Source organism: Pseudosporangium ferrugineum (assembly GCF_003002065.1).
Lineage (GTDB): Bacteria > Actinomycetota > Actinomycetes > Mycobacteriales > Micromonosporaceae > Actinoplanes > Actinoplanes ferrugineus_A.
Genome location: NZ_PVZG01000035.1, coordinates 1 through 40,451 on the forward strand (window position 1 = coordinate 1; position 40,451 = coordinate 40,451).

The following is a 40,451-nucleotide window of genomic DNA, read 5'->3' on the forward strand; positions in this document are numbered from 1 at the left end:
GGCCCACCACCATGCCCGGACCGCCACACCCATCAACACCGATCGATCAAAGCGGTCCGGCCGAACCAGCAGCCATCACCTGCGAATCATCGAGGCTAGACAATAGCTGCTGTGGGATGGAGAAGCTTTTCGGGTTCTCCACGGCTTACCGAGGAAAATGGAGCTGTGGGTCGCGGAAGAGAGTCAACGAGCTCCGGAAGCCGTGACCAAAGGCCGAGCACCAGCCATGCGGCACTGGCCGCCTCCCAGTGGCCTGTGGCCCAAATCAGCACCCAAGAAAGGAGGAGGAGGCCGCCGAGGCGCCGGCATCGAACATGCCGACCGAATCCAGCCATTGCAGCGCCGACCATCGATGCGTAGAGAATTACTCCGATCCAACCGAAGTCGACTCCGAGCGTGAGCACGATGTTGTGCGATCCAATACCCAAGGGGTTCATAGCCCGGAAGTGGTTCATGCCAACGCCGGTGAGTTCGGCGCTCTCCCAGATGGCACGCGCGTATGGCCACACGTCCAGACGGCCGGAGAGGTCGCCGGTCTGACGATTGAAGAAGCGCTCTAGCTCCGGCAGTTGGGCGTCTCCGTACCACCCGAGTGCGACGGAGAGGAGCGCGACTGGAACGAAGCCCGTTGCAATTAGAAGCCATCCCGTTCGTGATGCGGTTAGCTTACGCGTAAGGGTAAAGGCAATGCCGGCCCCTAGCCCGAGCAAAGCCGCCCGGGTGCCGGTTGCCCAGATTCCTGCCGCGAGTATTAGCGCTGCAATGACTTGCGCAATACGGATTTTTCCGTGGGGCTGAACCAGCGCGCCGACGGCGATCGTTAATACGATTCCAGTGAGCAACACATATGCCGTGTAATTGATGTTTACGTTGGACGTCGGTCGCCAGTCGGCTCCTGTGCTTGCGGGCGCTTGGGCGATAACCGGCACTGCGACGTAGATGCAGCCGGCGATATAGGCGATGCAGACTGACACGAACTCGCGAACGTTGGTGATAAGGTGCCGTGTCGCAAGCAGCAGTAGGCATAGTAGCCAGTAGAACTGGGAACCGGCCGGGCCTGGAAAATGCCGAGTGTCGCAATAGGTAGCCCAAGCGGTAAAGGCTACCGCGAGCACGTCGACGGCCCCCAGTCGTGGCCACCTCCGGGCGAGGACGAAAGCAAGTGGAATCAACAAGAGACCGGAGTTGGACGGTGCGAGCAACGCGGCAAGATGTAGTGGGAGTAGATGAACTGGCCATTTCGACCACGAGTTGCTGTGGCCTCTTCGGCCAAGCCAAGCCAGTGCTACCAGCCCCAAGGCAGAGGAAATGCCGATCGCTGTCGGTGTTGGCCAAATCAATGTCGCCGTCACGGAGGCTGCCGCACCGGACATGGTGGCGGCGGTGACCTTGGCGTCGGGGTGCACGGGCAGCTCGATCCACCGGACCGAGAAACTGAACCATGGGGCGGCTAGGTCAGTCCGGTGAGCCCGACCGCAGCAGGTTTAACGCAGTCGATCTCCTCAGCGTCACGTCCCTCGTCCGGACGGGCGACGTCCATCTAGCCGCCCAACGCGGTCGGTCGCCGCTCCGGCTCGCCAAACCGGTCATGCTCCCTCCCCTGTCCGGCCTCTCTTGGAAGAGATCCGGGCAGATGCCGTGACGGGCTCAGACCCATGGAGTTGGGCCATCGATAGCTGCGCCCACCTCGGCGGTCATGCAAGAAGCGCCCGCAGCCGGTGAGGCGTCCACTACCCAGCCAGCGCCCGAAGGGCCAGCGTTTCTCGGAGAGGCGATGCACTCCTTGGCGAGTCCGCCCAACTTGAGCTTCGGCCTGGTCGCGAGAAGGATTGAGGTACTGACTTGAAGGTTGTCGTCACGGGCGGCGCCGGCTTCATCGGAGCCAACCTTTGCCGTGAACTTGCGTCCCGAGACTCCGTGGACAAGGTTGTTGCCTTGGACAACCTGAGCACCGGTTACGCCGAGAACCTCCGCGGAGTTGACGCTGAGCTGGTGGTCGGCAGCATCCTGGACCGCGACCTGTTGAACGATGTCGTGAGCGACGCAGATGCCGTCGTTCATCTGGCGGCGCGCCCGTCCGTTCCCCGGTCCGTCGCCGACCCCGTGGCGAGCCACGAGGCTAACGCGACAGGAACCCTGTATGTGTTGGAGGCCTGCCGGCGTCGGGAAACTCCTCTGATCGCGGCCTCGTCCTCCTCGGTGTACGGACCGACCGTGGAACTGCCAAAGAACGAGTACATGCCGACTCGGCCGCAGAGCCCTTATGCCGCGAGCAAGTTGGCGGCCGAGTCCTATGTGCTGTCCTTCGGTGCCACCTACAAGACGCCAACGCTGGCCTTCCGCTTCTTCAACGTCTACGGCCCGCTTCAGTCCGCGGGACATGCCTATGCCGCCGCCATCCCAGCGTTCGTCGACGCGGCGCTGCGCGGAAATCCGCTTCATGTTCACGGAGACGGCAAGCAGACCCGAGATTTCACGTTTGTCGGCTCGGTGGTGAAGGTGCTCGCCGAAGCTGCCGAACGTGGTGTTCGGCACGACAGGCCAGTCAATCTGGCGTTTGGGACGAGGGTCTCCCTGCTTGAGTTGATCAAGAAGATTGCGACGATAGCCGACCGAGATCTGAAGATCGAGTTCGAGCCGCCGCGAGCGGGCGACGTCCGCGACTCTCAAGCTTCGCAGGACATCCTCGGCGAGTTGTTTCCTGGACACACGCCGGTGTCGCTCGATGAGGGACTGACGCAGACGATTCGCTGGTACAGCGACAGACTTCAGTAGCAGATCTGCGGTACGGCGGTTGCGCGAAGGCGCCGGACGACCTAGTCGTCCGGCGCCTCGCCGTTGAAGATCACTAGTAGTGACGATCCGCTAAGTGTTCCCAGAGAGCACGATACTGATCAAACACAGCAGGTAATGAATACAGAGTCTTCGCCCGCAAAGCGGCGTTGGCACCCAACTTCGCGCGCATATCGGAATCAGCCATCAGGACTGCGATGCTCTGGCCGAGCTTGGCCGAATCTCGCGGCGGAACTGTGACGCCGCAATCTTCGCTCAGCATGTCCCCGATTGCTCCCACGTCACAAGCAATGACTGCTCGACCCAGACTCATTGCCTCGAGTACGGAATTAGGGAATCCCTCCGTGTGGCTCGGCAGAACGAAAATCTCGCAGCCGGCCATCAGAGACATCAATCGCTCGTGCTCTACCTCGCCCAGCACGGTGATGGTGGAGTCGGTACCTGGCCGCAGCCCCAGAGCGTCCAGGTAAGCGACGTCGTAGGTCCCCGCCAGCACTAGGTTCCAGCCATCGATGTGTAGTTCGCGCCATGCGGCTAGAAGTTCCTCGATGCCCTTTGCTCGTATGAGCCAGCCAGCGAAAAGAACGTACTTGCCGAACTCCTCTGACTCTGCTCGTGGCGACCAGTCGGGCGTGTCGATACAGTTAGGGATCAGACTGACCGGGAGGCCCGGACAGTGTTCCCTCAGAGCGTTTGCTGTCTTGCTGTCGATGGCTATTGTCGCATTCACCTTCGCCAGTAGTCTGCGAAGCAGTAGTCCCTCATATCCGTCTGATTTCAGGACGACTGGAACTCGCCCGAATCTGATATGAATGACGACGGGAACGCGGAATAGGCGTGCCAGTGTGGCAAGGACCAGGTCCCTTGCTATTCCAAATTGACCGGAGCAGTTGATGTGCACGACGTCGACCTGTCGGCGAGCAAGGCCCTGCGCCAGGGAGAAGGTGCACCGGAGGATTTGCGGAATCCCGGCGGATATGCGTGCCAAAGGCGAGGTTTGGGTAACAGACCGCAAACGCAGAGCAGTATTCAAGAGAGAGATACGGATCGTACTCTGGGATCGGGCATAGCGCATGACGAGCGCGGTCCATCTCGCTATACCTCCGGCAGGCGGAGGGAGTGGGCTAACGAGCTTAACTCGGACTGTCATCACATTCCTGAGGGTAGGCTCATACGATCGACTTAAGGAAACCGTCAATCGCGGTGGTGTAGGTTCGATAGTCGAAGTCGCGGACTGCGCGGCTTCGAGCATTGTGTCGCATGCGTTGCTTCTCGCCGCTCGTTAGATTGGCTGCTTTGTGCAACGCTTTCTCGAACTCGCTTGTCGAGTGGCTCGCGCTCACGACGCCTTCGACTCCGTCTCTCAGGTACAAACCAAGGTCGCTGGTTGTGTTCGCGATGACGGGCGTGCCGTTTGAAATACTTTCCACGAACTTCGTCGGGAAACCTGCTTGGGCGAATTTCGCGGGCTTCCGCAGCAGTACACTGAAGTCAGCTTCTTGCAGCTCCCTGCTGACTTCGGGCTGAGGTAGACGGCCGCTTGCTAGTACGGAAGCTGGCAACTCCGAGAACCCGGAAGCCTTTAGTAGTTCTTCCTTTGAGGGTCCGATTACTCGGAGACTTACACGCTTCCCGGATGGGTCGACGTGGTTGACTGCCTTAATGATCTGGCCGATCGAATCCTTCTTGCCTGGCGTCCCGGTATATACGAGACGCAGTCGCTCGTCTAGCGGCTCGCGCTGGTCCGCAATTTTAATACTAGCTACGTCGAATGTCGGAGGTATGCGCAGTACGGGCGATCCCTTGTCCGAGTAGTAGCGCTCCAGCATGGAGCTGATGGCGATGATTCCTGCGCACTTAGGGTAGTACTTCCTCAAGGCCAGCTGGGCACCTAGGTAGGAAGGGCCTAGGACTCCACCTTGTAGCTGTCTGGCGCTATACCACTCCACGACGTCGACGATAAGGGGTACGTTTGCTTGCTTGGACCAGGTTGAAAGGCGGCTGATGTACTGCAAATTGCCACCGTACAGAATCACGTGGCTTGGCTTCGGCTGCTGAGCTTCCAGCCAGCGGACCGTCCGTTGACCCCAGTCCAAGTAGACCTTTCGAGATTTCTGAACAACGGACTCTGCCGCGTTGGGAAGCTCGTCAAGGCCGATCGAAAGAATGTCGGCGGAGGTCTTTTCATTGGATAAATGACGTCGTATAAGGGTGGGCGAGTCTTCGCCGGATGCGACTACAACGTCACGGCCTGTCGCTGCGAGGGACATCGATATGCCGTGGACGCGTCGTGATGCGGCTTCGCCCCAGGGATAGCGGAAAGGGCCTACGTAGGCGACCCAGTCGCGGTCACCGGGCGCCCACATGCGGTCGGCCGGTGAATTCGCATGTTCGTTCGCTGGGTAGGAGGCCGGCGTCTCTTCGACAGTCACGGCGAGATGTCTCCTAACGGCTGCTTTGATTGTGATATTGACTTCCGATATCCAATGATCGCTGAGGGCGCAACGACCAATAGGTAAATGGCTGCGCCAACTAGCGGCACGAATTCGATGCCCAGCTTCTCAGCCGCAAACCATTTGGCGGGAAGTGAAAGCAGAAGGAACGCGAGCCATCCGCAGATTTGCGGTGCTACGACTCCGGTCGCGTTTTGCACCATGAATCGTGGCGACAGGGCAGCGACGCTTACCCACCAAATTGCCAGGGTGGTGATTAGCGGCCACTGGTCACGAGCCGGCCCTAACCAGTTGATCCAGCCCATTTCGCTGGCGAGTAGCAAAGCTGCGGCTGTGCCCGCGACGCTGATCGTTGAGGCCATGGTCATCAGTTTCGTTGTGCGCATGACCCACGTTGCATCACCCTTTGCCAATGCGTCGCCGTTTGCGGGCCATAGTGGTAGATTGATGATGTTAATGATCATGCCCAGAAGTGCGAGCAGTTTGGCCATGGTTGCGTAGACGGCCACGGCCGTCAAATCTACTGCGTGGGCGATGATCAGCTGGTCTGCATTCATCGCCACTGCCGTGATGACCGTAAGCGCGAAGAATCGGCTGCTCAGCGACATCAGGGATCGTGCTGTTCGAGGGTCAACGTCTCTGATGGATGGCGCGATCGCCGGCATTCGGGCACAGAAGTACCACAATGCATTTACTATATTGAACACGAGCGGGCCAGCGGTTGCGGCCCCTACGACGAAGGCGGGCTTCATGTCGCACGCGACTGCGGTCCACGCGAACGCGAGAGAGCTGAGGTTTCCGGCCGACTGCCATATGTTGCTCACGCCGACTAGTTGATATGCATACTGCACTCGAACAATGAGTGAAGCCGGGATGTTGATCACGAATATTGCAAGACAAATAATTGCTACATCGCTAGTCTGGCTCCCGCTGATGCTGTCTTCGACGTTGAATATGTCCGTCCACGGAATGATGCTCGAAAAAGACCAGAGGCTGAGTAGCAATGCGGCCGCTGTGGCCACTAGAACGGCGTAGGCGGTTGAGATGTTGCGCTTCGCCGCTGCCTCGTCGCCTTTTGAGTAGCAAGGAGCGAGTCGTGTCATCAGGCCATTGCCGAGCCCGAGATCCGCGAAGGCAACCATGCTCGTGATGGCCGTGAGCGTCATCCATAGACCGAAGAGGGCCGGCCCAAGGCTCTTGTACGTCAGGGGAATGAGGAGAAGCGGCGCCAGTGCACCTACGCCGCGGCTCAGCAGTGTCGTAACGATCCCTGCGGCGAGGCGACGTCCTCGGCTCGGGTCGCGGTTGTCCCCGGGGTGTGCCGCGTGCGGCTTGCTCGTCTGTTCGATCCTCACCGGGCAGAGCGATGGGAGGGCCGAATGCCCGCCCAGTCGTGATGCTTACCAACCGTGGAGAGGACGAAGGCGACGACGCGGCGCGAGGTATCGGCAACCTCGTAGTCGGCTGGGATGTCCGCCGAGCTTCCCTCGGCGCTATCGGCGATCAGCCCAATGCCTGCCAGCACCGTTTCCCGGGCCGTTCCGGTCATGACGATCGAGCCGGTGTCGAGGGCCTCTGGGCGCTCGATCGAGTCTCGGAGGGTCACAGCGGGGAAGCCGAGGATGGCCGACTCCTCGCTGATCGTCCCGCTGTCCGACAGCGTGCACTTGGCCTTCATCTGAAGGTGCACGTAGTCGAAGAAGCCGAACGGCTCGTGGAAGACGATGTTCTCCAGCGAGCCCGGGTCGTCCGCACGCTCCTCCAACCGCTTCCTGGTCCGCGGATGCGTGGAGACCAGAACCGGAAGGTTCCAGCGGTCTCGTACCGCCCGCAGGCAGTCGAGCAGCTGCCCGAGCCGCTCCGGGTCGTCCACGTTCTCCTCGCGGTGGGCGCTCACCAGGAAGTACCCGCCGGCCTCCAGGCCAAGCTTTTCCAGCACCTTGCTGGCCTCGATCTTCGGCCGGTAGTGGTCCAGGACCTCGCGCATCGGTGAGCCGGTGTGCATGATCCGACGGGGATGGAGGCCCTCCGCGAGGAGGTTGCGCCGCGCGTGCTCGGTGTAGACCAGGTTGAAGTCGCTGACATGGTCGACCATGCGGCGGTTGGTCTCTTCCGGCACATTGAGGTCGAAGCAGCGGTTGCCGGCCTCCATGTGGTAGACCGGCACCTTCATCCTGCGGGCCATAAGGGCTGCGATGCAGCTGTTGGTGTCGCCCAGGACGAGGAGAGCGTCCGGCTTCTCTTCCTTGATTGCTTCCTCGACGCCGGCGAGGACGCCGCCCAGCACCCGGCCCAGGGAGGAAGTGTCGACGCCCAGGAAGCGGTCCGGCTTGCGGAGTTCCAGCTCGTCGAAGAAGACGTCGCTGAGCATGTGGTCCCAGTTCTGGCCGGTGTGGACCAGGACGTGGTCTACGGTCTGGTCCAGTCTGCTGATGACCCGCGAGAGCCGGATGATCTCCGGGCGGGTGCCGACGACGGTCATTACCTTGGTCATGGCTCTCGCCTTCCGGTGACGGCCGCTTCGATCAGCATGTCTTCGAGCTGGTCGACGCCGGCCTGGCGGGACATTCGGGTCTGGTAGACCTGGTGCGCGCGGCGAGTCATCTCGGCGTGCTCGTCGGCGGGTATCTTGGCGGCCTGGCGGAAGCGGTCGGCCAGGAGGCGCCAGTCGTCCGGGGGGCAGGCCAGGCCGACGCCGTTGGTCTCCACGAGCTCGGCGCAGTCGCCGGGGACGGAGACGACGACGGGCGAGCCGCAGGCGAGGGCCGATTGGAGTTTCGACGGGATGGTGCCCTGGAAGATCGGGAGGTTGCGCAGGCTGACGAGCTGGAAGTCGGCTGCCGCGTAGAGGGCTGCCATGTCGGCGATCGGGCGGCGGCCCAGGAAGCGGATATTGTCCGCTCCCAGGTCCCGGGTGAGGTCCCGGGCGGCCTGCTCGGCGGTTCCCGACCCGGCCAGGACGAGGTCGATCTCGGAGCGGTCGGCGAGGCTGGCCGCGGCGCGTACGGCGCCCTCGATGTTCTGGAACGGGCCCATGGTGCCGGCGTACATGATGGTGCAGCGGTCGCGGCGGCCGATGTCGCGGCGGGCGTGCTCCGAGCTGTCGACGGGGCGGAAGAGTTTCTCGTCCGCCCAGTTCAGGATGACGCGGGTGCGGCGCGGATCGGCGCCCCGGGCGACGATCATGTCCCGCATCGTCGGGGCGATGACCGCGATGCCCGAGGAGGCGCGGTAGATGCGGCGCATCACGGCATGCAGGCTTCGTTCGACGGTACGGCCGACCCGGCCGCTCGGCGCCATCGCGGACGAGGTGACGGACTCCGGCCAGATGTCCTGGACGTGGATCACGACCGGGATGCCGCGCAGCGCCTTGAGCATGGCCGCGGCGGCGAAGGCGGTGGCCGGGGTGAGGTAGACGTAGACGACGTCGACGCCGGCGAGGAACTTCCAGGCCGCGAGCGAGCTGGTCGCCGAGAAGGACAGGAAGTTGGCGGCCCGGTGGGCTCCCGAGGCGTCGTGGCTCGCGTAGAGCGGGACGCGGCGTACCGTCGCGCCGCTCTGGCGGCTCCGGTCGTTCCAGCGCTGCTGGTAGCCCGGGTAGATCTTGCCCTCGGGGTAGTTGGGGAAGCCGGTCAGGACGCGTACCTCGTGGCCACGGCTGACCAGGTCCTCGGCGAGGTTGCCGGGGATGACCACCGGCTCCGGGTCGTACCACTGGGAGATGATGCCGATTCTCATGCCACGGGCTCCGGGTAGGTGTCCGGGTTCGCGGGATCGAAGAGGTCGTTGGACCAGAACAGGGTGGTCAGCTCACCGCCACCGACGTTGGTGATGTTGTGCGCCCACATCGTCGGCATGTCCACCACGGCCGGCTCGTCGCCCGAGACCCGGAAGCTCAGCACCTCGTCGTGCAGGACCCGCCGCATGCTGATCTGGGCCTCGCCGCGGACGACCACGAACCGTTCCACCTTGGCCAGGTGGAAGTGCTGGCCGCGGGTGACGCCGGGCACCGTGGAGGAGCAGAAGGTCTGCCCGCCGCCACCGTGCACCTTGACCGTCTCCACCAGGCTGCCCCGCGCGTCCGCATGCCGGGTGAGGCCCACCGGGGCCGGCGCCAGATGGGAGCGGTAGGTGTTGAACAGGCGTACGTCGAAGCGGTCCATGAGCTCGGGGATCTCCGCGGTCCGGTAGACGGAGGCGAAGCGGTCGAGCTGATCGGCGAGCTGCCGTACGGTGCGCCGCACGGTCGGCACTTCGTCGTTGGTGCCGAGCAGGATGCCCGCCGCGTCCGTGACGTGCAGCAGTTCCAGCTCGCGGTCACCGCTGACCTGCGGAACGCCACCGTCGGCCAGCAGGCGGCAGAAGGTGGCGATCACCGAGTTGTAGTGCGGCCGGCCGTGCTCGCCGAAGAGGTTCGGCAGGAGCACGTCGACGAATTCGGAGCCCAGCCAGCGGGTGGTCTCGGAGAGCAGGGCGGCCGCGGCCGCCTTGCCGTCGCCGTACGGGGTGCCGTTGCCCGCCTGGATCGAGTTGGCGAAGACGACGGTCTTGGGCGGGGTGCCGCAGGCGCGGAGGCCGGCGGCGAGCTGAGCGGCCAGGTTCGGGTTGCCGGCGGCGACGTCGCCGCGGTTGATGCCGGCGATGTGGATGACCCGGTCGGCGCCGTCGAGGGCGCTCGCGAGCCGTTCCGGGTCGGCGAGCATCGCGCGATCCACGATGGACGGCTCCGGCAGGCCGAGGCTGCGGGCGAGGACGCGCACGTGCCAGCCCAGGAACCCACCGGCACCGGTGAGGACGAGGGAGGACGTCATGCCGTCACCGAGTCCGGCAGGCGGTCGGCGGCGGAGAGCTGGGCCCGCACCTCGGGGAGGGTCAGCAGCAGAGACTCGACCTCCGGCACGGTGAGCCGCGGGGCGTTCGAGGAGTTGAAGTCGAAGACCTGCTCGCGCTCGATCTCGCCCTCGTCGAAGTACAGGGCGTAGTTGAGGTCGCGGCTGTCCAACGGCACGCGGAAGAAGTCACCGAAGTCCTGCGCGTGTTCCAGCTCCTCGCGGCTGGCCAGGGTCTCGGCCATCTTCTCGCCGTGCCGGATACCGAGGATGTTCATCTTGAACGGGACGCCGAAGAGGTTGCACAGCGCCTCGCCGAGATCCGCGATGGTCGACGCCGCCGCCTTGCGGATGAAGATGTCGCCCGGGTTGGCGTGCGTGAAGGCGTGCTCGACCAGGTCGACCGACTCGGCGAGGGACATCAGGAAGCGGGTCATCCGGGGTTCGGTCACGGTGATTGGCTGGCCCGCCCGGATCTGCTCGATGAACAGGGGGATGACCGAGCCGCGCGAGTACATGACGTTGCCGTAGCGGACGCAGGAGACGTTGGTCGCCGCGTTCGGGTTGTTGCGGGCGTGGGCCTGGGCGACCTTCTCCATGAGGGCCTTGCTGATGCCCATGGCGTTGATCGGCTGGACCGCCTTGTCGGTGCTGAGGAAGACCACCGACGCGACGTCGTTGCGCTCGCACGCCTCGATGACGTTCGCGCTGCCGAGCACGTTGGTGCGCACGGCCTCGAGCGGGAAGAACTCGCACGACGGCACCTGCTTGAGCGCGGCGGCGTGGAAGACGTAATTGACGCCCCGCGCCGCCTTCGTGACCGAGTCGAGGTCGCGGACGTCGCCGACGTAGAAGCGGACCCGATCGTCACGCAGCCGGCGCCGCAGGTCGTCCTGCTTCGCCTCGTCGCGGCTGAGAACCCGGACCTCAGCCGCACCCGCACTGAGCAGACGGCCGACCATGGTCTGGCCGAACGAGCCGGTGCCGCCGGTGATGAGAAAGCGTTGGTCCTTGAGCGAGGGCAACAAGGGAGTCCTCCGAGCATCGCTGAGAGACGATCGATACTCCGGGACCAACGACGGGTCGGGCGGGGCGGTGTCGGACCGGGCATGAGGGATCCGGGTGGGGTGGGATATCCGAGGGAATTCACCTCAAGGGGGTAAGCCGAACACCCCGGCCCGGGCTGTTCCGTTAGTCAGGGATGGCCGGAGTTCGGACACACCGGACGGTGGTCTCTTGCGGTCGCAATTGTCGGCTGACCTTATAAATGCGCTTCACTTTCGTCTTAGGGAATTTCAGCGTGGCCCACGAGGAACAGGATCCGCCGCCGGGCGGGCCGGATCGATATTCTTTTGTCCCGCCCGCCGAGGGTGAGCCGAGCATCGAGTTCAAGAAGGTGCGCCGGGCGTCGGAGGGTGCGACCGCGCCCCGGGTGCGTAAGCGGCGGCCGCGGTGGCGGAAGGCCGGCGTTCTGACCGCTGCCGGGCTGGTTGTCGTGCTGGTGCTGGGGGCCGGCTGGGTGGGGGTGCAGGGGTGGCGTGCCAAGGGTCATCTGCAGACCGCCGGTGGGCTGTTCGTGCAGCTTCAGCAGCAGATCCGGGCCGGGGAGGTGGCCGCGGCCAGGGGGACGCTGGCCGCGTTGCAGCTTGAGACGCGGGCCGCGCGGGACGAGACCGACGGGTTCGGGTGGGCGGTCGGCGGGAAGGTGCCGGGGGTCGGGGATGACCTGGGCGCTGTGCGTACGGTGGCCAAGGTTCTTGATGATCTTGCTGTTGACGGGCTGCCGTCGCTGCTGGACGTGGCGTCGGGGCTGGACCCGAAGACGCTCGCGCCGAAGGACGGGCGGGTCGATCTGACCTCGCTCTCCGCCGCCGCGCCCCGGATCGCGGCGGGCCTCGCCGTGATCAAGCGGGCCCGCGCGGAGGTGGCCGGCATCGACGCCGACGGGCTGATGGACCAGGTCGGCGCCGCGGTGACGCAGCTGTCCGACGGGCTGGCCAAGGCCGACCAGCTGGTCTCCACCGCCGACCGGGCGGCGCGGCTGCTGCCGCGGATGCTGGGGGCGCAGGGGCCGCGGACCTACCTCGTGCTGTTCCAGAACAACGCGGAGGTGCGGGCCACCGGCGGCATGCCGGGGGCGTACATCGTGGTGCACGCCGACGCCGGCGCGGTCACCATCACCGACCAGGGCACCGCCGCCAGCGACCTCAAGGTGTTCGACCCGCCCGTGCAGGCGCTCGACACCGACCAGGTGGCGCTCTACACCGACCGGCCCGCGGTGTTCCCCGCGGACGTGAACCTGACGCCGGACTTCCCGACCGCGGCCGCGCTGATGCGGGCCATGTACCGCAAGCGGTCCGGCGTCACCGTCGACGGGGTGCTGGCGACCGACCCGGTGGCGCTGTCGTACCTGCTCAAGGCCACCGGGGCGGTGCCGATGCCGCAGGGCGGGCCGCTCACCGCGGACAACGCCGTGCGGGTGCTGCTCTCCGAGGCGTACGCGAAATATCCCGACCCCGCCGACCAGGACGCCTATTTCGCGAAGGCCGCGCGGGCCACGTTCCAGGCCCTGATCAAGGGTCAGGGTGACGCCAAGGGCATGGTCACGCAGCTGGCCCGGGCGGCCGGCGAACGCCGCCTGCTGATGTGGACGGCCGACGCGACCGAGGAGGCCGCGCTGGCCGGGACGGTGCTCGAGGGGCGGCTGCCCAGCGACCCGGCGACCCGGCCGACGGTCGGGGTGTTCCTCAACGACGGCACCGGGGCGAAGCTCAGCTACTACCTCACGCACGCCGCGGACCTGACCGTCGGGGACTGCGATGAGGAAGGCGGCCGCGAATTCCACCTGAAGGTGACGCTCGGCTCGACCGCGCCGACCGCGGACCTGCCCGCGTACGTGACCGGGCTCGCCCTGACCGGCGACAAGTACACCTCCCGGACGAACGTCATGGTCTTCAGCCCGACCGGCGGCGGGGTGGTCCAGGTCAGATCGGACGGCAAGGACCTCGACTTCGGTACGGGCCTGGAACGCGACAGGTCCGTCGCGGTGATCACCGTCGAGCTGCCACCCGGCACCAGCCGGACGCTGGACGTGACCATCCAGCCGGGGGCCGCGCCGGAGGACGGCGAGGCGGTGCGTCCCCAGCTGTGGACCACCCCGGGCGTACGGCCCTGGCAGACGTCCGTGGCCTCGGGGGCGGCCTGCGTGTAGCACGGCGAAGATCGGAGAATCTGCCCTGCCACGACGTGTGGCGGGGCAATTTTCCTTTCACGCCTGAGGACTAATCCGTACGTCTTTCCGGGCGCATCCGTTGTTCCGCGGTTCGCGCAGAAACGTACGGGGGTATCCGCCGTACGGCCACCGTGTCCCGGCCGATCTGCGCATGTATGCGAGTCGGTGGCACGCGTTGTCCCTATCGGACCGGTCGCGTCGCGCCGTCCGTCGAAAAAGCGCCCGCCGAATAGGAGCGCGGTGCTGAGCAAAGTCGAATAATACTCTGAAGAGGCCGTATGTCATTCGCAGCGCGTATTCGGCAGTCCGGCAGTCCGGCTCGGCGTACCCGGGTCCTCGGCCCCTGGCTGGTGGACGCCGGAGCCTGGGCCCTCGGCCTGGTCGCGGCGGTCTTCGCTCGGTATGACGCGGACCTCGTGGCCGCGCCGCTGACCGCGACCGCCGCGGCGGTCGCCGTGGCGATCGTCCTGCACACGGTGATCGGCCACCAGCAGTTCCTCTACCGCGGCCGGTACGGGTTCGGCACCTTCGAGGAGGTGCGGGCGGTCTTCACCACCGCCCTCGCGGTCGTCCTGGTGCTCTTCGCCATCGACCTCGCGCTGCCGTCGCGCCCCGTGCCGCTCAGCGCCGCCCTCGTCGGTGGGCCGATCGCGCTGATCGTCATGTTCGCCGTGCGGTACGTGCGCCGGCTGCAGCACGAGCGCCGGTTGCGGCCCGACGCGCAGCAGGCCACCCCGGCGCTGCTGTTCGGGGCCGGCGCCGCCGGGCAGCGGCTGCTGCGCTCGCTCATGCAGGACCCGAACAGCCAGTACGTGCCCGTCGGGCTGATCGACGACGACCCGCGCAAGCGCCACCTGCGGGTGAACGGGATCGCCGTCAAGGGCGACCGGAACGACCTCAGAAGCGTGCTCGCCGCGACCGGGGCCCGGGTGGTGATCTTCGCCGTGGCCAACGTGGACGCGTCGATCATCCGCGAGGTTCGCCGCCGTACGCTCGACGCCGGTGCCGGTTTCAAGGTCGTGCCGTCGTTCAGCGAACTGCTCGACGGCAAGGTCAGCTCCGCCGACGTGCGCGACGTGAACATCGCCGACCTGCTCGGACGGCACCAGGTCGACACCGACCTCGACGCGATCGCCGGATACCTCAAGGGCAAGCGGGTGCTGGTCACCGGCGCCGGCGGCTCGATCGGCTCCGAGCTGTGCCGGCAGCTGCACCGGTTCGCCCCCGCCGAGCTGATGATGCTCGACCGGGACGAGTCCGCGCTGCACGCCGTACAGCTGTCCCTGCACGGCCGGGCCCTGCTCGACAGCCCGGAGCTGATCCTCGCCGACCTGCGCGACGGCGACCGGATCGCGGCGATCTTCGCCGAGCGGCGCCCGCAGGTCGTGTTCCACGCCGCCGCGCTCAAGCACCTCTCGCTGCTCGAGAATCACCCGGGCGAGGCGGTCAAGAGCAACGTCTGGGGTACGCAGACAGTCCTCGAAGCCTCCGCGGCGGCCGGCGTCGAACGGTTCGTCAACATCTCCACCGACAAGGCAGCCAACCCCACCAGCGTGCTCGGCTTCTCCAAGCGGATCACCGAACGGCTCACCGCGCACGCCGCCACCACCGGCGACGGCACGTACCTGAGCGTGCGGTTCGGCAACGTGCTCGGCAGCCGCGGGTCGGTGCTCACCGCGTTCGCGGCGCAGATCGCCGCCGGCGGGCCCGTCACCGTCACCGACCCCGAGGTGACCCGGTACTTCATGACCGTCCAGGAGGCCGTGCAGCTGGTCATCCAGGCGGCGGCGATCGGGCGCGACGGCGAGGCGCTGGTCCTGGAGATGGGGCGGCCGGTGCGGATCGCCCAGGTGGCGCGGCAGATGGCCGAACAGGCAGACACCCCGGTCGAGATCGTCTACACCGGACTCCGGTACGGCGAGAAGCTGCACGAGGACCTGTTCGGGGACGGCGAGGAGGACCGGCGCCCGCTGCACCCGCTGATCTCGCACGTGGCGGTGCCGGCGCTCAACCCGTACGAGGTCCAGATCCTCGCCCCGTACGCGGAGCCGGACCGGATCGTCAAGGAGCTCGCCGCCCTCTGCCAGGCCCGGCCGATGCAGACCGTCGCCGCCGGGCACATCGGCCGGCAGGGCGGCCCGGTCGACCTCCGCGAAACCGTCGTGATGCGGCGACCGCACGGCCTCTGACGAGCCCATCCCCGTTCCCCCCACCCCGTTTCGGAGAAGAACTCATGACCTCGACCCAGCTGCGCATGCCGGTCCAGCGGCCCGCCACCAAGCCCTTCCGGTACGACGTGGCGGTCGTCGGGCTCGGCTACGTCGGGCTGCCCACGGCGCTGGCGCTGCGCGCGGCCGGCCGGCGGGTCGTCGGCATGGAGATCAGCACGGACCGGGTCGCCGAGATCCGTACGGGCGACGCCGACCTGCTGCCGTCCGACCGCTCCCGGCTGCTCGACGCGCTCGAGGACGACGACGCGTTCCGGCTCACCGCCGACCCGGCCGAGAGCGCCACCGCGCGGATCGTCCTGGTGTGCGTGCCCACCCCGATCGACCACCACCTCGCCCCCGACCTCGACGCGCTGCGGGCCGCCTGCCGCAGCGTCGTGGAGCGGGCGGTGCCGGGGCAGACCCTGGTGCTGACCTCCACCACGTACGTGGGCTGCACCCGCGACTTCCTCGTCGAGCCGCTGCGCCGGCGCGGCCTCGAGGCCGGGAAGGACGTGTACGTGGCGTTCGCCCCCGAACGCATCGACCCGGGCAACGAACGGCACGTCCAGAAGCAGGTGCCGCGCGTGGTCGGCGGGGTGTCGGCGGAATGCGTACAGCGCACGACGGAACTCCTCGAAGGCTGCGCCAGCTACGTCCACCCGGTCAGCAGCGTCGAGGCGGCCGAACTCACCAAGCTCTACGAGAACACGTTCCGCGCGGTGAACATCTCGATGGCCAACGAGTTCGCCGACATCAGCCGAGGCCTGGGACTCGACATCACCGAGGTGATCGACGCGGCGGCGACCAAGCCGTACGGCTTCATGCCGTTCTACCCCGGCCCCGGCGTCGGCGGCCACTGCATCCCCTGCGACCCGCACTACCTGCTCTGGCAACTCCGCGCCGACCGGGTCACCTCCCCGCTCATCGAAACCGCGATGACCCAGGTGGCAGCCCGGCCGGGCCGCGTCGTCCAACGCCTCGTCGAGGTCCTGGCCGCCGGCGGCAAGGCCCTCGGCAACGCCAAGGTGCTGGTCGTCGGCGTGGCCTACAAGCCGGGCGTGGCCGACGTACGCGAATCCCCGGCCCTGGAAATCATCGACCGCATGCGAGACGCGGGCGCGTCGGTGTCCTTCACCGACGACCTGGTCGAGTCGATCCTGGTCCGCGGCGGACGAATGCGCTCGGTCCGCGCGTCGGCGGCGGAATGGGACGCGGTGCTGGTCCACACGCTGCACCCGGGGGTGGACCACGGCTGGCTGGCCGAGGCCCCGATCCTGCTCGACACGACCTACCGCCTCCAGAAGATCGCCCACCGCTCCGTCCTGTAGGCGGCCATCGGTATCGTCACGGATGTGGCGGACTCCATGCGTGTCGCCCTGGCGACATTCGGCGTGCAGGAGTTCGCCGCCCTGCACGCGGCCTGCCGCGAAGCCGGTCACGTTCCTGTCGCGTACGTGTACTGCCGCTCGATGAAGCCGAACAGCGAGCCGGATGCGCAGGCGGCCGCGACGGCCGGTCAGCTCGTGGAGGCGTTGCCGCCGGGAATGGACCTGCTGCTGCCGGGCTCTCCGGAGGGACTGGCGGGTGCTCTTGCCGGATACCGGCTGGACCTGATGGTGGTGTACGGCTTCAACTGGAAGCTGCCGGCCTCCGTGCTCGGCGTTCCCCGGTACGGCGTCGTGAACATCCACACCTCTCTGCTTCCCCGGTACCGCGGACCTGCACCGGTCCTGTGGGCGATCCGCAACGGTGATCCCGAGATCGGTGTGACGATCCACCGGATGGACGAGCGGTTCGACACCGGGCCGATTCTTGCTCAGCGCGGGGGCATCCCGCTGGACGAGGACGTCACTCCGCAACGGTTGTGGCCGCTGGTTCGCCCCGTCATCCGCGAGCTGCTCTGGGTCGCCCTGGAAAGGGTCGCGAGTCAGGATCCCGGCCTGCCGCAGGACGATACCGACGCCTCCTGGGCGGGATTCATCGAGCCCGGATTCTCGGTGGTGGACTGGTCGCGGTCGGCGCGGGAGATCCACAACCAGGTGCGGATGTTCGCGTTCATGGGCCGGGACCACGCGCCGGTGGCCCGGGTCGGCGAGCAGTGGCTGGCGGTGTTGCGCACCCGCCTGCGGCCGGGGGACGGCCTCCGGGTCGAGTGTGCCGACGCGCCGATCTGGATCGTGGAGTCGGCGCCGGCTATCGAACCCGCAGCGCCTCGGTGAGGAGCAGGCGCAGCGCCGTGGCGCGGGGATCGTCGAAGTCGGTGATCAGGTCGAGGGCCTCCCGCCACGTTGCCGGGTCGCCGGTGGCGCGGCCGAGGTGGTGCAAGGTCCGGGCGAGATTCCACCGGTCGTTCAGGTCGCGGTGCGTGACGGCGGCCGCGCGATAGAAGTCGGCGGCGTCGTTGCGGCGGCCCATGTCCTCATAGGCCTGGCCGGCCCCGTCCTGGGCGAAAGCCTCCCGGCTGCGGTCGCCGAGCTGCCGCTGCATGACCGCGGCCCGCTGGCAGGACACGAGGGCGTCGGCGGGCCGGCCGGCAGCACGTTGCACAGCGCCGAGTTCGACGAGCCAGTGGGCTTGCCACACCTGGTTCTGGTCATCCTCGGCGATGCTGAGTGCCTGCTCTATGGACGCGCGGGCCGATGCGAGCTCGCCGAGTTCCCGCCGGGCCCAGCAGAGGTGGAACAGGGCGTTGCCCTCGCCGGCGCGGTCGCCGAGCTCGCGGAGCACGGCCACCACGCCGGTCAGGATCTCCGCCGCTGCTCGTGGCTGTCGCACCTCGCAGAGTGTCTCGGCGAGGTTGCCCCGCATGAGTGCCTCCCAGCGTCGGTCGCCGAGATCACGGAAGATGGCGGCGGCCTGCTCGAAGAAGGCCCGGGCCTCGTCGAGCCGCCGGCGCCGCAGACCGATCAGACCCAGTGTGTTGAGCGAGACAGCCTCACCGAACCGGTCGCGTAGGCTCCGCCGGATGGCCAGGGCGCGGCGGTGGCCGGTCTCCGCCTCGTCGAGCCTCCGGGACTGGAAGTACGCCCGGCCCAGACCTTCCAGGGCTTCGGCCTGGCCGCCGAGATCGCCGTCCCGCTCGGCGGAGTCGACCCCGATCGTGCCGGTGACGAGCCAGTCGCCGAAGGCGTTGTGGTGCATGTAGATGCCGCGCAGGACGACGGCGAGCCGCCAGGCGATCGAGTGCAGACCGGCCTCGGCCGCGGCGCGGGTCGCCACGACAAGGTTGCCGCTTTCGGTCTGGTACCAACGCATTGCGGCTTCGTGGGTGTCGAAGGCGAGCGGCACCACCTCGGCGGGGACCGGCTGATTCAGTTCGTAACGGTCGTGGACGGCGATGCGGGACGAGGCTGCGTCGGCAGTGTGCAGATACCACCGGAGGATGCGCTCACGGACCTCGTTCCGGGCTTCGGGAGTCTCGAGATGATGGAAGATCGGCGATCAACTCGTCGAGCCGCATCATCGGCCGGCTCGCGGCCCGTTCGGCGGCGATCCGCAGCGCGAGAGGCAGACGCGCGCACAGCCGGGCCAGTTCGACCAGCTCATGACGTTGGTCCTGGCCGCGGTACCGGGCGGTCACGGCCCCCAGCAGGGCGATCGCGTCGTCCTCGTGCAGGATGTCCAGGCCCAGCCGATAGGCGCCGTCGCGGGCGACCAGCCCGGACAGGTGGCTCCTGCTGGTCACGAGGACAAGGCAGGCGGCAGTGCCGGGCAGCAGCGGCCGGATCTGAGCGGCGGTGGCGGCGTTGTCCAGGACCACGAGCATCCGCCGGCCGGCCATCAGTGAGCGGTACAACGAGGTCCGCTCGTCCAGGTGAACCGGAATCGCCGTCGCCGGAACGCCGAGGCCGCGCAGGAACCGATCGAGTATCTCCTCCGGTACGGCGGGCTGACCGGGATCGTAGCCACGGAGGTTGACGTACAGCTGGCCATCGGGAAAGCGGTCCAGGGCGCGGTGTGCCCAGTGCAGCGCCAGTGAGGTCTTGCCGACCCCGGCCGTACCCGTGATGACGGTGACGGCGGCGGCGTGCGGGTCGTCGGGCTGCTCGCCGGCGAGGTTGGTGAGGGCCGACAGTTCGGAGCGGCGGTTGACAAACCCTCGCACGTCGCCGGGAAGCTGTGACGGCGTCACTGCGAAGGGAGCCTCCACGCGGTGAATGTGCACTCCACCGTGGACGTCGCGGGCCTGGACGACGTCGCCGGCGCCGGTCGCGTCCAGCCTGTTGACGTGGCGGACCTCGTCGCGGTCGTCGATGGGCATCGCCGGGTCACCTCGGCGACGACTACTGCCGGCCGGGCGGCGGCAGCTTCGCGACGTGGGCGGCGAAGAACCGGTCCAAGGGTTGTCCGGCCTCGTACAGGTTCTGGATGAAGCCTTGGCAGCGCAGGACGAGGTCGGGGTCGACGAACCGCCGGGCGGACTCGAGAACCCCGTCATCGTCGTAGATCGCCTGATACATCACCGTGGCGCCCAGGGTGTAGATCTCGGGAAGCGGCGCGTCGTGCTCGAAGTCGGCGACCTGATCCGGGCCGACGATCCGTATGCTGCCGCCGCACTGGTCCCTGACCCGCAGCGCATGCAGCTCCCACTGCAGGTACGCGGTGATCGGCTCTTCGACGACGCGTACCCGCCGGGCGGCGAAACCGTTCTCCTCGACGCGACGGTGGTAATCGGCCATGTCCGCCCGGCCCGCATCGAGCAGGCGCAGCGACTCTTCCCAGTCTCCCTTCGCGAACGCTTCCCAGCTGTCGTATCCGGGCTCCTGGAAGAACTGCTGGCGTTCCAGCTTCCAGAAGCCCAGCTCGTTGATCGCCCAGAAGTTCTTCTCGAAGTCGGCGTAGTAGGCGTCCAGCTCCAGCCGCTCGCCTTCGGCACCGCCAAGAAGCTCATGCATCGGGAATGTCCGCCTTCGCGGCGAGGATGGTCTTCCGCGGGATGACCACCAGCCGTTCGCCGGGATCCACCGTGACACCCTCGGGCAGCCTGCCCTCGTACGACGTGGTCAGGTCCGATCCGATGACCGCGATGTCGCCGTTGTCGAGCTCCCAGATGTCGGGGCAGCTCGAGTTCCCGGACGTCTGTCCAAGTTCGTGAGACGACTTACCGAAGCGCCGAACAAATGATGCAGAAGAATCTGCCTGCCACTTTTTCGACACGAATCTCTCCCGATTCCGAGAACAAGATTACTGAGCGTGACGCTAGCATGGCGGAAGTGTGGCGGCAAACAACCTCACACGGCGGGAGGCGCGGTGACCGACCAGGAACTGGTGACCACGGTCGCGATCACTCTGGCGACGAAGACGGCCGAAGGGCTCGCCGCGGGCGGCCGAGCGGCCTTCGAGGCCCTTGCCCGGCTGGTGCGGCACCGGTTCAAGGGTCGGGCGTCCGTGGAGGCCGCGCTCGACGAGAACGGGTCCGAGCCGGCCGATACTCGCCGGGCAGAAACCCTTCGGGAGGCCCTGGCGCAGGCTGTCGCGGATGACCCGGCTTTTGAAACGGAGCTGCGGAACGGTTGGCGTGCGCTGTCACCCCATCTGATTGCCGGCGGGGACGGCGTGGTCAACAGCGTCTCGGGCACCGTCCAGGGCCACGTGGTGCAGGCGCGAGACGTCCACGGTGGCATCTCCTTCGGCTCCCCGGGGAGGGACGCCGGAGCGTAGTACCGATTGTGCCTGCCTGGGGTGCCGGTCGCGGGGTGATGCTCGCTGCATGACAACTGACAGCAACATTGCGCCGGTCGGGCTGTTGGCCGGGAAGGTCGTTCTTGTTACCGGGGCCAGCCGGGGGATCGGGGCGGCCGCTGCTCGGCTTTTTGCTCGGGAGGGGGCGGCCGTTGTGCTGGCCGCGCGGCGTGTCGAGACGCTGGAGAAGCTCGCCGCGGAGATTCGGGGTGGGGGTGGGGTTGCGGATGCCCTGGCTCTGGAGCTTGCGGATCCGGGGAGTGTGCGGGACGTGGTCGAGCGGGCCGGGCGGGTGCATGGGCGGCTCGATGGGGCGTTCAACAACGGGGCGGTCGTGCAGCGGGGGGTCGGGCCGGTCGAGGTGACCAGCGATGAGGATCTCGATGAGCAGTATGCGGTGAACTTCCGGGCGCACTGGGTCGCGATGAAGGCCGAGGCCGTGGTCATGCGGCAGGGTGGGGGCGGGGCGATCGTCAACACGTCGAGCATCGGGAGCCGGCGGGCGAATCCGGCGCTGCCGGCGTACGGGGCGATGAAGCGGGCGTTGAACAGTCTGACCGAGACGGCCGCGGTGAACTGGGCGCCGCACGGGATCCGGGTCAATGGGATCACGCCGGGCGGTACGGCCACCGAGATGATCGATACCTGGGAAGAGGCGAGTCCCGGCATCAGGAAGCAGCTCGTCGCCTCGGTGCCGCTCGGCCGGCTGGCGGAGCCGCGGGAGGTGGCCGAGGTGGCCGCGTGGCTGCTCAGCGACCGGGCGTCCTACGTCACCGGGGCCGTAGTGCCGGTCGACGGCGGCGCCGGCGCATAGGAGCGGCGCCCGCGCGCGTCACCCGCGGCGCCCGCGCGCGTCACCCGCGGCGCCCGCGCGCGTCACCCGCGGCGCCCGCGCGCGTCACCCGCGCCGCCCGCGCGTAGGCCGGGCTCCTCTTCAGCGGCGGCGCTGGAGTACGGCCGTGAGCACCGCGCCGAGCAGGGCGCCCAGGGTGTTGTTGCGGATGTCGGTGATCGAGCCGGCCCGGCCCGGGATCACGTACTGGACCGTCTCGATGGCCAGGACCAGGAGGAAGCCGAAGGCGGTCGCCGGCAGCCAGCGTCGCCACAGCAGTGCCCCGGAGATGCCGAGGGGCACGTAGAGCGCGATGTTCGCGACCTGTTCGAGGTCGGACGGCGGGGCGACGAGTTGGCGGGCCAGGAGGCCGGGGCGGTCGAGCAGGGTGAGGAAGTGCGGCGGGTTGGCGGCGAAGGTGGCCGGGTCGGCGAAGCTCGGGGTCGCGGTCAGGGCGATGATCGCGCCCGCCGAGACGACCAGCGCCGCGGCGGCCAGCCGGCGGCGGGTGTCGCGGCCGGCCAGGCCGCTGAGCGGCCACGACAGCACGACGAAGGCGGCGAAGATGAGCTGCGGTACCGGGTGCCTGATGAAGGTGAGGAGGCCGATGCCCATCAGTGCGTCGGGGCATATCGGTAGAAAAGCATCACGAACTGCACCCTAGCGGTCAGTTCTCGCCCTGCACCTTCGCGCGGGCGACCCGGTCCGGGCCCAGCCGGTACGTCGGCATGCTCATCAGCTCCGGCGGGAGGTGGTGGCGGCCGGTGTCCGACAGCTCGTCCACGTTCGTCCCGGTCAGGCCGTCGAGCCAGAGCCGGTGCGCGTTCTCCAGCGCCGCGGGGTCCGGGCGGGGCGTACGCGGGGACAGCCGGACCGGCCGGGGGTGGGCCGCCTGCCGGGTGCGGCCCCGGCGGTACAGGACCGCCGCAAAGATGCCCGTCACCGCGAAGGCCGACCAGGTAGTGATGATGATCGTCGTCAGGGAGAGGTTCACACCTCGACGCTAACGAGGGTAAATGTGAGCGGCAGCCACCGATTAACCGGTACGGGTTAGCCACGTCGGCCGAGTTTCCGAGCCGTTCCGGCCGCATCGACTCCGGTTGGTGCCCGGTGCCGGGTCTGGCGTTCGGGGCGCGGATGGCCTTTCATATGGAGAAGTGTCGATGTCCGACCGGAGGTCCGGCCGTGCGTGCTTCCCTGGTTCCCGCGCTCGTCACCCTACTGACCCTGACCATCGCCCCCGCGCCCGCGAGCGCGGCCGGGCCGGCGGCGGCCGACCCCGGTTGGCGGGCGCCGCTGAGCACCCGCGGACGCTACATCGTCGACGCCGACGGGATGCGGTTCAAGCTGCGCTCCGCCAACTGGCACGGGGCGAGCGGCACCTGGAACGGCTCGGGTGACGTCGCCGACGACGCCAACCATCACGCCGGGGAGAACTCGAACCGGATACCGCTCGGGCTCGACCGGGCGCCGCTGGACGACATCGTGGCCGGCTTCCGGTCGATCGGCCTCAACAGCGTCCGGCTGCCGTTCTCCGACGAGATGCTGCGCGACTCCCAGCCGGTGACCGACGCCGCCGTGGCCGCCAACCCGCGGCTGCGCGGCCTGACGCCGCTGCGGGTCTACGACGAGGTGGTCGCGGCGCTCACCGGCGCCGGCCTCGCCGTCATCCTCAACAACCACACCAACACCACCCGATGGTGCTGCGGCGTCGACGGCAACGAGCGGTGGAACACCAGCCAGTCGACCCGGGACTGGGAGGAGAACTGGCTGTCCGTCGTGCGGCGCTACCGCGACAACCCCCGGGTCGTGGGTGCGGACCTCTACAACGAGGTTCGCCGTACGGTGTGGGACGACCCGAACTGGGGGGTGGGCGACGACCACGACTGGTTCGCCGCCTCCCAGCGCCTCGGCGACCGGATCCTGCGCGAGGCCAACCCCGACCTGCTGATCATCGTCGAGGGCATCAACTGGACCGGCATACCCGTCGACGGCTTCCCGCACGAGCGGCCCACGCTCCGGCCCGTACGGTCGCTGTCGCACACGCTCGTCGCCTCCGGGAAGCTGGTCTATTCGGCGCACTTCTACGACTACACCGGCCCGAACCACAGCGGCGCGACCGGGATCGGCGAGACCAGCGATCCGCGCTACGGGGACCTGACCCCCGAGGAACTGCACAACGTTCTCGTACGCGACGCGCTGTACGTGGCCGCCGAGCCGGGCCGGCACTTCACCGCTCCGGTGTGGATCAGCGAGTTCGGCATCGGGGTGAACTCCGGTGTGGACTCGAAGCAGCGCGCCTGGTTCGCCAACTTCACCGGCGAACTGATCCGCGCCGACGCGGACTTCGCGTACTGGCCGGCGGTCGGCTGGGCGGAGAAGCGGGGCTCCAACGGGTGGGCGCTGCTCTACTGGGACTCCGCCGGGCGGCGCACCGGCCCGTACGACGGCGGCGACTGGCGGGCCGGGGCCTGGTCGGCGCTGGTCGGCTCGCCCGGCCGCACCGGATACGTCGAGCCGGTGGCGCGCTGGTCGATGCTGAGCCCCGACCACGGCGACTTCGTGGCGTCGCTGCGGATGCGGGAACGCCCGGACTGGGACTCCGGTGCCCGCAAGGCCGCCTGCCCCGACGGCCAGCGGCTGATCGGGCTGGCGCACACCGGCAACCGCGGGCTCTGCACCGACGTCACGGCCGGCGGCCTGTGGCCGGCCGGGACCGCGCCCCAGGTGGTCACCGACGAGCGGTACGTCACCGACGACTGGGCCTCCGGCTACAGCAAGTTGCAGTGCCCCGCCGGGTCGTTCCTGATCGGGTACGCCGTGCGCGGCGCCGCGATGTCCAGCGCGCTGTGCGCCCCGGCGGCCCCCGCGGTGGGTGGCTCCGGCCGTACGGTGTGGTTCGACCGCGGCGACAACCGGCCGGCCGGCAACCCCGGCGGCGACTTCGCGACCGGCAACTACAAGGGCCAGTGCGGGGAGCGCGAGTACGCGGCCGGGATCGCGTACACCGGGCGGATCGGCTCCCGGCGTACCCCCGACGCCCTGTATTGCCGGCAATTGCCGGCCTGAGGGTGCATCCACGGCGGCGGCAGCGGGCGAAGGACGTGGTGGGTGGCACCGGGCCACCGCGTACCGGAAGGAAGCACGCTGATGAACCTCACCCGACTCGGCAAGCGCGCCGCCGTGGTAGCCACCGCCGCGATCGTCGCCTCCGGCCTGGCCACGGCTCCCGCGTCCGCGTCCACCACGACGAAGCCCCTGGGTACGCGCTCGCTGGCCGCCGTGCTGACGGCCGACAAGAGCGGGTTCGACCGCAACGGCCGCGACTTCGACGTGCTGACCGCCGCCGTCCTCGCGGTGCTCGACGCGAAGCCGGCCAGCCCGGTGAAGGTGCTCACCGACGGGAAGACGGCGCTGACCGCGTTCACCCCGAACGACACCGCGTTCGCCAGGCTCGTCGCCGACCTGCAGGGCACCAAGCGGCTGCCGGGCGAGAAGCAGGCCTTCACCGCCGTGGCGGGGCTCGGCATCGACACCGTGGAGTCGGTGCTGCTCTACCACGTCGTGCCGGGCGCCACGGTCGACCGGAAGGCGGCGCTGAAGGCCGACGGCGCCAAGCTGACCACCGCGTCGGGCGGCACGATCAAGGTCGACGTGTACGGCTGCTGGTGGGCGCGCGGGGTCAAGCTCGTCGACGCCGACCGCAACGACGCCGACGCGCGCGTGGCGAAGTTCGACCTCAACAAGGGCAACCGGCAGATCGCGCACGCCGTCGACCGCGTGCTGCGCCCCGCCGACCTGCCCTGACCGCGGCTACAGCAGCGGTTCGATGTGCCGGCTGGGCAGCGCTCCCGGCCTGGCGATGTAGTAACCCTGCCCGTGGCGTACGCCGAGCGCGAGGAGCTGCTCGTGCTCGGCGTACGTCTCGATGCCCTCGGCCACCAGCAGCGCGCCGATGCTCGCGGCGAAGGTGGTCAGCGCGCGGGCCAGGGCGATGCGTACCGGGTCGGCGTCGATGTCACGGGTGAGCGAGATGTCGAGCTTGATGACGTCCGGGCGCAGCTGGAGGATCTGGCTGAGGTTGGCGAAGCCGGCGCCCGCGTCGTCCACCGCGATGAGGATGCCGGCCTCCCGCAGCGGGCCGATCGCCGCCAGCAGCGCGGTGTAGTCGGTGACCTGGGTGTGCTCGGTGAGCTCCACCGCGATCCGGCGGTGCGCGTGCGCCAGCAGCAGCGTCGTGGTGCGCGGCGTCAGCAGCGCCTCGACCGAGGCGTTGAGGCTGAGCCAGGCGCCCTCGGGCAGGTCGCCGGCGCGTTCCAGCGCCCGTTCCATGGCCAGCAGCTCCAGCTCCACGCCCAGCCCGGCCGCCATGGCGGCGGCGAACGCCTCGGCGGGGCTCGGGAAGTGCCGGCGGTCGAAGCGGGCGAGCGCCTCGTAGCCGCGGACCACGCCGTCCTCCAGCTGCACGATCGGCTGGAACACGACCTGCAGGGCGCCGCTGTCCAGCACGTCGTGAACGGCCTGGGTGCCCGGCGGGGGGAGCTGTGCCACGGTCATGCCCGGCCCAGTCGGCGGGCTACCTCAACGCAGCCTCCAGCCGGCGTCAGGAGACGACGAGCTCCTGCTGCCGGGACGCGGCCGCCACCGTCTGGGTGGACCAGCGCAGGGCGTCCATGACCGCGCCGGTGAGGTCGTTGCCGCCCCGGGCGAAACCCATCCGGGCCATGTCGCCGTGCTCGTACGCGTCGACCACCCGCAGCATCCGGCCGAGCGGCCCGATGCCCCGGGTCAGCGCCGCGACCAGGTCCGCGGTCAGCGGCAGGTGGTTGACCATCGACGAGGCGGTGATGCCGAGCAGCTCGGCGACCGCGGTGATGAGGCCGGCGACGAACGCCGCGTCCGGGTCGGCGTCGAAGCGGGCCGCCAGGTTGTGGCACAGCCGGGCCCGGGTGAGCGCGTTGGTCAGCTGCGCCTCGGTGGCCTCGGCGACGTCGTCGACGACCATGAGCATCGCCCACCGCCGGATGTGGCCGAGCCCCAGCAGCACCACGGCCTGCCGGATGGACGAGACCCGCTGGATGCTGCCGACCGCGGCACTGTTGCTCGCGCGCAGGACCCGCATGGTGAGCGCCGGATCGCTGGAGATGATCTCCACGACCCGGTCGAGGTCGGCGTCCACCTCGCTCAGCGCCCCGAGCAGCTCCAGCCGGCGCAGCTTGAAGGGCGGGATGCAGGCGGCCGTCATCACCTGGGGGCGGCTCAGCACGTACCCCTGGCGCAGTTCGATGCCGTGACGGTCGCAGAGGGCCAGGTCGTCGAGGGTTTCCAGGCCCTCGGCGACGATCTCCACGTGCGGGAAGCCGCGGAAGAACGCCAGCTGGTCGGCGAGGCGGTCCAGGTCGCAGTGCGGCAGATCGAGTTTCACGTACGACGCCAGCGGCAGCAGCCGCTCGTGGCCGGACTGCCACACGAAGTCGTCGAGGGCGATCCGGTAGCCGGCGGCGACCAGGTTCGTCACGCCCGCCACCACCGCGTCGTCCACGTCGATCGTCTCGAGGATCTCCAGCACCACGTTCTCGGGGCCGAAGGGCAGGATCAGCTCGCCGGTGAGGAACTCGCGGGTCATGTTGATGAAGCACATGCGGTCGCCGACGACCTCGTCGAGGCCGAACTCGGTGAAGGCGTTCACGATGACCTGGCTGGTCGCGTACGCGTCCCGGCGGTCCGCCTCGACGGCCTGGGTATTGCCGCGGAAGAGGAGCTCATAGCCGGCGATGTCGCCGGACGCGTCGAAGATGGGCTGGCGCCCGATGTGCACGAGGCGGGCACCCGGCTGAGGAAACTCCGACGTATCTTCCACGGCGTGACGATCGGCCGCGTTGACCCGGGCTTGAGGAAACCCTGCGCCGGACTTGAGAAGGAACGAGGCCGCACCCGGTCGGGCGCGGCCTCGCTGTGTCGCTGTATGCCGGTGTTGTTCAGGAGGCGCCGGAGATGTACCAGTAACCGGTGACCGACGCGGCGGGCACGTCCGGACCGACCGGGCCCTTGCCCCAGAAGTAGTCGTTCATGTTCACCGAGCCGCCCGGGCCGATCGGGCCCATGCTCGCCCACACCACCGAGGCGGGCTGGTCGTCGATCGACGCCTGGGCCCAGGCGCTGCGGACCGGCATCGGGTTGTTCCACCACAGGAACGGGCTGCGCAGCATGTAGTTCGCGTACGTGCCGCCGTGCGAGGCGCTGTGGTACGAGACCGTGTGGAAGCTGTTGATCTGGTGCAGCCCGGCGAACGCCGGACCCCAGCGCTGCCACCACCGCTTGCCGCCCGACTCCTGCGCGAGGATCAGGCAGGTGAACAGGCTCATCCACTCGACGTCGCCGTTGCCCCAGCGGGCCTCGGTGTTCGCCAGGAAGGTGTCGTCGTTGCTGCTGCACCCGGCGAAGCTGAAGCCGGTCGGCGAGCCGTGGCCCTGCCAGTACGTCATGTCGACGTGGTCGGCCCAGTTGCTGTCGTCGCCGCCGAAAGCCGGGTCCTTGAAGTCCTGCTCCCACGCGTTGTGGTCGCGCCAGCTGAACTCGACCGGGATGCCGCGGCTGGTGAACTGGTTGTTGAAGGAGTTGAGGTTGTTGCTGGTGTACGGCAGCCCCGAGCACACGCCGGTGCCCTCGCTGCCGACGTCGGCGCGGCCGTACGCCCGCGACGCCGGCCCGGACTGCGTGCTCTTGCTCGCGCCCGCCGCCGGGCCGGCGGTCCCGCGCGGCTCCTGCGGCTCGGGCGCCGCGGCGAGCGGGGCGTCGACCGCGGCGGGCACGACGACCCGCTGGGCCTGGGCGCCCGCGACGTCGACGCCGGCGCAGCGGAAGCTCGGCTCGATCGTCTGCGCGCCGGTGGACAGCGCCGGCGCCCAGTAGATCGGGGTCGCGGAGGCCACGCGTACGGCGGGACCCATCGCCTTGGCGCACCGGGCCCGCGCCTCGGCGGCGGTCAGCACCTCGACCGAGCCGGCCTGCGCCAGCGTGCGGGTGCTGAAGGAGAGGCTGGTGGCGGCGCCCTTGCCGTCGAACGCCACGCGGATCTTGGCGCCGGGGCCCTCGTAGGGGAGGCCGGCGAGGGTGAACGCGTACGACACGGCGGTGTCGAGGGCGGCCGAGACGGTGGTCCGGCCCCGGCGGTCGACGGCCGTGACCGTGGTCTTGCGCGCGCTCGCCTTCGCGCCGCGGGGCAGCAGCTTCGCCGCGCCGAGCGCCTTCGCCGACCGCCGCAGGGCGTCGGCCTCACTGATCGTCCGCAGCCGCTTCAGCGCCGCCACGTCGAGCACCGTGGTCGTCGTCGGCTGCCCGTCCTCGTCCTTGCCCTCGCCGGTCACCCGGGTCGGCACGGACAGGAACGACTTCTCGGCGGCGTACCGGACACTGCCGTCCTCGCCGCGCGCGATCTGCTTGAGACCGAGCGCGCGGGCCAGGCCGGCGGTCTGCGCCTCGCTGAGGCCGGCCGACCGTACGCCGAAGACCGGAAGCGTCGCCCGCCCGGCCGCCTGAGCCGGCGCCGCGATCACGCTGACGCCCAGCGGTACGGCGAGCGCCACGGCCACCGCGGCAGCCGCCTCCCGTCGCCGTCGGTTCGGTGTTGTCTCGCACTGCATCACGGACCCCCGTCTGATGGATGCGGCACCACTCGGTGCCGCGCCCAGTATGGACGGAAGATTTCGCGCCAAATGCGTTTATAAGGCGTATGACGGATAGGCGACAGCGACGTCAGACCTCTCACGTGTCACAGGCGATCCCGTCGTGATCTCGATCGAGGTCGTACGGGTCGCTGCCGGTCACCCGGACGGGACCGTCCACGTACGCCGGTCCGTTCCCGCTCCCACCGGCGCAGTCCACATCGGAGGCGACCGGCACGCACGGGTCGTAGCCGGGCGTGCAGTCCCCGCCGCCGTCGTCCTCCGGCTCGGGCTCGACGTACGTCCCCACGGCGACCACCTCGGTGACCGGCTTGCGGGTGACCCGCGAGGAGACCAGCCTGCGTGCCGTCTCCCGCCCGTCGACCAGTGTGACCTCGTACGTGCGCGTAAGGACGCCGTCGACGCCCTCGGTCACCCGCTCGCGCTCGCCCTTGGGCAGCGAGTCGTCCTTCTCCGTACGCGTCTTGTGCTTGATGGCGCTGGTCTTCGTGACCGTCTTCTTCTCGGTTCTCGGCGTCGTCGCGGTGGTGGCGGCCGGCGCCCCGCCGGCGAACTGCTGCACCCCGGGGGCGGCGGCGGGGGGCGTCTCATCGCCGGCGAGGGCGCCGAGGACGGTGAGCCCGCCGCAGCACGGGAGAACGAGGGCGGCGACGATGATCCCGGCCCGGTGCAGGGGCCGCAGCCGCGACCACGCGGATGTCTGGTTCGTCACCGGCACAGTCTGGGCGTCCGTTTCTCAAGGTCAGATCAGCTTTTCGGCGGGGGTGGGCTGCCTGCTCAGGTGGCGCCGCCGCCGGCCGGGGCGGTGACGCCGGAGGAGGCCGGCGCCGGGCGGGGGCCGCGGTGCGGCTCGCGTGACGCGCCGAGGGCCAGGAGGCCGAGGAGGGCCGTGAGCAGCACCGCGGCGATGACGAACTCGATCCGGTCGCGGCGGCGGGTGCGCCAGAGGCCGCGCGCGGGGAGTTCGTCGTACCATCGAGGTTCGTGATCGGCCACCGGCCCAGTCTCCGGCCGGGCGCCGCCGTACGTGATCGGTGAAAGAAGTAAAAAGATTTAGCCTCTTTCTGGACCGCGTTTCGTCCGTTCGGCTCGTTTACCGCCGCGGCGCGCCGTCAGACCGGCACCGGGAGCCGGCCGGCGAGCTCGCCGGCGCTCACCGGAGGGCCGAGGGCGCCGCCCTGGCCGAAGCCGCAACCCGCCGCGAGCAGCGCCGCGACCTCTTCGTCCGGGCCCACCTCCTGCGCCACCACCACCTCGCTGAACTGGCGCGCCGCCGCGACGAGCCGGCGCCGGCCGTCCGGGGTGAGGGCCGGCCCGAGGCTCGCCAGATCGATCTTGACCAGGTCGGGGGCGACGCCGCAGAGGTCCGCCAGCGCGAACGGCGCCGAGCCGAAGTCGCGCACCGCGATCCGGAAGCCGTCGCGCTGCCAGCGGGCCACGTGCGCGGCGACCTTCTCCGCCTCGTCGGCCAGCACCCGCGCGCTGACCTCGAAGGTCACGTCGGCGGGGGCGAGCCCGTTGAGGCCCAGCACGTTCTGGGCGCCGGCCCGGAACCGCTCGTCCACCAGCTGGTGGGCGTCGAGCTGCAGGTGCAGGCCGAGGCCGGTCACGCCGGTGTGCCGCCACGCGGCCAGCTCCCGGCAGCCCTGCGCGAGCAGCCAGCGCTGGATCCGGCCGCCCACCTCGGTCTCCGCCGCCAGCGGCAGGAAGTCGGCGGGCGCCAGCAGGCCGCGCTGCGGATGCTCCCAGTACGGCGCGGCGGCGACCGCCACCACCTCGCCGGACGCGAGGTCGACCACCGGTGCGTACCGGGTGACCAGCCGCCGGTGCACCAGCGCGGTGCTGAGGTCGGTCTCCAGCTGCACCCGGTTGAGCATGTCGGCGTGCATCTCCGGGACGTACACCTGGAGGTGTCCCTCGCCGAGCTTCTTGGAGCGGTACATCGCGACGTCCGCGTCGTGCAGCACCTGCGCGGCGTCCTGGCCGGCGGTGCTGACCGCGACGCCGATGCTGGCGTTGACGTGCACGAGGTTGCCGAGCACCTCGAAGGGCGCGCGGATCTGCCCGGAGATCCGCTCCGCGACCGCCACCGCGTCCGCCAGGCCGGCGGCGGGCAGCAGCACGGCGAACTCGTCGCCGCCCAGGCGGGAGCTCGTGTCGCCGTCGCGCAGGCAGCTCCGCAGCCGCCGGGCCACCTCCGCCAGCAGTTCGTCGCCCGCGGCGTGGCCCAGCGAGTCGTTCACCGGCTTGAACCGGTCCAGGTCGATGAAGAGCACGCCGACCGTCTCGCCCCGGTCGTGGCCCTCGAGCAGCGACTGCTCCAGCCGGCCGGTGAACATCACCCGGTTGGGCAGCCCGGTCAGCGGGTCGAGCTGAGCCTCGTGCACCGCGCGTACGGCGGCGGCATCGGTCACCGCCATCCCGGCGTGGTCGGCGAGCGCGAGCAGCGCCTCCCGGTCCGCGTCGGTGAACGGCGGCTGACCGGCCGTACGGCCGACCGTCAGCGCACCGACCACGGTGTCGTTCTCCACCACCGGGCACGCCATCGTCGCCGCCGCCCCGGGCAGCTCGCCGCTGCCGTCGTCGAGCGCGACCAGGCGCCGGTGCGACATGGCCGCATCGGTCAGCGGCGCGGCCGACCTCGGCACCCGCAGCCCCAGCTCGGACTCGGTGGCCCCGGCCGACGCGGCCAGGCGCAGATCCTCCGAGTCCGGCGCGGCCAGCAGGCGCAGGGTGGACGTACGGCCGTGCAGCAGCAGGTGACCCGCCTCGGTGATGGTGTCCAGGATCTCGCGCAGCGGGTCCCGGCGCGCGATGGCACCCTCGATCCGGCGCAGCGACTCCACCAGCGCCTGCCGCGCCTCCAACTCCCGCACCAGCCGGGCGTTCTCGGCGGCCTGCCGATCGCTGTGCTCGCGGAGCCGGCGCTCGGCGGTGAGCGTCTCCATCATCGTCAGGCTCAGCGACAGCACCCGCGCGGTCGCCCGGAGCAGGCTGATCTCGTCGGGGGAGAACGGGTCCTGGAGGCGGGCCAGCAGCAGGTGGCCGGAGACCTCGCCGCTCATCGTGGCCACGGCCAGGTGACAGTCGCCGACGCCCGGGAGCTGGGCCCGGCGGGCGCCGGACTGGGCGAGCTCGCGGACCAGGCCGGTGGGGCACTGGCGGCGGGGGAAGCCCACCGACACCACGTCGTCGTCGCGCAGCACCGCGCAGACCTCGGCCTCGGCGGCCGACGCGGCGTGCTCCGCGGCCACCTGCATCGCCCGGCGCTCGTCGGAGACGCTGGCCATCAGCGCGACGAACTCGGCCAGCAGGTGGGTGGCGCCCACCCCCGAAGCCATCCGCATCAGTCCACCGCCAGCACGGCCACGGCATAGTTGTGCAGGCCGTCGATGCCGCGGGTGCGGGCGATCTCCCCGGCCGAGTAGAAGCCGGCCAGCGGGGTGCCGTCCGGGCCGGCGAGGCGGCGCACCTCGTCCGCCAGCCCGGGACCGGCGTCGAGCACCTGGCGGCGGCCCATGCAGTTGAAGGCCAGCAGCCCCAGGGCCGGACCCGGAAGAGCTTCGACCGCTTGCGTACGCGCGAAGCCCGCGGCGTCCAGCAGATCCTCGGGAGTCGCGTCGCTGAGCCACACCGTGCCGCCCTCGGGAACGTTCGCCGGGCACAGCAGCGAGCGGGTCGCCAGATCGGCGCCGCTGACCAGGCGCACCTCGCGGCCGCTGCGGCGGCGGATGCTCAGCGGGTGGTCGAGGGCGAACCGGGCGAACGCCCGCGGGTCCCGGTAGGCCTCCGCCGGGGCGTTCAACCGGTCGAGGTACGTGTCCAGCGCCGGCCGGTCGTCGAGCTCGTCGATCCGGCCCCGGCCGCTGCGGGTGACCAGGATGGGGTCGCCGACGACGCCGTACCCGTTGCCGACGCCGATGCCGAAGTGCCCCTCGGTGCGCATCGCCACGGTGACCAGCGCGTCGGCGACGGCCTCACCGCGGTGCAGCACGAAGGCGGACCCGGTCCGGGCGTCCGAGCCGGCGCAGCCGCCGATCAGCGGCATCGAGGCGCCGAGCGTGTCGTACGCGCCCCGCAGCACCTCGCCCTGCTGCTCGGCGCGGCCGTCCATGAACATGAGCATCGCCGTACGCCCGCCGTCCGGCAGTGCGGTCGCGCATTCCGCGGCCTCCGCGCCGACCTCGCGGGGACGCTCGTTCAGGCCGCCGACCAGCCGGGTCTCGACGTCGAGGCCCGGGCCGCCGAGCGCGGCGACCACCACGCCGTCGTCGCCGGCGCCGGCGCCGGTGAACTCGCCCGCGGTGGAACAGCCGACCACGGGTACGCCGCCGGCGATCTTGCCGACGCCGCGGAGCACCGCCGCCAGATCGTGGCGCGGGTTGCCGAAGACGACGATGAGCCGCCCGTCCCCGCGGTCACCCACGGCCGCCGCGGCGGCGAGCAGGCCGGCCTCCTCCGCGTTCGGGTCGGCCGACGTTCCTACGCCCATCCATCGAGAGTCACTCTGGGTCACGATGCGATTCCTCCTGGTAATCCTCAACCAGGATCGGCTCTCCGGGCGGCGGACTGAGCAGAAACGGCCGGACACGTTTGCGCGGCCTTTGAGGACGGGATGAGGTTGCATTGAGGTTGCGGACCGAACTACGCGGCATGACGAACTCCAACCTCCTCGCCGTCCCGCCGGTGGTCGTTGCCGGTCCCGCCCGTGACCTCGCGCCGCTGCCCTGGCCGTACGCCGTCAGCAGCGTCGAGCTCACCGTCGTCGTCCCCTTCCAGAACCCCGGCGCCCGGCTGCAGGATGCAGTGCAGCGGCTCAGCGACGCCCTGCACGCCCAGCGGATCTCGTTCGAGGTCATCGCGGTGGCGGCCGGCTCCCGCAACGGCTCCGCCGGGTCGCTCGGCGACATCGCCCACACCCGCGTCGTCACGTCGGCGCACATCCAGGACAAGGGCGCCGCGATGCACTTCGGCTTCGCCATGGCGCGGGGCGCGTGGATCTGCTTCGCGGACATCGAGGGTGAGGCGGAGGTCGACGCGTACGAGCTGGTCGAGCACTTCCACCTGGCCCGCGAGAAGAACGCCTGACCGCTCGCCATGTCCGAGGGGATGATTCTGCTCTGCGTGCCGTTCGCGGGTCTGGCGGCGCTGCTCTACCTCAACGCGTACCTGTGCCGGGAACCCGCCGACGCCGGCGACGGCCCGCGGCGACGACGGACCGACCTCGCCACCCTCAGCCCCGTGACGCCCGTACCAGGAAACGGTGTGCTGTCGCGGTGAACTGCCCCTGCGTACGGATGACCCCGTCGATGCGGCGCAGTGCCCGCTCGTACCGTTCCGGGCTGAAGTCCCGCACCTGCCACGGCACCGCCCGGAGCTGATAGACGATGGCGCCGACGTCGTGGAACGTGAGCGGCGGACGCTCCTCGCGTACGTCGGTCACCTCGAGCCCGGCGGCCTCCAGAGCCGCGACCGCCGTGGCCGCCGTCCAGCGCTGCGGCGCGGGCGGGGGAGCGCCCAGCTCGGCGTTCAGGTCGGCGAGATCGTCGCTGCCCACCTGCTGACTGAGCACCGTCCCACCCCGCCTGAGCAGCCGCGCAATGTCCTCGGCCGGCAACCGCCCGTGCCGGCTCAACACCACGTCGAACTCCTCCTCACCACCCGGCAACTCCGTGACCACGGACACCCCGTACGGAGCCAGCCGATCCCGTGCGACCGGCACGTTCGGCGCCCAGCTCTCCACCGCCACGGTGTGCGAGGGCAGCGGCGCCAGCTCGGCGAGCAACTCCCCGCCGCCCGTGTCCAGATCCAGCACACCGTGCGCCCGGCGCAGCAGCGACCGCGCCAGCGACGGATACGACCAGGACGGATCCGACCCGACGGCCCGGCCGTCCAGCCAGGCAAACTCCCAACCCGTGATGGGTACGCCCACGGCCTCGCCCACGAGCTGGTCATAGAGCCGTCCGGAACGCATGACCCCGACGTTAACCGGGCAAGGTGTACGGCGCGACCCGGTTCCCACGGTTGTGTCGTACCCCCGGCCTAGCATCTCCACGACTGCCGCCACCCGGCCCGGAGGTGCCCCATGACCACGCTCGACGACCGTCCCCGCACCGCGCTCGTCGTCATCGACGTCCAGAACGGCGTCATGGCGAACGCGTACGACCGAGACCGGGTGATCGCCAACATCGCCACCCTCGTCGACAAGGCCCGCACCACCGGCACCCCGGTCCTCTGGGTCCAGCACAGCGCCGCCGACCTCCCCCGCGACAGCACCCCCTGGCAGTACGTCCCCGAACTCCCGCACCGCCCCGAGGAACCGGTCGTCCACAAGCGCTACGGCGACTCCTTCGAGGACACCGACCTCGAAGCCACCCTGGCAGCCCACTCCATCGGCCACCTGATCGTCGCGGGAGCCCAAACAGACGCCTGCATCCGCTCCACCCTCCACGGCGCGATCACCCGAGGCTACGACACCACCCTGGTATCCGACGCCCACACCACCGAGGACCTGACGGCCTACGGAGCCCCCACCCCCGACAAGGTCATCGCCCACACCAACCTGTACTGGCAGCACCACTCGGCCCCCGGCCGCACAGCAGGAACCAAGAAGACCGCCGAGGTCACCTTCAACCCCACCCCCTGACCTCCGCCGGCCCCTCTTCCGCCCCTGCCCTACGCTCTTTCCGCTCCTGGCCCGCCCCTGCTCTCCGCTCTTTCCGCTCCTGGCCCGTCCCTGCCCTAAGCTCCTTCCGCTCCTAGCCCGTCCCTGGCCTCCACTCCCTTCGTCCTCGGTCCGTCCGTGGCCTCCAGCTCCTCCGCTCCTGGCCCGCGCCTGGCCTCCAGTCCCTCCGCTCCTGGCCCGTCCATGGCCTCCGCTCCCGGGCCTTCCCTTCCTGGGCTCCGCTCCTTGGCCCCCACTTGCTGGCCTTCCTTCCCGAGCTCCCATCCGCAGGCCTCCACTCCCAGGCCTCCACCCCCAGGCCTCCACCCCCAGGCCTCTACCCCCAGGGCAGTCGAAGGCAGGCCACCCCTACGACTTTCGTCCGATCACCAGGCCCCCCGAACCCCACTGGCTGGCGATGCGACACCCCACCCCGCCCCGGAATAGTCATCCCCAAGCGGCGAACAGCCGCCCCGGAGACGAGGAGGCCCCCATGACCACCAACGCCAGCGTCCTGAACGACATCCCCCACTGGGAGGTCGGAACCCGCGCCACCCCCACCCCCTACCCAACCGCCCCCAAACCGGCCCCCCACCAACTCCTCGAAATCCTCACCGACCCCGCAGTAATCCGCCTCGGCTACCTGGCCGCAGCCCTGACCACAATCTCCCTGACGGTGACGGCCCTCCTCTAGCCCACGCACCCACCCACGCACCCGACCGTTTCCGTCTATCCCCAACGGGCCTCGCCCGGGCACAACCCCAGCTGAACACCAAGCAGAGCGCGGCCGTGGTGACCACGCCTGTCTCGGCGTTTGGCCAGACTTACCGGCCCGGCCCTGACGCCGGCTCTCCTGCCCCGGCGCGAGCCTCTCTCTCGGTCCCTCCGGACGACTGACTTGGCCCGGCTTATTCGCCCTGGCCAGACCGCCTCGCTACGGACGGCCTCTCCTGCCTGGCCAGACCGCCTCGCTACGGACGGCCTCTCCTGCCTGGCCAGACTGCCTCCCTGCGGACGGCCTCTCCCGCCCGGCCAGACCGCCTCCCTGCGGACGGCCTCTCCCGCCTGGCCCGACCCCGCGCCGGTGCCCTCTGCCCTGACTCCCTCCGCGTCGGCACACTCTCCGCGTCGGCACACCCTCCGCACTCGGTCGCCCCGAACCCGACCGTTTCCGCGCCCGCTGCCTCGATGCCCCATGCGCCCACTGGTCTCTGCGCCCCACGTCCGATTTCCGCCTCGCGTCTGACTTCCGCGCCCGCTGTTTACGCGCCCGCTGTTCCGCGCTTGGCCCGCCCGGTTACCTGCACGCTTGACCGTCTTTACCCGGCAGCCCTCCATCAGCGCAAGGCCAGCTCAAAATCGGATCCCTCCCCACCAGGATCCGCGCGAACTAGTCAAATCTGGCTTGCCCCAATCGGCGCCCCATCCTTCCTCCGTCCGAACGGCGACTCGATCAGAGGCGCCACTCATGTGTCATTTGCGCAACTGGCACGCTGTAGCGCTTCCCCGATTGCGCACCGCCATATTCTCGGTAAGAAGCCGCCAACATTTCCCCCTCTCCGCGCAGACCCACGTGCTGCGTTGCGACCCGACTGGACTGCTCACCCTGGCCCGCGCTGATCACCTTGCCCGCGCCGGCCCGCGCTGCTCACGCGGGCCCGCGCTGATCACGTTGCTCACGCGGGCCCGCGCTGCTCACGCTGCCCACGCCGGTCCGCGATCCCCGCGGTACTTACGCTGGCCCCTGTTGCTCGCCCAGCCCGTGTTGCTCGCCCAGCCCGTGTCGCGCACACCAGTTGCGTTGCTCATCGCGATCCTTGCCGAGGTGGGGGCATGTCCTTGACGTTATGTGCAACGGAGCGAAGAAGGATTGAGGGCGAGCGACTGCCTCCGACGTTATCAAAGTGTTTGATGCGGCCGTACTCTCAATTCTTACGATCCTCTGACATCAGGATTTGGCATGATCAAATGGCAATCGGAGGCAGATATTGTCGCCCGGTTGCGGGAGAATCACTTCCATGCGGCAGCTCCAGTTGTTCACTCAGGCGGAAATCGCCGGCATGCGCGACCGCACGGCTTCCCGCGCATACTCTCCTGAGGGCCAGCGGTTCCGCCTTGCACACGAACGTCATCGCGCGTGGGGCCTTACCCGCCGGCACAACGAGCGCCTTCGTCGCACCAAGGCCAATCCGTCAAGCATGCTCCAGCCGGGAGCCGCCCGACTTGGCGATGCGGCCGGCGATCGCCGCCTCCCATCCGCCACTAAGGTGGTGGCGTGCCTACCGGCGCGGGCGAAGGCTTCGGGGGCGTGTCTACTCGAACAGCCACCGCGCGATCCGGCACCAGCCAGCACGCCGCAACGTGACCTCCGGGATCCCCGGGGTGTCAGCACTGACCCGCCCCGGAGGCCCAGTCCGCGGTCGACCCTAGCTCGGCGGCCTGTTGCTGCTTCGCGGTCAGCTTCTGCCCTGCGGCCTGCAGCTGCTTCGCGGTCAGCTCCTGCCCTGCGGCCTGCAGCTGCTTCGCGGTCGACCCCAGCCCTGCGGCCTACTGCTGCTCCGCGGTCGGCTCCTACGGTGGGGTCGGTTTCTGCTGGGCGGTCGGTTACGACTGGGCGGTCGGTTCTAGCTCCGCCGTCGGCCCGTGCTGGTGGGTCGATTTCTGCTCGGCAGTTGGCGCCTGCTCCGCACTTGACACCTGCTCCGCGGTCGGTCCCTGTCTCGTGGTCGGTCCCTGCCCCGCGACGTCGGCTTGGTGCTCTGGGGCCGGCTGGGGAGCCGCGACTCAGGCACGGTAGTGCCGGGCTTGCTGAAAGTTCGCGACTCCGCTTCCTGGTTCCTGGGCCCTCGGCATCGTTGAACGCTTTTCCAGCCCTTCCGACCGGTCCGCTCCCAGGTGTTGCATTGCACGGACGGTCGTGTGCGGTGACCTGTAAGCGCGGGATGGTGCCGTCGATGCTGTTGACCGTGCGCCGCGCTACTTCCGGCAGCTGCGTGATGCTGGTGAGGCACGTATCGGTCCATTGGGGACGTGGCGCGAGATCGGGGCCCCGCAACGTGATCTGGTTGCCACGGGTCGATGGGGAATTGGGGTGTGGAGTCGCTCAGCAGGGATGTGGTCCGCCTCCTGCGGCCGGGTGGGGACGCGCTCTGCGCCCGACGGGGCCGCTGGGTCGTAGCCGGTCGTGTGGCGTGGGCACGGCGGCGGGGCCACGAGGCAAAGGACTACGGCTGGCGGGCCTGTCCCGCGCGGAGCACGGCACGGGTGGCCGGGCCATGGATGGCGGGCCGTGAGTGGCGGGTCATGGATGGCGGGCCGTGAGTGGCGGATCACGAGTGGCCGGTCGTGGGTGGCGGGGTCGTGGGTGGCCGGGCCGTGGGTGGCGGGTCACGGGGCTGCGGGTGGCGGGGCCACCGGCGATGGGTCAAGGGTGGCGGTGGCGAGGGGGGCTTCAGGGGGTGAGGGTGTTCAGGGCTTCTTGGGCTTCTTGGTCCAGGTGGATTCGGGTGGTTGTGGTGTTGTCGATCAGGTGGGGTAGGGAGGATGTGCCTGGGATCAGGAGGACGTTGGGGGCCAGGTTGAGGAGCCAGGCGAGGGCTACCTGGGAGGGGAGGGCTCGGAGGCGGTGGGCTGTCGCCGTCAGGGTGGGGTGGGTCAGGAGGTGGTTGACGCCGCCGAAGGCTGAGGCCAGGGGGAAGAAGGGGACGAAGGCTATGCCTAGTTCCTGGCATTCTCGGAGGATGGGGAGGGAGTCTCGGTTCAGGAGGTTGAGGGCGTTCTGGACGCAGACGATCTCGGTGTGGTGGACCGCTTCCAGGAGGCGGTCGCGGGTGGTGTTGCTGAGGCCTATGCCGGCTATCAGGCCCTCGTCGCGGATGGCGATCATGGCGTCCAGGAGGGCCTTGAAGTCGTAGGGGGCCGTGTTGTCGTCCGGGAGGCGGAGGTTGACCGCGTCCAGCCTCTCCACGGCCAGGGAGTGTCAAGCCCCGGGTTTGATGGAGAGTTGGTTAGCTGGTTTTCAGGGGTGCAATGACCGGCTGGGTCATCACGTGTAGTGCCTCGTGTTCGGCG

General features: G+C 69.3%; 36 protein-coding genes. 13 read left to right on the forward strand and 23 right to left on the reverse strand.

The genetic code is table 11. The annotated features are described in order from the left end of the window. Positions 1–95 precede the first annotated feature (95 nt). On the reverse strand, positions 96–974 hold the full coding sequence (locus CLV70_RS39400; protein ID WP_146164296.1) for an O-antigen ligase family protein: 879 nt from the start codon (positions 972–974) through the stop codon (positions 96–98). Between the two features lie 868 nt (positions 975–1,842). Between CLV70_RS39400 and CLV70_RS36255 the strand changes: the two genes are divergently transcribed. Next, positions 1,843–2,775 (forward strand): NAD-dependent epimerase/dehydratase family protein, encoded by a 933-nt coding sequence (locus tag CLV70_RS36255; protein WP_106131149.1) that lies wholly within the window; start codon positions 1,843–1,845, stop codon positions 2,773–2,775. Positions 2,776–2,848: 73 nt separating this feature from the next. Here CLV70_RS36255 and CLV70_RS36260 read toward each other — a convergent pair whose 3' ends face one another. From CLV70_RS36260 to CLV70_RS36290, 7 genes are read right to left on the reverse strand one after another with little or no spacing between them, the layout of a single operon-like run. Further along, complete coding sequence (locus tag CLV70_RS36260) at positions 2,849–4,045, reverse strand: glycosyltransferase (protein ID WP_106131150.1); 1,197 nt, start codon at positions 4,043–4,045, stop codon at positions 2,849–2,851. After that, complete coding sequence (locus CLV70_RS36265) at positions 3,963–5,225, reverse strand: glycosyltransferase (protein ID WP_146164297.1); 1,263 nt, start codon at positions 5,223–5,225, stop codon at positions 3,963–3,965. The genes CLV70_RS36260 and CLV70_RS36265 overlap by 83 nt, the downstream gene beginning before the upstream one ends. Further along, complete coding sequence (locus CLV70_RS36270) at positions 5,222–6,601, reverse strand: lipopolysaccharide biosynthesis protein (protein ID WP_158277913.1); 1,380 nt, start codon at positions 6,599–6,601, stop codon at positions 5,222–5,224. Before CLV70_RS36270 ends, CLV70_RS36265 begins: the two co-directional genes overlap by 4 nt. Continuing rightward, positions 6,598–7,740: a non-hydrolyzing UDP-N-acetylglucosamine 2-epimerase gene (wecB, locus tag CLV70_RS36275; protein WP_106131153.1), complete on the reverse strand. Its 1,143-nt coding sequence runs from the start codon at positions 7,738–7,740 to the stop codon at positions 6,598–6,600. Before wecB ends, CLV70_RS36270 begins: the two co-directional genes overlap by 4 nt. After that, entirely contained in the window at positions 7,737–8,984 is a 1,248-nt protein-coding gene (locus CLV70_RS36280) for a glycosyltransferase family 4 protein (RefSeq protein ID WP_106131154.1), read from the reverse strand. Before CLV70_RS36280 ends, wecB begins: the two co-directional genes overlap by 4 nt. Beyond that, a complete protein-coding gene (locus CLV70_RS36285; protein WP_106131155.1) occupies positions 8,981–10,057 on the reverse strand; it encodes a polysaccharide biosynthesis C-terminal domain-containing protein in 1,077 nt (358 codons plus the stop codon). The genes CLV70_RS36280 and CLV70_RS36285 overlap by 4 nt, the downstream gene beginning before the upstream one ends. Then, positions 10,054–11,100 (reverse strand): polysaccharide biosynthesis protein, encoded by a 1,047-nt coding sequence (locus CLV70_RS36290; RefSeq protein WP_281260531.1) that lies wholly within the window; start codon positions 11,098–11,100, stop codon positions 10,054–10,056. Before CLV70_RS36290 ends, CLV70_RS36285 begins: the two co-directional genes overlap by 4 nt. Before the next feature lie 275 nt (positions 11,101–11,375). Between CLV70_RS36290 and CLV70_RS36295 the strand changes: the two genes are divergently transcribed. The 4 genes from CLV70_RS36295 to CLV70_RS36310 all read left to right on the forward strand — a co-directional run bounded on the left by CLV70_RS36295 (position 11,376) and on the right by CLV70_RS36310 (position 17,736). After that, complete coding sequence (locus tag CLV70_RS36295; protein WP_158277914.1) at positions 11,376–13,286, forward strand: DUF4012 domain-containing protein; 1,911 nt, start codon at positions 11,376–11,378, stop codon at positions 13,284–13,286. Between the two features lie 299 nt (positions 13,287–13,585). Next, positions 13,586–15,496 carry a nucleoside-diphosphate sugar epimerase/dehydratase gene (locus tag CLV70_RS36300; protein ID WP_106131157.1) on the forward strand — a complete coding sequence of 637 codons (1,911 nt, stop codon included), beginning with the start codon at positions 13,586–13,588 and terminating at the stop codon, positions 15,494–15,496. 44 nt (positions 15,497–15,540) lie between these two features. After that, positions 15,541–16,845 (forward strand): nucleotide sugar dehydrogenase, encoded by a 1,305-nt coding sequence (locus CLV70_RS36305; protein WP_245908729.1) that lies wholly within the window; start codon positions 15,541–15,543, stop codon positions 16,843–16,845. Positions 16,846–16,869: 24 nt separating this feature from the next. After that, entirely contained in the window at positions 16,870–17,736 is an 867-nt protein-coding gene (locus tag CLV70_RS36310; protein ID WP_211304029.1) for a methionyl-tRNA formyltransferase, read from the forward strand. On the opposite strand, the gene CLV70_RS40620 is transcribed toward CLV70_RS36310, so the two are convergent. From CLV70_RS40620 to CLV70_RS36325, 4 genes are all read right to left on the reverse strand, one after another. Then, the gene (locus tag CLV70_RS40620; protein ID WP_211304030.1) at positions 17,711–18,772 is read right to left on the reverse strand and encodes a tetratricopeptide repeat protein; all 1,062 of its coding nucleotides are present in this window, start codon (positions 18,770–18,772) and stop codon (positions 17,711–17,713) included. The two genes, CLV70_RS36310 and CLV70_RS40620, sit on opposite strands and share 26 nt — an antisense overlap. 133 nt (positions 18,773–18,905) lie before the next feature. Further along, positions 18,906–19,778: an ATP-binding protein gene (locus CLV70_RS40625; RefSeq protein WP_211304031.1), complete on the reverse strand. Its 873-nt coding sequence runs from the start codon at positions 19,776–19,778 to the stop codon at positions 18,906–18,908. 22 nt (positions 19,779–19,800) lie between these two features. Further along, on the reverse strand, positions 19,801–20,412 hold the full coding sequence (locus CLV70_RS36320; protein ID WP_106131159.1) for a DUF6879 family protein: 612 nt from the start codon (positions 20,410–20,412) through the stop codon (positions 19,801–19,803). Further along, entirely contained in the window at positions 20,405–20,674 is a 270-nt protein-coding gene (locus tag CLV70_RS36325) for a hypothetical protein (protein WP_106131160.1), read from the reverse strand. Before CLV70_RS36325 ends, CLV70_RS36320 begins: the two co-directional genes overlap by 8 nt. Positions 20,675–20,767: 93 nt before the next feature. On the opposite strand from CLV70_RS36325, the gene CLV70_RS36330 reads away from it, so the two are divergent. Beyond that, positions 20,768–21,178 (forward strand): hypothetical protein, encoded by a 411-nt coding sequence (locus tag CLV70_RS36330; protein WP_106131161.1) that lies wholly within the window; start codon positions 20,768–20,770, stop codon positions 21,176–21,178. Between the two features lie 49 nt (positions 21,179–21,227). Beyond that, entirely contained in the window at positions 21,228–22,013 is a 786-nt protein-coding gene (locus CLV70_RS36335) for an SDR family NAD(P)-dependent oxidoreductase (protein ID WP_106131162.1), read from the forward strand. A 120-nt stretch (positions 22,014–22,133) separates the two neighbouring features. Here the strand turns inward: CLV70_RS36335 and CLV70_RS36340 are convergent, their stop codons facing one another. Then, on the reverse strand, positions 22,134–22,646 hold the full coding sequence (locus tag CLV70_RS36340) for a VanZ family protein (RefSeq protein WP_106131163.1): 513 nt from the start codon (positions 22,644–22,646) through the stop codon (positions 22,134–22,136). A 52-nt stretch (positions 22,647–22,698) separates the two neighbouring features. Further along, positions 22,699–23,025 (reverse strand): hypothetical protein, encoded by a 327-nt coding sequence (locus CLV70_RS36345; protein ID WP_106131164.1) that lies wholly within the window; start codon positions 23,023–23,025, stop codon positions 22,699–22,701. Between the two features lie 191 nt (positions 23,026–23,216). On the opposite strand from CLV70_RS36345, the gene CLV70_RS36350 reads away from it, so the two are divergent. Together CLV70_RS36350 and CLV70_RS36355 are read left to right on the forward strand one after the other, a co-directional pair. Beyond that, complete coding sequence (locus CLV70_RS36350) at positions 23,217–25,100, forward strand: glycoside hydrolase family 5 protein (RefSeq protein ID WP_245908730.1); 1,884 nt, start codon at positions 23,217–23,219, stop codon at positions 25,098–25,100. A gap of 81 nt (positions 25,101–25,181) precedes the next feature. Beyond that, positions 25,182–25,838 (forward strand): fasciclin domain-containing protein, encoded by a 657-nt coding sequence (locus CLV70_RS36355; protein WP_106131166.1) that lies wholly within the window; start codon positions 25,182–25,184, stop codon positions 25,836–25,838. A gap of 6 nt (positions 25,839–25,844) precedes the next feature. On the opposite strand, the gene CLV70_RS36360 is transcribed toward CLV70_RS36355, so the two are convergent. The 7 genes from CLV70_RS36360 to CLV70_RS36390 all read right to left on the reverse strand — a co-directional run bounded on the left by CLV70_RS36360 (position 25,845) and on the right by CLV70_RS36390 (position 34,232). Then, complete coding sequence (locus tag CLV70_RS36360; protein ID WP_106131167.1) at positions 25,845–26,588, reverse strand: EAL domain-containing protein; 744 nt, start codon at positions 26,586–26,588, stop codon at positions 25,845–25,847. A 46-nt stretch (positions 26,589–26,634) separates the two neighbouring features. Next, complete coding sequence (locus tag CLV70_RS36365; protein ID WP_245908731.1) at positions 26,635–27,891, reverse strand: EAL and HDOD domain-containing protein; 1,257 nt, start codon at positions 27,889–27,891, stop codon at positions 26,635–26,637. A 118-nt stretch (positions 27,892–28,009) separates the two neighbouring features. Next, entirely contained in the window at positions 28,010–29,623 is a 1,614-nt protein-coding gene (locus CLV70_RS36370) for a DUF6345 domain-containing protein (RefSeq protein WP_106131169.1), read from the reverse strand. A 172-nt stretch (positions 29,624–29,795) separates the two neighbouring features. Beyond that, on the reverse strand, positions 29,796–30,428 hold the full coding sequence (locus CLV70_RS36375) for a G5 domain-containing protein (protein WP_245908732.1): 633 nt from the start codon (positions 30,426–30,428) through the stop codon (positions 29,796–29,798). 65 nt (positions 30,429–30,493) lie between these two features. After that, positions 30,494–30,712 carry a hypothetical protein gene (locus CLV70_RS36380; protein ID WP_106131170.1) on the reverse strand — a complete coding sequence of 73 codons (219 nt, stop codon included), beginning with the start codon at positions 30,710–30,712 and terminating at the stop codon, positions 30,494–30,496. Between the two features lie 116 nt (positions 30,713–30,828). After that, a complete protein-coding gene (locus tag CLV70_RS36385; RefSeq protein ID WP_106131171.1) occupies positions 30,829–33,063 on the reverse strand; it encodes a putative bifunctional diguanylate cyclase/phosphodiesterase in 2,235 nt (744 codons plus the stop codon). Beyond that, positions 33,063–34,232 carry an FIST signal transduction protein gene (locus tag CLV70_RS36390; protein ID WP_158277915.1) on the reverse strand — a complete coding sequence of 390 codons (1,170 nt, stop codon included), beginning with the start codon at positions 34,230–34,232 and terminating at the stop codon, positions 33,063–33,065. Before CLV70_RS36390 ends, CLV70_RS36385 begins: the two co-directional genes overlap by 1 nt. A 137-nt stretch (positions 34,233–34,369) precedes the next feature. On the opposite strand from CLV70_RS36390, the gene CLV70_RS36395 reads away from it, so the two are divergent. Further along, a complete protein-coding gene (locus tag CLV70_RS36395) occupies positions 34,370–34,804 on the forward strand; it encodes a glycosyltransferase (protein ID WP_106131173.1) in 435 nt (144 codons plus the stop codon). A gap of 36 nt (positions 34,805–34,840) precedes the next feature. Beyond that, complete coding sequence (locus tag CLV70_RS40000; protein ID WP_158277916.1) at positions 34,841–34,996, forward strand: hypothetical protein; 156 nt, start codon at positions 34,841–34,843, stop codon at positions 34,994–34,996. On the opposite strand, the gene CLV70_RS36405 is transcribed toward CLV70_RS40000, so the two are convergent. Continuing rightward, positions 34,950–35,690, reverse strand: a complete 741-nt coding sequence (locus CLV70_RS36405) for a class I SAM-dependent methyltransferase (RefSeq protein WP_170148702.1) — start codon at positions 35,688–35,690, stop codon at positions 34,950–34,952. The genes CLV70_RS40000 and CLV70_RS36405 overlap by 47 nt on opposite strands. Before the next feature lie 111 nt (positions 35,691–35,801). Between CLV70_RS36405 and CLV70_RS36410 the strand changes: the two genes are divergently transcribed. Both CLV70_RS36410 and CLV70_RS36415 read left to right on the forward strand, forming a co-directional pair. Then, positions 35,802–36,362 (forward strand): isochorismatase family protein, encoded by a 561-nt coding sequence (locus CLV70_RS36410; protein WP_106131175.1) that lies wholly within the window; start codon positions 35,802–35,804, stop codon positions 36,360–36,362. A gap of 511 nt (positions 36,363–36,873) precedes the next feature. Beyond that, complete coding sequence (locus CLV70_RS36415) at positions 36,874–37,074, forward strand: hypothetical protein (RefSeq protein WP_106131176.1); 201 nt, start codon at positions 36,874–36,876, stop codon at positions 37,072–37,074. Between the two features lie 2,757 nt (positions 37,075–39,831). Here the strand turns inward: CLV70_RS36415 and CLV70_RS36420 are convergent. Then, positions 39,832–40,347 carry an aldo/keto reductase gene (locus CLV70_RS36420; RefSeq protein WP_211304032.1) on the reverse strand — a complete coding sequence of 172 codons (516 nt, stop codon included), beginning with the start codon at positions 40,345–40,347 and terminating at the stop codon, positions 39,832–39,834. Positions 40,348–40,451 lie beyond the last annotated feature (104 nt).

Excerpts from the sequence above, each read along its gene's own strand:
- CLV70_RS36320 (WP_106131159.1), bottom strand. The coding sequence starts at position 20,412 with ATGCATGAGCTTCTTGGCGGTGCCGAAGGCGAGCGGCTGGAGCTGGAC.
- CLV70_RS36360 (WP_106131167.1), bottom strand. The coding sequence starts at position 26,588 with ATGACCGTGGCACAGCTCCCCCCGCCGGGCACCCAGGCCGTTCACGAC.
- CLV70_RS36335 (WP_106131162.1), top strand. The coding sequence starts at position 21,228 with ATGACAACTGACAGCAACATTGCGCCGGTCGGGCTGTTGGCCGGGAAG.
- CLV70_RS40620 (WP_211304030.1), bottom strand. The coding sequence starts at position 18,772 with ATGCGTTGGTACCAGACCGAAAGCGGCAACCTTGTCGTGGCGACCCGC.
- CLV70_RS36415 (WP_106131176.1), top strand. The coding sequence starts at position 36,874 with ATGACCACCAACGCCAGCGTCCTGAACGACATCCCCCACTGGGAGGTC.
- CLV70_RS36285 (WP_106131155.1), bottom strand. The coding sequence starts at position 10,057 with ATGACGTCCTCCCTCGTCCTCACCGGTGCCGGTGGGTTCCTGGGCTGG.
- CLV70_RS36280 (WP_106131154.1), bottom strand. The coding sequence starts at position 8,984 with ATGAGAATCGGCATCATCTCCCAGTGGTACGACCCGGAGCCGGTGGTC.
- CLV70_RS36395 (WP_106131173.1), top strand. The coding sequence starts at position 34,370 with ATGACGAACTCCAACCTCCTCGCCGTCCCGCCGGTGGTCGTTGCCGGT.
- CLV70_RS36385 (WP_106131171.1), bottom strand. The coding sequence starts at position 33,063 with ATGCGGATGGCTTCGGGGGTGGGCGCCACCCACCTGCTGGCCGAGTTC.
- CLV70_RS36405 (WP_170148702.1), bottom strand. The coding sequence starts at position 35,690 with ATGCGTTCCGGACGGCTCTATGACCAGCTCGTGGGCGAGGCCGTGGGC.
- CLV70_RS36340 (WP_106131163.1), bottom strand. The coding sequence starts at position 22,646 with ATGGGCATCGGCCTCCTCACCTTCATCAGGCACCCGGTACCGCAGCTC.
- CLV70_RS36410 (WP_106131175.1), top strand. The coding sequence starts at position 35,802 with ATGACCACGCTCGACGACCGTCCCCGCACCGCGCTCGTCGTCATCGAC.
- CLV70_RS36355 (WP_106131166.1), top strand. The coding sequence starts at position 25,182 with ATGAACCTCACCCGACTCGGCAAGCGCGCCGCCGTGGTAGCCACCGCC.
- wecB (WP_106131153.1), bottom strand. The coding sequence starts at position 7,740 with ATGACCAAGGTAATGACCGTCGTCGGCACCCGCCCGGAGATCATCCGG.
- CLV70_RS36305 (WP_245908729.1), top strand. The coding sequence starts at position 15,541 with ATGACCTCGACCCAGCTGCGCATGCCGGTCCAGCGGCCCGCCACCAAG.
- CLV70_RS36300 (WP_106131157.1), top strand. The coding sequence starts at position 13,586 with ATGTCATTCGCAGCGCGTATTCGGCAGTCCGGCAGTCCGGCTCGGCGT.
- CLV70_RS40625 (WP_211304031.1), bottom strand. The coding sequence starts at position 19,778 with ATGCCCATCGACGACCGCGACGAGGTCCGCCACGTCAACAGGCTGGAC.
- CLV70_RS36260 (WP_106131150.1), bottom strand. The coding sequence starts at position 4,045 with ATGCTCGAAGCCGCGCAGTCCGCGACTTCGACTATCGAACCTACACCA.